Consider the following 57,671-nt stretch of genomic DNA (forward strand, 5'->3'; position numbering starts at 1 on the left):
ACGCGCTGAAGTTTGACCCCTGAGGTCTGAGGATCTAAAGCCTTCATCACTGCTGCACTTTGATCAGCAGAGGAAATCATCTTTCCTTCAGCATCTTTTTGCAGTGGCAAGCGAATCATAACGTCGCGAGAACTGCCAAAGTTTTGAATTTGTGTGTCGGAGTATCCGAGTTTTTCCACGTTGGCGCGAATCGAATCGAGCGGTGCTGTTTGTGGATAGGTGACTTCCATCACCGTGCCACCAGTAAATTCAATAGAAAGATGAAGGCCGTTATGCCACAGGAAGAAAACGGCGGCCAAGAAAGTAATTAAAGACACTGCATTGAGCGCCAAAGCATGGCGCATGAAAGGAATGTCTTTTTTGATTCGGAAAAATTCCATGGCTTATTTCTCCTGTGGGCGCCAAACTTGGCCAATAGCGAGTTTTTGAACTTTCTTACCTCTGCCGTACCAGAGGTTCACTAGGCCGCGCGAGAAGAAGACTGCTGAGAACATCGAAGTCAGAATGCCAAGACAGTGAACTACCGCAAACCCTTTGATGGGGCCAGAACCGAATGCAAGTAATGCCAGACCGGCAATCAAGGTGGTGACGTTCGAATCTAAAATGGTTGCCCATGCCTTATCAAAACCTACTGCAATTGCGGTTTGAGGGGATGCTCCATTGCGTAATTCTTCACGAATACGCTCATTGATCAAGACGTTGGAGTCAATCGCCATGCCAAGTGCCAGTGCCATCGCTGCGATGCCGGGTAAGGTGAGGGTGGCTTGTAGCATCGATAGAACAGAAATCAAGAGCAATAAGTTCACTGCTAAAGCGACTACAGAGAAAGTGCCAAAGAGCATGTAGTAGGCCATCATAAATACCGCAATGGCTGCAAAACCAATGATGAGGGATTTAAAACCCTTTTCAATATTCTCGGCGCCCAGGCTAGGACCAATAGTGCGCTCCTCAATAATTTCCATTGGTGCTGCTAGGGATCCTGCGCGCAACAAGAGCGCTAAGTCATTTGCGCTTTCAGTAGTAGGTTGGCCAGTGATTTGAAACTTAGAGCCAAATTCACTTTGAATGGTGGCAATGGTTAAGACTTCACCTTTGCCTTTTTCAAACAAGATCATCCCCATTGGCTTGCCAATATTTTCACGAGTGACTTCTTGCATTACGCGACCACCCGCAGCATCTAATGAAATGTTCACGGCAGGGCGTTGATTTTGATCAAAGCCAGCGCTTGCATCGGTAATGCGATCGCCGCTGAAAATTACAGACTTTTTAAATACGCCCTGGCGGGTCTCTCCAAAGCGGAAAACATCCATGCCGGGAGGCGGTGTTTCACCAATCGCAATGGTTGAAACGATGGGGTCAGCCAATCTTGACTCGAGAGTTGCGGTGCGGCCAATGATGTCCTTGGCGCGAGCAGTATCTTGCACGCCTGGTAATTGAACAACGATACGCTCTGCACCTTGTTGTTGGATAACAGGCTCTTTCACTGCCAATTCATTCACGCGCTTATTTAGAGTGATGATGTTTTGCTTGACGGCGTTATCCTGAATTTCTTTGAGGGCTACAGGTTTAAATTCCCCAACCAGTTTTGGTGAAAGACCGGTTGGTTTAATTTGCCAGGTCAACTCCGGTTGACTGCTCGTCAAGACTGAGCGTGCCTTTTCTGCTTCTTCCGTACTACCAAAGCTGATAGTTACAGTATCTTGTCCGCGTTCAATCCCTTGGTGACGAATAGATTTATCACGCAACTGAACACGAACGTCAGTTGCCAGCGAGGTCACTTTCTTTTGTACGGCACCTTTCATATCTACTTGCAATAGGAAGTAGACCCCGCCACGTAAGTCAAGGCCAAGTGGCATGGGTAGGGCATTGATGGCATTGAGCCATCCAGGGGTATTGGAAAGAAGGTTAAGTGCAACGGTGAAATTAGGATCATTTTGATCAGCATTCAATTTTTGTTGCAATAGGTCGCGCGCGCGCAATTGAATATCAGTGTTGTTGAATCGAATTTTGATTGAACCTACATTACCTGCAGACTCAAAGAAGATGCCGGTGTTGCTGATACTCTCATCAGCCAGAATCTTTTCGACTCGAGACTGTGTCGCCAAATCAACCTTGATGGTTGGTTTGGCGGACGAGACTTGAACCGCTGGGGCCTCTCCGTAGAAATTGGGCAATGAATATAGTCCCCCGATCAATAAAGCAAACAGGATGACTATGTATTTCCAGGCAGGGTAGCGATTCATATTGAGATACTTTTAAACAAGCGTATTAAGCAGACTTCAGTGAGCCCTTTGGCAATACTGTTGTGATGGCACCTTTTTGCATTTGCACTTCAGTACCAGCAGAAATTTCAACAGTAACAACTTGATCTTTGAGTGCGGTTACTTTGCCAATGATGCCGCCAACAGTAACCACTTCATCACCAACTGCCAAAGCCTCAAGCATGGCTTTAGTTTCTTTTTGACGCTTCATTTGTGGGCGAATCATGATGAAGTACAACACTGCAAACATCAAAATCAGGGGAAGGAAGCTCATTAAGCCGCCAGAATCTGCACCCGCGGCTGGAGCCTGGGCAAATGCGTTACTAATCCACATACAAAACCTCCATTAATTACCAATTGGAAACTGCTTCAGTTTTAGGCTTTTTAAGTAAAGCCGTAAACCCGCAATTCTAAACCGTATGGGGCTTGGAGGGCTGATTTGCCGCTGTAGGGCTATTAATCCTGTCCAGGCTCTACACCGCGTTGGCGATTCCGATGAAATTCCTCGCGATATGCGCTAAAACGATCCTTTGACAGGGCCTCTCGCACTTCTTCCATGAGTTGAAGGTAATAGGACAGGTTATGGATGGTATTGAGCTGCGATCCGAGAATCTCATTCGCCTTTTGAAGGTGGTTTAGATAGGATCTGGTGAAGTTTTGGCAGGTGTAGCAGGCGCAAGTGGGGTCAAGGGGGCGGTCGTCATCCTTGTAGCCAGAATTGCGTAATTTGAGGTCACCAAAGCGGGTAAATAGCCAGCCATTCCGTGCATTCCGAGTTGGCATGACGCAGTCGAACATATCAATGCCTAGGCTGACACCTAACATGAGGTCTTCCGGAGTTCCAACGCCCATTAAGTAATGGGGCATATGTTCAGGAAGTTTGGGGGCAGTAAAGTTCAGGATGCGCTCAAACTCTGGCTTGGGTTCTCCAACCGATAAGCCACCGATGGCGATGCCATCAAAGCCTTGTTGACTGACTGCGTCCAGTGAAAATTCACGCAGGCTCTCAAACATGCCACCTTGGACGATGCCAAAAAGGCCGTTGCCAGTCTCTAATTCTCGAAAGCGCTTTAAGGAGCGGTCACCCCAGCGCAAGGACATTTCCAGTGAAGCGCGCGCTGTCTTTTCGGTGGTGGGTTGCCCTTTGATTTCATAGGGAGTGCACTCATCAAACTGCATAGCGATATCGCTATTGAGAACCGCCTGAATTTCCATGGATACTTCTGGCGACATGAATAACTTATCGCCATTAATAGGGGAGGCGAAGGTTACGCCTTCCTCGGAGATTTTTCGAAGGGCGCCTAGGCTAAATACCTGAAAACCCCCAGAGTCAGTCAAGATTGGCTTATTCCAGCCCATGAAGCGATGCAGGCCGCCATGTTTTTTGATGACATCTAAGCCTGGCCGGAGCCATAAGTGAAAAGTATTGCCCAGGATGATTTGTGCTTTGGCCTCGTTCAAATCTCGTGGGGTCATGGCTTTTACTGTGCCGTAGGTCCCGACGGGCATGAAGATTGGGGTTTGCACGCTACCATGCGGCAGGTCAAGTTGACCAAGGCGTGCAGGGGTTTGGGAATCCCGAGCCAGGATATTGAAATGAACGGGTTTAGTCATGAGTTTGGATGGTGAAGGCGACTTAAGAACATCGCATCGCCGTAGCTGAAAAAACGATATTCATTTTGAATGGCATGTTGATAGGCGTTGCGAATATTGCCAACGCCAGCAAACGCACTGACCAACATGAGTAGGGTGGATTTGGGTAGATGAAAATTGGTGAGCAAGCAATCGACTATTTTAAATACATAGCCAGGGGTAATAAACAAATTGGTTTCACCGCTTTTCTGGTGGGTTGACGCGTAACTCTCGAGTGCCCGCAAACTGGTTGTACCTACAGCAATGACTCTACCGCCTTTGCGATGGGTCTCTTCAATGGCTTCTAGAGTTTCCTCTGGAATAGAAAACCATTCATAGTGCATTTGATGTTTACTAAGGTCTTCCTCACGAACTGGGGTGAAGGTCCCAGCGCCCACGTGAAGGGTAACGCTAGTCTGTTTGGCTCCAAGCTCGCGAATTTGATTGAGAATGGCCTCATCAAAGTGTAGGCCTGCTGTAGGCGCAGCGACAGCGCCAGGATTTTTAGCAAGCACTGTTTGATAGCGATTGGCATCTTGCGCATCTGGTTGATGCTCAATATAAGGGGGTAGTGGGAGTTCACCAAAGCGCTCAAGCAGGGAAAACACGCTCTCGGGAAATCTCACTTCATAGAATCTCCCGTCGTAGCCGATCATTTCAACCGGGAAGGTTTCGCCTGCTTTATTGTGGATATGAACGGTGGTTCCGGTCTTGGGCACCTTGGAGGCTCTAATTTGGACCCATGCCTGTTTATCGCCGCTTATGCGCTCGATGAGCATCTCAATATTGCCGCCAGTCTCTTTTTTCCCGTGAAGACGCGCTGGGATTACTTTTGTGTCATTAAAGACCAGTAAATCCCCTGGTTTGATAAGGCTAAGAATGTCTCGGAACTGGCGATCTATGAATTGGGCGTCACTATCCCCATCAGCCTTGACCTCTAGGAGGCGGCTATCGGCTCTATTTGCCAGGGGGTGCTGGGCAATTAGGCGGGAAGGAAGGTTGTAATTGAAGTCGGAGAGTTGCATAGCATTACCATCAGGTATTGGATTTTAACGATGATGACCAAGCGACCACCAACTGCACTCGAAAAGATGGGTTTAAACAGCCCAATGGCACTTGCTTTGCATCTGCCATCTCGTTATGAGGATGAAACGGAGCTTTTCACTATAGAAGAGGCTTTAGGGCTTGGTAGATTTCAATCAATCCAGACGCAGGGTGTCGTCATTCGAAATCAGGTAATGTTCCGGCCTAGAAGGCAGCTGCTAGTCACTATTGAAGATGACACCGCAACGTTACAGTTGCGCTTCCTTAATTTCTACCCTAGTCAGCAAAAGCAGATGGCCATTGGTAACCATGTGCGTGTGCGTGGTGAGGTGCGCGATGGCTATCTTGGGGCTGAGATGGTGCACCCCATAGTGCGGGCTGTTACTCCAGATGCGCCATTACCAGCAAGTTTGACTCCGGTATATCCTGCTAGCGCTGGAATCTCACAAGCCATTATTCGTAAGGCGGTCATTCAGGCTTTACGAGATGCAAGTCTTAAAGAGAGTTTGGCCGAGTTCTTGCCAACTCAGCTGATGGATCAAATTTTGCCCAGCAATGACTGGCCGCCCCTACAAGAAGCTATCTCGTATTTACATCAGCCACCTGCTGATGCCAATACTCAGTCACTTTTAGAACGCACCCATCCCGCTTGGCGTCGAGTGCAGTTTGAAGAATTATTGGCCCAGCAAATTTCTTTGAAGCGGGCACATGCTATTCGTAGGCAGAGACGTGCGCCCAGTTTTAAAAAGAGTTCATCCACCAATAAATCATCACCAAGTATTGAAGAGGGTTTACTCAACGTCCTACCATTTCAATTAACTGGTGCGCAAGCGCGCGTTTGGCTAGAGATATGTGGCGATTTGGAAAACACCTTTCCAATGAATCGCCTACTGCAAGGCGATGTGGGGAGTGGAAAGACGGTGATTGCCGCGCTAGCGGCTGCACGCGCCATGGATTATGGCTATCAGGCAGCCATCATGGCGCCTACAGAAATTTTGGCAGAGCAACACTATCTCAAAATGCAGGAGTGGTTCGAGCCATTAGGTGTGAGGATTGCATGGCTCTCCGGTAGCTTAAAAGCCAAAGAAAAAAGACTTGCGCAAGAAATGATTGAGAGTGGTGAGGCCCAATTAATTCTAGGAACACATGCCCTGATTCAGGATAAGGTCAGCTTTTCTAAACTTGGCTTAGCAGTGATTGATGAGCAGCATCGCTTTGGTGTGAGGCAGCGCTTAGAGATTCAACAGCGTGTCGGCTCTGAATTATTTTATTGCCATCAGTTAATGATGTCTGCTACTCCCATTCCTCGGACGCTGGCAATGACCTACTATGCTGACTTGGATGTGTCAGTCATCGACGAGCTACCGCCAGGGCGAAAGCCAATTACCACTAAGGTGGTTAAAGCCACTCGAAGAGATGAGGTCATTGCTGGTTTGCAAGCGTGGTTAGCTAAAGGCCTGCAGGCTTATTGGGTTTGCCCTTTGATTGAAGAGTCGGAGGCCCTACAGCTGCAAACCGCTGTTGAAAGTTTTGAGCAACTCACGCAAGCATTGCCAGAATTCAAGGTAGGGTTAGTTCATGGTCGTCTAAAGAGCGATGAAAAAGCGGCCGTGATGGCAGCATTCAAAGCGAATGAAATCCAGTTGCTTGTAGCAACAACAGTGATCGAGGTGGGTGTCGATGTTCCCAATGCAGCGCTCATGGTCATTGAGCATGCGGAGCGTTTTGGTTATGCTCAAATCCATCAATTACGTGGACGTGTTGGTCGTGGTTCAGCAGATTCAGTCTGCATCTTGATGTATGCAGAGCCCTTGTCTCTGGCGGCAAAAGAGCGCTTGCAAACCTTACGAGAAACCTCGGACGGTTTCGTGATCGCTGAGCGAGATTTGTCACTTCGTGGCCCTGGCGAACTTCTGGGCGCAAAACAATCTGGGGATGCGATGTTGCGATTTGTGGATCTCCAAAGAGATGCATGGCTCATTGAGTTGGCCCAAGTGGCGGCGGAGCGTTTATTAGCTGAGCATGCAGATTTGGTTGAGAGACATTTAGAACGCTGGCTAGGCTCTCGCACTGAATTTCTAAAGGCTTGATAATCACACCATGACTATTCATTCTTCATCTCATTAATGCGCGATCGTTTTATTGCTTATGCCCATCTCATCCGGCTTGATAAGCCTATTGGGACTTTGCTGTTGTTATGGCCAACGCTATGGGCGCTTTGGTTGGCCAGTGGCGGCTTTCCAGGATGGCATCTTTTGCTGATTTTTTCTGTCGGAACATTTTTAATGCGTAGTGCAGGCTGCGCTATGAATGACTATGCAGATCGTGACTTTGACCGCCATGTATTACGGACCAAGAATCGTCCAATTACCAGTGGCCAGATTTCTGGAAAAGAAGCCTTAGTCGTTGCTGCGAGTTTGGCATTGGTAGCTTTTTTGTTGATTCAGCCTTTAAATACATTAACTAAAGAACTCTCTGTATTTGCTTTGGCGGTTGCTATTATTTATCCCTTTACCAAGCGCTTCCTCGCTATTCCTCAAGCAGTATTGGGGGTGGCATTTGGTTTTGGTATTCCGATGGCCTATGCAGCAGTTGTGGACTTTATTCCAATAGAGGCTTGGATTTTATTCATTGGCAATATCTTCTGGGCGATTGCCTATGACACGGCTTATGCTATGGTTGATCGCGACGATGATCTTCGCTTGGGTTTGCGTACCTCGGCCATTACTTTTGGTCGATTTGATGTGTTAGCGATAGCTATCAGTTATGGCATTTTATTCATCAGTCAAATTATCGTTGCGCAGCTTGCTAATCTCAGCGACTACTTTTGGTTTGGTTGGTTTTTGGCGCTATTGTGCGCCCTGTACCATTTGAAATTGGTTTCCACGCGCAAGCGTGAGGAGTGCTTTAAAGCATTCCGTCACAACAACTGGTTAGGTGGCTTTCTATTCCTCGGAATACTGCTGGGGCTACTTCCGCATTAATTCAGAGTCAATTTTTGCCCAGCTCATCGCCCATTGCTTTGCCACGCTGACTAGCTGCATCAATTGCCTTTTCAAGGGCGCCATGCCAATCGAGTTGTTTGAGTATATCGAGCGCAGCAGCTGTAGTGCCACCCTTTGAAGTGACTCTTTCACGCAATACTCCTGCATGTTCATCTGAATTGTGGGCTAGTTGAGTGGCACCCTCTAGAGTGGCATACGCGAGTTTGCGGGCAGTTACTGAATCTAAACCCAGTTTTTCTCCGCTCGATTGCATTGCTTCTAAAAAGGCAAATACATAAGCGGGGCCGCTTCCGGATACAGCAGTAACGGCATCCATAAGTTTTTCTTCGTTTACCCAAACTGCTTGGCCTACCGCATTGCAAATGGTTTCAGCTAGGGCGCGGTCAGATGCATTAACTTGAGCATCCGCAAATAAGCCTGTGATGCCTTTGCCAATTAAGGCAGGAGTGTTTGGCATTGCGCGAACGCAGCGCGCATGATCGAGCCAACGACTCATATCTTTGAGGCGTATACCAGCAGCAATGCTGAGAATTAGTGGGCCAGGTGCAGTCGCATGCTTAAGTTTTGTACTTAAAGTTTTTGCCACCACATTGAAGTCTTGTGGCTTGATCGCCATTACAACAACATTGTTTTTAGAGAAGTCGAAAGCGATTTGATCTAAGGCGCCAATGACTTGAACGCCAAAATCTTGGTGTAATTGCAGGCCAGTGCTGGCGTTGGCCTCAACTACTGAGAGTTGATTTGCCTCAAACCCATTGGCCAATAAGCCGCTGATAAGCGCGCGCCCCATATTGCCGCCACCAATAAAGGTAATGTGGGCATTTTGTTTCATTTGTTGAGAGTTCATGTGTTTATCTTATCTCGCTTACCAAAAATTGCGCTACCTATTCTTACCATTGTGCTGCCTTCAGCAATTGCAGCTTCCATATCATCAGACATACCCATTGAGAGGGTGTCAAAAAAATCAAATCGCACATCATTGGAATGTTTCACTTTAATGCTGGTAAAGCATTCTCTAACAGCTGCAAATGCTTGTCGTTGCTGATGAACATTGGTAGTGGGTGCAGGAATCGCCATTAAACCCCTAAGCACTAGATTGGGTAGTTTGCTCACGGCATCACATAGCGTCTCCACCTCTGTCAGAGAGATACCGCTTTTACTGTGCTCATCGCTGACATTGATCTGAACGCAAACCTGTAGTTCACTCAGATTTGGGAACTCAGCGCGTTGAGTAGACAGTCGTTCAGCAATTTTAAGTCGATCAACGCTGTGAACCCAATCGAAGTGCTCGGCTACGTCTCTAGTCTTGTTGCTTTGGAGTGGGCCTATGAAGTGCCACTCCAACCAGGGTCGTAACTTGACTAGTTGCTGAATTTTTTCAACGCCCTCTTGAACATAATTTTCACCAAAGGCAGTTTGTCCAGCATGCATTGCCTCTTCAATGACTCTTGCTGGAAAAGTTTTGCTGACTGCGAGTAATTGGATGTCTTCCGGCTCTCGCTTTGCCGCTAAGGCAGCCAGCTCAAGTCTTTGTCTAACCAACATCAGGTTTGTGATGATTTGACTCATTATTGAGTGCTACGTGCTTGTGAAATGAGTTGATCAACTAGCTCAATCCAATGAAGTACTGGAGTGTCATCTTGCTGGAGGTGGGTGATGCAGCCAATATTTCCAGAGACAATCACTTGAGCGCCAGATTCTTCGCAAGCAGTTTGTAGGTGACCTAATTTGTTTTTTCTTAACTGCTCAGATAATTCTGGCTGTGTAACGGAATAGGTGCCGGCAGAGCCACAGCAGAGGTGGCTATCTGCGCATAAGCGTACCCCGATACCAATGCTGGATAAAAAGCCTTCGACTTTTCCTCGAATTTGCTGACCATGTTGCAAGGTGCAGGGTGGGTGATAGACAACTCCCGGTTTGGGATCTGAGCCGACTAACGCTATGAGTTCATTTTGAAGGGCTGGCATGATTTCTGAGATGTCTTTAGTGAGCCCAGAAATCTTTTTTGCTTTAGCGGCGTATTGCAGATCATTGATAAATAGATGGCCGTAGTCTTTAACCATTACGCCGCAACCAGAAGCTGTCATCACAATCGCTTCTACACCTTGCTCGACAAGTGGCCACCATGCATCTATGTTTTGCTTGGCATTATGAAGACCACCTGCCTGATCATTGAGGTGGTAGCGTAATGCGCCACAACAAGTTGCGTTGGAAGCGCTAATCAATTGAATCTTTAAAGCATCCAAAACACGCGCTGTGGCGGAATTGATATTGGGGAGCATGCCAGGTTGAACGCATCCCTCAAGTAGTAGCATTTTGCGTGAGCGTGCTGTTTTTGGGCGCGCATGGGGATCAATGCTCTTATCGAGAGCCCGACTTTTTGTTTCTGGAATCTTGCGCTTGATACCGCTGGGCATTAGCGGGCGAACAAGGCGCCCTAGTGCCATTGCGGAATTAAACAGCTTGGGACTAGTGAGGCCTTCTTTAAGTGCCCACCGAGTAAGGCGCTGCGCAAGTGGGCGTTCTGGCGTATTTTCTTCGGCCCATTTGCGACCAATATCAACGAGATTTCCGTATTGCACACCACTTGGACAAGTGCTTTCACAATTGCGGCAAGTGAGGCAGCGATCTAAATGAAGTCGGGTTTTCTCGGTTGGTGCCTGGCCCTCAGCAATTTGTTTAATAAGGTAGATGCGGCCACGTGGCCCATCTAGTTCATCACCAAGGATTTGATAGGTAGGGCAGGTGGCTGTGCAGAAGCCACAGTGAACACATTTACCAAGAATTTTGGCTGCTTCAATACCTTCGGGAGTATTGGCGAATTGCGGAGCGAGTTGAGTTTGCATATGACGGCTTAAGGAAGGCGGTGTGTGGCAAATACGCCCGCGGGGTCAAAGGAGGCTCTGAGGCGATCTTGCACAGCTTGTAGTGCTACTGAGTGTGTTTGCTCGCTTAATAGGGTGAAGCGTTGACTGCTTGGATCCACATGAGCGCCTTGTTTGAAACGCGTTGCATGTCCGCCATTGGCATTCGCAAGTGCTTTCATAGCGGCAAATGTTGCATCATCTCCGGGCGCCTTGAACCAGCGTTGTTGCCCATGCCACTCCAAAACAATATCGTCGCTCATGTTGGCGATGGCGATTGGGCCACATATTGCGGGTAGCGCCAATCGATAAAGAGTGTCATCACTCTTGAGATTAAGGAACACGGGAAGTTGTTGCTCGCGCAAGTTACTCCAGAATGCTTGCGCTGTGGCTGGATCGAGTTCAGTCAGATTGACGGCCGCGCCCATCAATGGGATTGCTGCTTTTACAGCAGCAGACGCGCCTGCCAAGCGAATGGTCAGCTCGCCATCCTGATCAGATTTAGCGGAACCAATCCAGCAGCTCGTAGAGAGGGGTAGCGGTTGCCCTGCCCATTGATTTACCAGTTGCAAAGCGCGCGTTTGTGAAATCTGGCAGCGCAGAGTAGTCGTTGCCGCAGGTCGTGGTAAGACCTTCACAGAAGCTTCGAGCAATAGCGACAAAGTCCCTAGCGAGCCTGGAATTAAGCGTGAGACGTCATAGCCCGCAACGTTTTTCATCACCTTTCCGCCAAAGGATAAATCTTGTCCTTTGCCATCCATAATGCGAGCCCCTAAGACAAAGTCTCGGAGGTTTCCAGCACTGATTCGTCCTGGTCCCGCAAGGCCAGCCGCGATGACTCCCCCAAAGGTTGCCGCTTCGCCAAAATGGGGAGGCTCAAAAGCGAGCATTTGATTTTTTTCGGCGAGGGCTATTTCAATTTCCTCAAGAGGAGTGCCAGCGCAAGCTGTAATGACTAGTTCCTCAGGTTGATACTCCAAGATCCCAGAGTAAGGTCGTGTATCTAGCTTGGCAAAGCTATTGGCGTTACCGTACCAGGATTTGGTGCCACCGCCTTGAATGGAGAGTGGCGTTTTATTTTTCGCCGCAGCCAGAATTTGTTCGCGAAATGAATGGATTTGCATAGTATTTTTTGTATCTGAGTGAGGCATTAGAAGCGCTCCAACTCTGGATGAGGTAGCTTGCCACCACTAATGCGCATGCGGCCATACTCTGCACAGCGATTTAAAGTGGGAATGGCTTTATCGGGGTTTAATAATTTCTCTGGATCAAAAGCGCTTTTAACTCCCCAGAAGGATTCCCGCTCGGCTTCACCAAACTGGACGCACATAGAATTAATTTTTTCTATGCCTACACCATGTTCGCCGGTAATGGTGCCGTCAAGTTCAACGCATGCTTCTAAAATTTCTGTACCAAATTCTTCAGCACGGTGCCATTCTTCTTGATCTGCTCCGTTAAATAGAATCAAGGGATGCATATTCCCATCGCCCGCATGAAATACATTCAAGCAGGCGAGACCATATTTCTTTTCCATGCCCTGGATACGTTTCAATAGGGTGCCAATATTTCTTCGAGGAATTGTTCCATCCATGCAGTAATAGTCAGGTGCTAAACGACCTGCCGCAGGAAAGGCATTTTTACGGCCACTCCAAAATTTGAGGCGCTCTGATTCATCCTGAGAGATTTGAATGCCGCTGGCGCCAGCCTTTTCTAGTACTTTGGTCATACGCTCAATTTCTTCGGCCACTTCTTCTGGGGTGCCATCAGATTCGCAAAGCAAAATAGTTTCGGCTTCTAGGTCGTAGCCTGCATGCACAAATTCTTCAACGGCACGAGTGGTAGCTTTGTCCATCATCTCGAGTCCCGCGGGAATGATGCCTGCAGCAATAATGGCAGCAACGGCATCAGCCCCCTTCTCAATGTCATCGAAGCTGGCCATGATCACGCGAGCCAATTTAGGCTTGGCGACTAATTTAACGGTTACTTCAGTAATCACGGCGAGCATACCTTCGCTGCCCATCACAATCGCAAGTAAATCTAAGCCTGGGGAGTCTGGAGCCAGGCTGCCAAACTCAACAATCTCACCATTCATGAGGACGCCACGGACGCGTAAAACATTGTGTAATGTCAGCCCATATTTGAGGCAGTGCACTCCACCAGAGTTCTCATTGACATTGCCGCCAATTGAGCAAGCAATTTGTGAAGAGGGGTCTGGGGCGTAATACAAGCCTAGATGAGCAACTGCCTCTGAAATCGCCAAATTGCGCACGCCCGGTTGAACTACTGCAGTGCGAGTAAAAGGGTCGATGCTGACGATCTTTTTGAGTTTGGCTAATGAGAGTACCAATCCCTGTGAAATCGGCATTGCACCTCCAGAAAGGCCGGTTCCAGATCCACGAGGCACAACTGGGATTTCTAAAGCAAAGCAAATTTTTAGAATTTGAGCGACCTGCCCCTCGGTTTCTGGGAGTGCAACGGCCAAAGGCATGCGCCGATAGGCTGCAAGACCATCACATTCATAGGGAATCGTGTCTTCAGGCTCCCAAAGCAGTGCATATTCTGGCAGGATGGGGCGTAGAGCCGATACCAGTTTAGATTGAAGGGCGGCAATTGCCGCGATATCGGGGGGTGGGTTCACCATATTCATAGGAATCATTTTAGCCATTTACCTATAATTCGTTGTATGGGAAATCGACTTTCAAAAATAGCCACTAGAACTGGCGATGCGGGTATGACGGGACTCGGCGATGGTAGTCGAGTCGAAAAGGATCATCTGCGCATCTGCGCCATGGGCGACGTTGACGAGTTGAACTCTGAAATCGGGGTTTTGATGACAGAAACCATCCCTGAGGCGATTGCGGATGAGTTAAAGGCTTTATTTTTGCAAGTGCAGCATGATTTATTCGATTTGGGTGGTGAGCTTTGTATTCCAAATTACACGCTACTGAAACCGGAGCATGTGGCCCAGCTGGATGTTTGGCTTGAAAAATACAACGCTACCTTGCCGCCATTGACTGAATTTATTCTGCCGGGCGGCACACGTGCAGCTGCGCAAGCACATGTATGCCGAACAGTTTGTAGACGTGCCGAGCGCTCTATCGTTCGCTTAGGTTGGGAAGAGCCTTTGTATGATGCCCCTCGTCAGTATGTCAATCGCTTGTCTGACCTCTTATTTGTATTGGCGCGAGTGCTAAATCGTGCAGCTGGTGGCCATGATGTTTTATGGAAGCATGAAAAAAAAGAGACTAAATAAATTAGTCTCTTTTAATTAAGTCAAAGCCAGTTTATTTTTTTACTTTTCTGCGGTTCTTCACTGCCAATGCAAGTCGTTGCAGTACGTTCACTGAATCTTCCCAATTGATGCAAGCATCAGTAATGCTTTTTCCGTATTCCAATTTATTGGGATCATCTTTACCGGGTGAGAATTTTTGGGCGCCATCATTGAGGTGGCTTTCAACCATCACTCCAAAGATTTGATGCGAGCCTGATTCAATCTGCTCCGCAATATTCTCTGCCACAACAATTTGACGCTCGTGCTTCTTACTAGAGTTAGCATGTGATAGATCAACCATCAAGCTGCCTGGAAGCTTTGCTGCCTCAAGCTCAGAGCAGGCGGCTTGCACGTATTGCGCTTCGTAGTTCGGCTCTTTACCGCCACGCAAAATTACATGACAGTCTTTATTGCCTTTGGTTTCAACAATCGAGACTTGACCATTCTTATGTACTGATAAGAAGTGGTGTGGTCTTCCTGCTGCTTGAATAGCATCGGTGGCAATTTTGATATTGCCGTCGGTACCATTCTTAAAGCCAATCGGCGCTGACAAACCTGAAGCAAGTTCTCGGTGAACCTGACTTTCAGTTGTGCGTGCACCAATAGCACCCCAAGAAATGAGGTCGGCAATATATTGCGGAGAAATCACATCCAGGAATTCGCTTCCAGCAGGCATACCTAAGCGATTAATTTCCATGAGGACTTGGCGTGCAATACGCAGACCCTCCTCAATGCGATAGCTTTCATCAAGATAGGGGTCGTTGATGAGACCTTTCCAGCCAACAGTAGTGCGTGGCTTTTCAAAGTACACGCGCATCACAATTTCCAATTCACCAGCAAAGCGATTGCGTTCGGCAAGCAAGCGTTGGCAGTATTCCACTGCAGCACGAGGATCATGAATCGAGCATGGCCCAATAATTACTAAGAGTCGATCATCTTTTCCGTGAATAATGTCGCGAATTTTTTTGCGGGTTTTGCTAATTAACGCTTCTGTAGGGGTCCCTGAAATTGGGAAAAAGCGAATCAAATGTTCTGGCGGTGGCAGAACGGTGATGTTGTGAATACGTTGATCATCGGTATCCGATGTTTTATCAACAGCGGCATACCAGTTAGCGGGGTTGGTGTTTTGTTGGCTCATACGGCTATTTTAAGCCGTATTAAGCCGTTCCTCCGACAGTGAGGCTGTCAATCCGTAAAGTAGGCTGTCCCACCCCTACAGGAACACTTTGCCCTTCCTTGCCGCAAACCCCAACCCCCCCGTCTAATTTCAAGTCATTTCCGATCATGGAGACCTGTTTTAGGGATTCTGGGCCGCTACCAATAATGGTGGCACCCTTGACCGGATATTGAATTTTGCCGTTTTCTACCCAGTACGCTTCCGAAGCTGAAAATACGAATTTTCCGCTAGTAATATCAACTTGGCCCCCACCAAAGTTGACCGCATAGAGACCACGCTTGATGCTAGAGATGATTTCTTGGGGATCATCCTTTCCGGCCAACATGTAGGTATTGGTCATGCGGGGCATTGGTAGGGAGGCAAAACTTTCGCGACGCCCATTGCCGGTAAGCGGCATATTCATGAGTCGGGCATTTAGACTGTCCTGAATATAGCCCTTCAAAATACCGTCCTCGATGAGGGTGGTGCACTGAGTTGGCGTGCCTTCATCATCGATATTGAGTGAACCGCGGCGCCCAGATAATGTGCCATCGTCGACAACCGTCACCCCTTTAGCAGCTACGCGCTGACCAATCCGACCCGCAAATGCAGATGAGCCTTTGCGATTAAAGTCGCCCTCAAGACCATGGCCAACTGCTTCATGTAGTAGAACTCCCGGCCATCCTGGACCCATGACTACAGTCATTGGTCCAGCGGGTGCTGGGCGTGAGTCTAGGTTCACGAGCGCTCCATCGACCGCTTCATCAACATATTGATTAATGAGTTCAGTGCTGAAGTAGTGATAGTCATGGCGTGCGCCACCACCAGAAGAGCCGGATTCACGACGACCATTTTGCTCCGCAATGACATGGACAGATACGCGCACCAATGGGCGTATATCTGCGGCCAGTAAGCCATCAGCTCGCACCACCAATACAACATCAAACTCTCCTGCTAGGCTTGCCATGACTTGAATAACTCGAGGGTCGCGCGCCTTTGCGCGACGTTCAATTCCTTCAAGCAATGCAATTTTTTCTTGTGGTGCTAAAGAGTTCAATGGGTTTAAGTCGGAATAGAGTTGATTTGATGCTGGGTGAAAGTTACTGCTAGCAATTGCTTGTGTGCCACCTTTGGGGCCAATAACGCGAGTGGACTGAGCAGCTTTATTAAGAGCCTCGAGATTAATTTCATCAGAATAGGCAAAGGCAGTTTTGTCGCCATAAATTGCACGCACCCCAACACCTTGATCGATATTGAAGCTTCCAGATTTCACAATCCCTTCTTCAAGGCTCCAGCTTTCACTGCGAGTATGCTGAAAGTACAAATCTGCGTCATCTAACTGATGGGTAAACATATTGCCAAAGGTGCGGTGTAGATCTTGCTCAGAAAGACCTGTTGGCTCAAGCAAGATACTCTTCGCCAGTTTGAGAAGATCCTGCTGCTTTTTAAACTTTGTCCAGTCGTTTGGAAATAGCGCTTCTAGTGCTCTCATTGTGATTGGATTGAACTTTCTTAATTAAAGCTTGCGATGTTTTAAGGCGGGTAACTTAGAGCGTACCTCTTTTAATTTATCTTTGCTCAAAATGCCGGTAATGAATCCTTCGCCGTTGGGGAGATTTGTCAATATCTCACCCCAGGGGTCGATGAGCATGCTATTTCCCCAGGTTCGCCGTTGATTGATATGGGTACCCCCCTGAGCAGATGACAATACATAGCATTGATTTTCAATCGCACGAGCTCTGAGCAGCACCTCCCAATGATCTTTTCCAGTGGTGTACGTAAATGCTGCAGGGATGATATGGCAGTCCACTTCACCCAACGCTCTGTATAGCTCTGGAAAGCGTAAGTCATAACAAATGCTCAAGCCCAGGCGCCATTCAACCTGATTGATATTGAGGAGCAGGTGGCTTGGGATGTTTCCAGCTTCAATTGTCGCTGATTCTTCGTAACGCTCCTTTTCGGTTTGAAAACCAAATAAATGAATTTTGTCGTAGCGAGCTACTTGTTCACCTTTTGGATTAAAGACAATAGTGGTGTTGAGCACTTTGTTGAATTCTTTTGCTTCAAGTGGAATGGTGCCTGCAACTAGATATAAATTATTCTCTTTCGCGATAGCTGCCAACTGATCTTGAATGGGACCAGCGCCAGGCACTTCCCGAACCTGAACTTTGTCCGTATCTTTCAATCCCATTAAGCAGAAGTATTCAGGCAGAACTGCAAGCTGAGCCCCATTATTTGATGCCGCCTTTATTAAACGACTGGCAACCTCAAGATTTTCTTTAAGGTCTGGCGTTGATACCATTTGTATCGAGGCAATTTTCAAATCCGAAGGTTTGCTTGAGTGATCCATGGTTGTTTAGTTGATTGATTGGGTGGATGTACCAGGGCTATTCGGAGCATTTGTTTTGGGCGCATTTGGTATGCTTGGCTTGCTTTGCTCTTTCAGTAAATTTTTTGTACGAATCGTATCTAGAGTTTTAGCATCAAGCGGCTGACCTTTTTGGTCGAGCGGAATGACTTCTGGATTCTTCCATGATCCCTGTACTAAGTAGTCAGTTTGCATAGTGCGATTGATTTGATTGGTGATTAAAAACTGGCCTAAGACTGCTCCTAGACCAATGATGGGATTAATTGCAAAGGCCGCTAGAGAGCCAGCGGTCGCATCAATAGTTGGGAAGATGGTGATGCGTAAATCTTGCGTTTCCTGTGGGATGTTGATTTGCCCAGTCATAGCAACGCGAGCTTGATCCAGAATCATGGTGAACTGCTTTGTTTGTGCAATCCCCTGCGCGATTTCAAAGTTACTGTTAATCGAGTTAAACGGAGTTCCTTTGGTCGCCAAGTTTCCTAGACTGCCTTGTAAATCAAGTGTTGCGAATCTAAATAAACTTTGTAGGCTAAGTACATCAAGTAACTTTGCTCCATCGGTATTCACTTCTAGCAGTCGCCCCTTGGTCAGATCAAGGTCAACACTACCTGAAAGCGAGTCGTAGGCTGGAGAAAATATCGAGCCAGTCCAATTTAGCTTCGCGGTTAACTTCCCCTGCCCGCCCTCAACCGATTTTGGATTGCTCCAGCGGGAAATAATCTCGCCAGCATCTTTGATATTCATATCTGCAGTGATAGAGCTTTGCTCATTTGCCAGGGGTGTTTTGCCAAGCCACTGGCCGGTAATGGTGGAGATACCTTGTGGATTATTGACCTGAACGGATTCAATCTTCAGCGTATCTTGTGAAGTTTTCGTTTTGATCTTCACTGTTCCCAGTTGTGCCTTTGTCCAACCTAAATCATCAATCATTAAATCCAGACTGGGAATTGACTGCGGACTGAGCGGTGCCCTAGTTGGAGTTGGTTTATTTCTAGCCTGCGCATTTTTTGAAGTCGTATCTTGAGATATAAGTTCATTAGATGCCATTTGGGGTGGAAGTTTGAGGCGTGTTAAGCGACCATTGATCAATCCACTAGATTGCTCAGCACTTGCTGGATGCCACTGAATTTGACCGGCAATTTGTGGGGAATTTAAACGGATCTGCCAAAGCCTATTTTTTTCAAACGCATTGAGATTGAAATCATTCCATTCCCGATCAAATGCGGTCAACTTTTTAAGTTGAACTGAAATCTGTACATCGCTATCAACTACATCAGATGCTTTATCTTCCCCAGCTTTCTTGGAGACCTTGCCCGCCCCTAGGAAATCAAGCCATTTATCAAGATTGAGTTCATTACTTGCTAAATGCAATGCAAGACCTTGCTGCGGAACATTCATTGGCGCGCCAATGCCTAATGAATTTCTGAAGACATTATCCGCACCTACATTTCCTTGTATGAAATACTGATCCCCAAATTTCCCCGACCAATCTGCACGAACTAAATTGGATTTTTTATCTGAATAAGTCCGTAGGCTAATTTGGCCTAGCATCGGAGAACCCGCTAATTTTTTAGCAGGTTCAGGGGCGGCGCTTGCCCAGTTTCGTAAATCAAACTTTAGGTTAGTTTGGCTTCCGGATTTATTAAAGTTAATGAGCCCATCGTATTTGGTCGAACCGCTCATGGCAGTAAGTAGGGCTGGATGTATTTGAGATTTTGTATTTGCTAAGAAGTAATCTTTAATGAAGCTAGCGTTAATGTCGCCACTGATGGTAAAGCTGGTGTTATTAGCTGCGGAAGGGGCGCTAGCAATCTTGAGCGCTCCCCCCAAAAAGTTCGCAGAGACATCCTCAAACTCAGGATTATTTTCGGTAATGCGGATTCTTCCCTTCAGATTTTCTAGGGGGGGAATGCCCTCCCATTGCACCTTATTTCCAGGAAGCATTAGCTTGGCATCAAAGTTGGCATCATCACTTCCTGATAGTGGGATTTTTATGCCAAGGTCAAGATTGACTGGGCCTGTCAGAGATAGATTCTTGGCGAGGTGAGGCTGTTGAATACCTACGGGTGATGCAAACAAGTAATCAAGCATGTCAGAGCCGTCGCCATTGGCCACCCCATTAATCAATAGAGTCATTTGTTTAGCGCTGACATTGGGAATTTGCGCGCGAACATTTGCAAGCGCTACTTTTTTGTAAGCAGCTTTATCAATGTCAACGGTCAATGTGGACTGTTTCATGTCGATGTTGCCGCTAACATTGGTAAATGCGGACCAAATTCCTTGGTTTGTTGGGAGTAAGGGCGATGGCTTATAAATCGCTTTAGAGATGGGTAGGTGCAGTGTTAGTTCACCAGCTTGTCCAGTCGGGAAAGGGATTTGATCTGGATCACCCTTGATATGTAGAGTTCCACTTTGAATTTCTCCGGATTCAAAAGCTTTACTCAGGTATTGTCTTGAGTCCTTGTCCATAGTGACTGGAAGATAGCGATGTGCGCTTGCCAACTTCGCTTTCACAAACTCCATGTCGAGTGTCATTTGATCAGCTTGTTTAGGGGCGCCAATGAGGTAGCTAAGATCAAAGTTGGTAGTGATTTCAGAATTACTTAATTGCATCTGCTTAGCATTAATAAGCCAACCGTTTTTTTGTTTTGACCAACTAATCTCACCTTTTGCGCGATCGAGTTGAATTTCAGAGGCGGATAAAAAATCGCTCATTTCCAACTCAAGATTTTTGGAATTTAAAGTGAAACTTCCTTCTTTTTGATTGCTACTCAAATTGCCTGACAGATGAGAAACTGAGGGCATGGATTTATTGATGCCGGTAAAGCTGATGTCGTTGAGTTTTGCGCTGACTGTAAAGTCTAGTTTGTTAGAGGCAAACCATTTTCCTGGAATTGGTAGGGCCGATAGGGCTGATTTATTTTCGGCCCAACTAATTTCCAAATTCTCAAGTTCGCCATCAGCTTCTGAGGATTTGAGCCACTGGTGAATCTTTTTTGGTAGAGGAAGATTCAATGCAAATAACGCAATATCTTCCATTTCAATTTTGGGTGAGGCAAAGCCAAATTCTTTAATTTCACCGCCATCATTTGGTGTGCGCCAGCGGAAAGTGATTGGGCTTAAATCATCAAGGGGGGCGGTGCTGGGGCTATCCATGTGACGCCATGCCAAGGTTTTGGTGGTCACTGAGTTTAAGCCGCCCTCAGTCTCCTGAGTAAGATTGGTTTCTAGCCTGCCAAACTCAATAGGCTCTTCATCTTTTTTGAGTTGTACTTTGAGGCGATCGGCGGCTAAATACATTTGGCCGCCATTCGCTTTTCCGCTATCGAGTTTTAAGCTGCCTTCTGAGGTAAGCGTTCCTCTTAACTCATATAGTGGTAAAGAGATATCTTTAGAGATTTGACTAAGATTAAATTCGGAGATTTTCCAGGAGAAGCTTCCGATCCAGTCTCGCCAGTTACCTGCTTGCCCGCCTAAGTGGTGGACAAAGTCCGCTTTAACCGCAATGGGATTTGGACTCCAAGGTGTCGTTGCGCTGAGTTGGCCTTGGTGTCTACGAACTCCGTTAGTGAAATGAAAATTTTGAATTGCTATTGAAGTCTTCAGTTTGCGATCATTTTGATCTTCCCAGAAGATTTTGGCATTATTGATTTGGATTTCAGTTTGATCCAATATCCAATCTTCAGTGGCGAAATCATTTTCTTTATTGTGTATGGGAATTCCGGCTACCGAGATGACACCCTTTGAGTCTCTTTGAATGCGAAGCTCGACGTTATCTACAGTGATTTCATGAAAGTAGGGCGCTAGGTGATAGAGGGAGAGCCAGCTTAATTCGCCACTGATGTGCTTTATCAACAATGGTGGTGTCGATGAAGTGGTTTCGTTATTGAAGCGCAATCCCTCGATGGCAAAATTAGGGCGGATGCCAGTCCAAGATACCTGCACATCATCCATGGTGACATTGGTACCCAGGCGCGCACTAATTAAGCGTTCAATAGTGGGTTTTGACTTCTCAATTTGAGGCCATAAGACAAAGCGCACTCCAAGATGCCCGAATACAAAAAATGCCGCCGTAATACCGGCCAGAATAAGTGCGCGTTTACGCCAGCGGCTCTTGGAGCCTGAGGGCGATTTTTGAGGCGTACCCAGCAGTCGGGTCTGGATAAAGTTTCGAAGCATGACCGCTATTATCCGTCAGCTATCGAGTGATCGCCAAGCTTCTCCCAATTCACTCGTGACTCGGATTAAGATGGTGAAATGACAGATTTTTCTCGCCAAATTGAATTTTTAAAGCAGCACTCAACTTATGCGCAGCGTTGGTTAAATGCGCGTCCTGAGTGGATTGATTGGTTGGAAGTTCAGGGTGCGCAGAAAATTGATGTTCACGGTATTCAAGAGCTCTTAACTCCATGTCAAGAGGCTTTGGCGTTTGAGGATCAAAACGAAGCGCAGTTTATGGCCGATTTAAGGCTAGCAAGGCAGCGCTTGATGCTTTGGGTTGCTTTTCGGGATCTCAATGGCATGGCGGATTTGGATGAAGTAACTCATGCTTTAAGCCATTTTGCCGAGCAAGTGGTTTCTCTATCCATTGCTTATATTCGCGAAGACTTAAAGCGACGCTTTGGGCTGCCATGGAGTTCGGTCACCAACTCGGAAATGCCCTTAATGGTCGTTGGAATGGGTAAGCTTGGAGGGTTAGAGCTTAATCTTTCTTCGGATATCGATTTAATTTTTCTTTATGAGCATGAAGGGGAGACCCAAGATGCGCCTAAAAGCTTGTCCTACCATGAGTGGTTTACACGGATGGGAAAGCGCTTAATCAAACTTCTGGCTGAACATGATGCCAATGGTTTTGTATTTCGGGTAGACATGCGTTTGCGACCAAACGGCGATTCAGGCCCCTTGGTCTGTAGTCTTGATATGCTAGAGGAATACCTCTTGGTGCAGGGCAGGGAGTGGGAGCGCTATGCCTGGATCAAGGGAAGAATGATCGCACCTCTTCCAGATTCGCCTGCATTCGCGCATTGCGAAAAAGAGTTGGATCAATTAATTCGCCCCTTTGTTTACAGGCGTCATCTGGACTACGGAGTCATTGCCTCTATTCGTGAGTTGCATGCCCAGATTCAGCATGAGGCGGAAAAGCGTTCCTCAAATCATCATGGCCGCTCAAAAGATATTAAGTTGGGCCGTGGTGGCATTCGGGAAATTGAATTTTTGGCGCAAATGTTTCAGTTGATGCGTGGTGGCACAGATCCGAGATTTCGCATTCGCCCAACTTTAAGAGTATTGGATTTAGTGAAGCAGCAAGGTATCTTGCCCGTTTCAGAGGTGGAGACATTGCAAGCGGCATATGTTTTCTTGCGTCGTCTGGAGCATCGAATTCAAGTATGGGAAGATCAGCAGACGCATTATTTGCCCGAGGATGATTTGGCGCGTACGCGCCTGGCATCCAGCATGATTGGTCCAGATCAGATTCAGGAGCAATCTGAATTTTTAGATGGGCTAGATAAGCATCAGCTCGCCGTAGCCCAATTATTTGAAAAGGCATTTGTTCTAGATGACAGTGCCCGTTTAGATAGCGCTTCTTTGCCTGTTGGTTGGGAGCCTGATGGCATATTCTTTCCAGAATCTTTGGCTCGATGGTTGGCATGGGTTGATAGTTCTAAGCAGAACCAGTTACCCGAGAAAAGTCGATTAATTTTTAATAATTTGATTCGCAAGGCTGCAGATAGTTTGCATGCTGATGGAATAGATTCTGCTGCTGCAGATCTTACTTTGCTGCGCTTTTTTGATTTGCTTGAGGCAATTGCGAGACGTAGTGCTTATTTATCGATTCTCTCTGAATATCCAAGAGCGTTATCTAATGTATTGGCGCTGTTGAGGGCTTCTCAATGGGGCGCGGAGTATTTAACTAGGCATCCACATTTACTCGATTATCTATTGAACTCGCGTACTGAAAAGTCGTTGATTGAGCAGCCCGAGCAATACTGGCGCGAAGTAAAGGCTACCTTAGACATGCGTCTTGATGACGTCATGGCAGAGGGTGATGGATCAGAGCAGGCAATGGATATTTTGCGTATTACCCACCATACGGAAACTTTTATTACCCTGCTCGCGGATTTAGGTATTGGTGTTGACCAAGCTTTATCTGTGGAGAAGGTGAGCGACCATCTATCTGCCCTAGCGGATTTAATTGTGCAGACAACCTTTGAGCGAGTATGGCCAAGTGTTGCCAAGAAGTTTGAATTGTCGGCAGAGTTAGAGCCGCCATTCGCGGTAATTTCCTACGGCAAGCTTGGCGGCAAGGAGCTTGGTTATGCCTCAGACTTAGATTTAGTGTTTTTATATCAAGCTGAGGAGTCTGATTATGCAGCGCAAGAAATTTATGCCCTTTTAGCTAAGAGAATGATTAATTGGCTAACAACCTATACGTCTGCCGGCAGCTTATTTGAGATCGATACCCGTTTACGCCCTAATGGCTCTGCTGGATTCTTGGTAACCAATGCCCATGCATTTAGGAAGTACCAATTACGCGAAGGTGATAATGCCGCTTGGGTTTGGGAGCATCAGGCTCTAACGAGGGCTAGATATTCTGCGGGCAGTCAAAGCGTCGGGTTATTTTTCGATGAGGTGCGCTCTGAGGTCTTGAGTCAAAAGCGAGATATTAATCAGTTGCGTAGCGAGATCTCGGAAATGCGTCGCAAGGTTCATGCGGGTCACCCCAATCCTAGTTCGGATTTCGATTTAAAGCATGATTCAGGTGGTATGGTCGATATTGAATTTATTGTCCAATTTTTAGTTTTGGCCTATTCCAACGCTTTTCCTCAGTTGTTAAGTAATTTGGGAAATATTGCGCTACTGCGTATCGCCGGAGAGGTTGAATTGATTCCGACGCAGTTAGCTCAGAAGGTTGCCGATGCTTATCGCTTCTTTAGAGCAAGGCAGCACCGTTTGCGTTTGGATGGGGCTGATAAGACCCGAGTCGATTTAGCTTTAGAGTTGCCATTAGTGGAGGCAAGAGAGGCGGTGCTCAGTTTGTGGCAAGAAATCTTTCAAGTTCCCTCTAGCACCTAAATTCAGTGCTCGGTAGCGATGCTAGCTTTGCTCTAAAAGCTCTCTTGCATGACGACGGGTTGTATCTGTAATGGTAGCGCCCCCGAGCATCCGTGCTACCTCCTCAACTCGCTCTGCCCTGCCAAGTTGGCTCACCTGGGATAGAGTTTTATCCTCAGACTGTGATTTGCTTACCTTCAAATGGTGGTTACCTTGGGCTGCTACCTGTGGCAAGTGAGTGACGCAGAGTATTTGATGGGATTCTCCGAGCTGACGTAGCAATCTTCCAACTGTTTCTGCAACTGCGCCACCAATGCCCGCATCCACTTCATCAAATATCAGTGTTGGCGTAAAGGAGGCTTTGCTAGTAATCACGCTGATAGCTAGGCTAATACGAGCTAACTCTCCACCAGAGGCTACTTTAGCCAGAGAGCGAGGCGTGCTGCCAGCATGTCCGGCCACCAGGAATTCAATTTGCTCTAGGCCATGAGCGCCACCATCAGCTAAGGGGATTGAGGCAATTTCCAAACGTCCGCCAACCATCGATAATTCTTGCATAGCTGCAGTGACCTGTTTGCTCAAATCCAATGCAGCTTTGGCGCGTTTTTGCGAGAGTTGTTTTGCAAGTTTGAGGTACGCAATTTCCTCTGCCTTCACTTTTTCACGCAGAGCCTCAATATTTTGAGATGCAGTCAGAGCGTCTAAGCGTTCTGCCGTTTCATTAAGTAAATTTGGAAGTGCATCCGCTTCAGTCCGATACTTTCGCGCTGCGCTATGTAGCGCTTGCATGCGCTCTTCTACTTCACTCAAGCGCGCAGGATCTAAATCAAGTTTTTGTAAATATCGATTCAGGCTGTGAGCTGCCTCATCAATCTGGATTTGGGCTGACTCAAGCGCTTGGCTGATATCGCTCAGCGCGGGATCATGCTCTGCCAAAGCGGTCATATTCGCGCTGACTTTGGAGAGGGTCGATTCAACCGAGTTATCTGCTTCACTTAATACATCAATGACTTCTTGGCAACCACTGAGAATTTTTGCCCCATTAGCAAGGCGTGCGTGCTCACTTTGAATCGCAACCCATTCTCCTTCTTGCGGTGAGAGTTCGCTTAGTTCTTCAAGCTGCCATTCCAAACGCTCACGCTCTCGTTCAATGTCTTGACCAGCATTTTCGGCTTGCTCTAGACGACGACGAGAGTCATGCAGGGTTTTGAATAGTCGCGCAACTTCGCCCACAAGCTCCATAAGATTGGCATGGCGATCTAAAAGTTCGCGTTGCGCACCACTTTTAAGGAGAAGTTGGTGAGCGTGTTGACCATGGATATCCACCAATTGGTCTCCAGCTTCTCGGAGCTGGCTAAGAGTTGCAACACTGCCGTTAATAAATGCACGGCTGCGACCATTGCTTTCGACAATTCTTTTGAGAAGGAGGTTTTTTCCTTCATCTTCAATCGGAAAGCCTTGCTTATCAAGCCAATGTTTCAGGCTTTCAGTCTGAGTTGACTCAATGCGAAAGAGGGCGCTGATCTCAGCGCGAGTACAGCCTTCACGAATTTGACTGCTATCCGCACGCTCCCCTAAAGCAAGGCCCAAGGCATCCAGGAGAATTGATTTTCCGGCGCCTGTTTCGCCAGTAAGAACGGTAAAACCTGAGGAAAAATCAAGCTCTAGTTGATTGACAATAACGAAATCACGAAGGGCGAGGGTTTGAAGCATGCCTTAGCGTACCAAAAAATTCGACATCAAAATGTCGAAGGATACTCATTCCAATGCAGCTTCTCGCGCAATGTTTTGTAGTCGCTATGACTTCGAGGATGCAAGAAGGTAATTGTTTTATTAGATTGGCGAACTTCAATCTTGTCACCACTTTGTAAATTTGTTTGGGACTGCATATCAAAATTCACAATCACTTCGCGACCATCTACTACTTCAATGACTGTCACGCTATCCTCGGGTAAGACGATGGGGCGATTTGAGAGGGAGTGCGGCGCAATTGGTGCCAATAGGATGCCAGCAACGCGAGGATGGAGAATGGGGCCGCCTGCTGATAAGGCATAGGCTGTTGAGCCAGTCGGAGTGGACACAATCAAGCCGTCAGAACGCTGGTTGTACATAAAGGAGCCATTGACATGTACTGCTAACTCCACCATGCCCGAGATGCCTGAGCGATTCACAACAACATCATTGAGGGCTAGGGCGTGATTAATTTCCTTACCGGCGCGTAGCACAACAGCGTCGAGTAATGTCCTGGTATCTGCTTCATATTCACCAGCGATGATTTTGGGTAAAGTCATTTGAACTGATTGAATAGGGATGTCAGTCATATAGCCAAGACGCCCCATATTGATTCCAACCAGCGGCACATTGCTACCAGCCAACTGACGCCCAATACCGAGCATCGTGCCATCTCCGCCCAGAACCACCACCAAATCAATTGCGCCTTCAAAGGCATCGGTTGTCTTGGTGGGATAGTCTAAGAGGCCCAAATGGCTTGCTGTTGCCGCCTCTATAAAGACTTCACAGCCTAAACTGGAGACGATTTTTGCCAGATCTCTGAGGTGATCTTCGATTCCATCCGCCTGAAATTTGCCAACGAGGGCAACTCGGCTAAATGCTTTCTTGGCGGAATTTGGGGATGGGCTTAACATATAACGATTAAACCATACGCATAAAATCTCTTCCACCATGGATGATCGTTCCCGCGCCTTACTAAAAACCCTCATCGAGCGCTATATCGAGGAGGGCCAGCCTATTGGCTCACGCACTTTATCGAGATTTTCCGGTTTAGACCTGTCCGCAGCGACGATTCGCAATGTAATGGCAGACCTCGAGGATATGGGTTTGGTCACCAGCCCTCATACCTCTGCTGGCCGAATACCGACCCCCAGGGGTTATCGTTTGTTCGTTGATACGATGGTGACGGTGCGTCCCCTTGAAGAAATAGCTGCTCGGGAGGTAGAAAAAGGCCTGTTGCCAGACTCCCCTCAGCGGGTGCTCAATTCTGCCGCGCAAATATTGTCCAATTTGACTCACTTTGCTGGCGTGGTCATGACGCCTAAGCGCGCCCAGGTGTTTAAACACATTGAATTTTTACGTTTGGGTGAGGGTAAGATTTTGCTCATCATGGTCACTCCTGAGGGGGATGTGCAAAACCGCATTCTTCCAACAACCCAGGACTATACGCCAAGCCAATTAATTGAGGCGGGCAACTACATCAATACTCAATTTGCTGGAAAAAGCTTTGCCGAGGTGAGGACGCACTTAGCTTCTGATTTGGATAATCTCCGAAGTGATATTTCCGGATTAATGGCATTGGCGTTGCAGAGCGGTGTGAGTGACTATGGCATGGGTCAAGGGGATATGCTGTTATCAGGCGAGCGTCGTTTATTGAATGTGGGCGATCTCAGTACCAACTTGGATAAGTTGCGCAAGATGTTCGATATGTTGGAGCAGAAATCAGTACTCATGCAGTTATTGGATGTTTCTAGTCATGCTGACGGTATTCAGATTTTTATTGGCGGTGAGAGTGATTTGCTTCCATACGAGGATTTGGCTGTAATTAGCGCTCCATATAGTGTTGATGGCCAGATTGTCGGAACTCTGGGAGTCATCGGGCCAACTCGTATGGCTTACGATCGCGTTATTCCAATTGTTGATATCACCTCTAAATTACTATCGGGCGCTTTGAGCTCCTGAGTTTTTACCTAGTTCATATTTTTTAAGACGGATACCCATTGAATCAAAATCCTCACCTACGCCCCACTAAGACGGCTATCTTGCTGTTGAATTTGGGCACGCCTTCAGCGCCAACTCCCAAAGCAGTTCGGGCCTATCTCAAGGAGTTTTTGTCTGATCCTCGTGTAGTGGAAATTCCTCGAGTGATTTGGTGGTTTATTTTGAATGGGATTATTTTGCCTATTCGTAGTAGTGCTTCCGCAAAGAAATATGCATCCATTTGGTTGCCAAAATTAGGATCACCTTTAATGCATTACTCACGCCTCCAGGCGAAAGAATTGGGTGAAAAATTTACCAATCAACATCAGACGGTGTTGGTCGATTTGGCGATGCGCTATGGCCAGCCATCTACAAAGCAGGCTCTTGAAGCTCTGCAGTCACAAGGGATGGAGCGTCTGTTGTTACTGCCTCTGTATCCTCAGTATTCAGCAACAACTACAGCCTCAAGCTTTGATGAGGTATTCCGAGTGTTGGCTACGTGGCGCAATCAACCGGAGTTGCGTTTGGTGAAGCACTATCACGATAACTCTGCTTATATTGCCGCATTGCGTGATCAAGTTCTTGGCGCCTGGGATAAGGAGGGCCGTCCAGATTTTTCCGCCGGTGATCGACTGGTAATGTCTTTTCATGGCCTGCCTAAGCGCAATTTAATGAAGGGTGACCCCTATCATTGTGAGTGCTTAAAAACAGGTCGCTTACTTGGTGAGTCTTTAGGTCTAGAGCCTGGGCAATACCTTGTTACTTTCCAATCGCGCTTTGGTAAGGCTGAATGGCTCAAGCCGTACACTGCGCCGACAATTGAAAAACTCGGCAAAGAGGGCTGCAAGCGAATTGATATTTTTTGCCCAGGGTTTCCAGCCGATTGTTTGGAGACTTTAGAAGAAATTGCAATGGAAGCGCGCGAAATTTTCTTGGAGCACGGCGGGAAAGATTATCGCTACATACCCTGCTTAAATAGCAATCCTAAATGGATTGAGGCCATGTATGAGATTGCGCAAGAGCATTTATCAGGCTGGGCCCTTGGCTCGGAGTCCGAGGCCGATCTAGCGGAGCGCGATCGACGTGCCGAGTTAGCTAAAGCTAGAATTGCATAAACTCGAGCTAACTTGAAATCGCATGGATTGACCCCATATTGTTCAGAAGTAGTCATTCTTATAGAAAAGAGAATTTGTAGCCATGACCCAAGAAAATCACAATCCGACTCCTGAGCAGGAAAATTCCGCAGAGTCTCCGGTAGATGCTGGAGTAGATCAAGCTACCGCTGAAGTAAAAACTCCAGAGCAGGAAATTGCAGAGCTCAATCAAAAACTCACCGAAATGCAGGATAACTTTCTGCGCGCCAAGGCTGAGGGTGAAAATATTCGCCGCCGTGCCGCAGAGGATGTTTCTAAGGCGCATAAGTTTGCAATTGAGAGTTTTGCCGAGCACCTCGTGCCAGTAACGGATAGCTTGTATGCCGCCTTAAATGCAGAGGCTGTAGACGCTAAAGCCTTTAAAGAAGGGCTTGAGATTACCCTCAAGCAACTCCTTTCCGCTTTTGAGAAGGGCCGTATGACTGAAATTAACCCTGCCGTTGGTGACAAGTTTGATCCTCACCATCATCAGGCAATTGCTTCTGTCCCTTCAGATCAAGAGGCAAATACCGTGGTCTCAGTGCTGCAAAGGGGGTATTCAATTGCTGATCGCATTCTGAGACCTGCATTGGTGACGGTGAGCGCTCCAAAGTAGGCTTAAATGAGGTGCTAAAACCCCATTTTCAGAGGTTTTCTAGGGGTTTTTAGTCCAAAAGTGGCATAAAAAAGGCAGATTTCTGCCTTTTTTGCTTTGTAGCTCTTGAAATACTACTTTTGAACCCCATTTATCCAATATCGATTTATTTACTGTTTTACGAAATTACACAAAACTTAATTTTTGGAGCCATTATGGGAAAGATTATCGGAATTGATTTGGGAACCACGAACTCGTGCGTTTCAGTTGTTGAAAACAATGCGCCTAAGGTCGTAGAGAACGCAGAAGGTGCTCGTACTACTCCATCCATTATTGCTTACGTTGAGGACGGTGAAGTATTGGTTGGCGCGCCTGCAAAACGTCAGTCAGTAACCAATCCTAAAAATACAATCTACGCAGTGAAGCGTTTGATGGGCCGCAAATTTACTGACCCAGAAGTGCAAAAAGATATCAGCTTGATGCCTTACAAAATTGTGCAAGCGGATAATGGCGATGCATGGGTTGAGGCACGCGATAAAAAAATGGCGCCTCAACAGGTATCCGCAGAAATCTTGCGCAAAATGAAAAAGACTGCCGAGGATTACCTCGGTGAAGAAGTGACTGAGGCCGTGATTACTGTGCCTGCTTACTTTAACGATAGTCAGCGTCAAGCCACTAAAGATGCCGGTCGTATTGCTGGCTTGGATGTAAAGCGCATTATTAATGAGCCAACTGCTGCCGCATTGGCGTTTGGTTTGGACAAGCAAGATAAGGTTGATCGCAAGATCGCCGTATATGACTTGGGTGGAGGTACATTCGACGTATCGATTATTGAGATCGCAAACGTTGATGGTGAAAAACAGTTCGAAGTACTTTCCACGAATGGCGATACATTCTTGGGGGGTGAGGACTTTGACCAACGTATCATTGATTGGATCATTGCCGAGTTCAAGAAAGAGCAGGGCGTTGATTTGAGCAAGGACGTATTGGCATTGCAACGTTTGAAAGATGCTGCAGAAAAAGCCAAAATCGAATTGTCATCTGCGCAACAAACTGAAATCAACTTGCCATATGTCACTGCTGATGCAGGTGGCCCCAAGCACTTGAACTTGAAATTGACTCGTGCCAAGTTGGAGTCTTTGGTAGAGGAGTTGATCAACCGCACAGCAGGTCCTTGCTTAACTGCAATTAAGGATGCCGGCGTCAGCGTAAGTGATATCGACGATGTGATTTTGGTCGGTGGTCAGACTCGCATGCCGGCTGTTCAAGATAAGGTTAAAGAGATTTTCGGCAAAGATCCACGCAAAGACGTGAATCCAGATGAGGCAGTTGCTGTTGGTGCTGCGATTCAGGGCTCCGTATTGTCTGGTGATCGCAAGGACGTATTACTCTTGGATGTGACCCCATTGTCATTAGGTATCGAGACCTTGGGTGGTGTGATGACCAAGATGATTCCTAAGAACACAACGATTCCTACCAAGCATTCGCAGGTTTACTCCACAGCGGAAGATAACCAGCCTGCGGTAACAATTAAATGCTACCAAGGTGAGCGTGAGATGGCTGCTGCCAACAAATTGCTCGGTGAGTTTAATTTGGAAGGTATTGCTCCAGCACAACGCGGTATGCCACAAATTGAGGTGACCTTTGATATTGATGCCAACGGTATTTTGCATGTCACTGCAAAAGACAAAACTACTGGCAAAGAGAATAAGATCACCATTAAGGCTAACTCTGGTTTGACTGAAGAAGAAATCCAGCGCATGGTGAAGGATGCTGAAGCAAATGCCGATGAAGATAAAAAAGCATTGGAATTGGTGACAGCTCGCAATACTGCTGATGCATTGGCTCACTCAACTAAGAAAGCCTTGGAAGAGCATGGCGCCACTTTGGACGCTTCTGAGAAAGAAGCAATTGAGGCTGCTTTGAAAGAGTTAGATGAAGCAATCAAGGGTAGCGATAAAGCTGCAATTGAAGCGAAAACTGAAGCGCTGGGTAAAGCAAGTCAGAAGTTGGGCGAAAAAGCCATGGCTGCTGAGCAGGCTAAAGCTGGTGGTGGTGCCGCTCCTGGCGCAGCTCCCGGTGGCTCACAAGGCGCCGCTCCAGATGCAGATGTGGTTGATGCTGACTTTAAAGAGGTTGATGATAAGAAGTAATTCCATCAATTGAGATTAATTAACGCAGTTTAGAAGTAATTCAATAACAAGTCGGCCTCGTGCCGACTTGTGCCATTCAGGTTGTTGAGAGGAATTTTGTGCCTAAAAGTAAACGCGATTATTACGAAGTACTGGGTGTAGCAAAAGGCGCTAGCGATGAAGAGCTTAAGAAAGCTTATCGTAAGCTGGCGATGAAGCATCACCCAGATCGCAATCCAGACAGCAAAACAGCAGAGGCCCAATTTAAGGAAGTGAAAGAGGCTTACGAAACGCTCACTGATCCTAATAAGCGTGCTGCTTATGATCAGTATGGCCATGCTGGAGTGGACCCCTCGATGGGTGGATTTGGTGGCGGCGGCTTCGGCGGTGGCGGGTTTGCCGATGCGTTTGGGGATATCTTTGGCGATATCTTCGGACAAGGTGGCGGACGTCACTCTGGCCCTCAGGTTTATAAGGGTGCTGATTTACGCTATAACATGGAGATCACTCTTGAGCAGGCTGCGGAGGGTTACACCACTCAAATTCGCGTACCAAGCTGGAGTAATTGCAAGCCTTGTCATGGAACTGGTGCTGAGCCTGGAAGCAAGCCGGAAAAATGTACTACGTGTGATGGTCATGGCCAGGTTCGCGTACAGCAGGGCTTTTTCTCAATGCAGCAAACTTGCCCTAAGTGCCGCGGCACAGGTGAGTACATTCCTAAGCCATGCAAAACATGCCATGGGAGCGGTAAGCACAAAGAGCAAAAAACCCTTGAGATCAAAATTCCTGCGGGTATCGATGATGGTATGCGGGTTCGCTCAGTAGGTAACGGCGAGCCGGGTATTAATGGCGGGCCATCGGGCGATCTGTATGTTGAAGTTAGGGTGAAGCCTCACAAGGTATTTGAGCGAGACGGAAGTGATTTACACGTACAAATGCCCATTTCATTCGCAACCGCGACGATCGGCGGCGATATCGAGGTGCCAACACTTTCAGGTCGTGTAGAGTTTCCGATACCTGAAGGTACTCAGACAGGAAAAACTTTCCGTTTGCGTAATAAGGGTATTAAGGGTCTGCGCTCAACAATAGTTGGCGATCTTTTTGTTCACGTTGTAGTTGAAACGCCGGTGAAGCTGACTGATGAGCAGAAAAAGATGCTCCAGAAGTTTGATGAGAGTTTAAGGTCTGGTGGCGACAAACATAACCCACATCAAAAGGGTTGGTTTGATGGCGTAAAGAGTTTCTTTAGTTAAGTCGGAAAGCGCTACTTATCCAGCAAAGCCGTGTTCGGGTCCCGGAAATTTTCTAGATTTCACTTCTCGAACATAGGCTTTGACTGCGGCCTCAATGGAGGTGTGACCATCCATAAAGTTTTTGACAAACTTCGGTGGTTTACCAGGGCTAATGCCCAACATGTCTTGCAGCACTAAAACTTGACCGGAGCAGTCCGGACCAGCCCCGATTCCAATAGTTGGGATCGAGAGGGCCTCGGTAATATGTTTTCCAAGTGATGATGGAATGGCCTCAAGCACAATCATTTGCGCGCCTGCTTGCTCACATGCAATGGCTTGCTCGATCATGAGGCTGGCAGCATCTTTGGATTTTCCTTGGACCTTATAGCCGCCCAAGATATGAACCGATTGCGGTAGTAATCCTAGATGAGCGCAAACAGGAACGCTGCGCTCAACCAAGTGCCGAATAATATCGATTTGCCAATCGCCGCCCTCGAGTTTGACCATGTCTGCTCCAGCGCGCATGAGCATTGCTGCCGACTCTAACGCTTTTGCCGAATCGCCATAGCTGGCAAATGGAAGATCGGCAATAACAAAGGCGTGTGTGTTGGCGCGAGCGACGCATTCAGTGTGATACGCCATTTGTTCGATGGTGACTGGAGTGGTACTGCTGTGACCTTGAATCACGTTACCTAGCGAATCGCCAATCAGAATCGTTTCTACTCCGCAGCGATTCAATAAAGCCGACATCGTTGAGTCGTATGCGGTGAGCATGGAAATTTTTTCCCCTTCGGCGCGCATCGAGAGGAGTTTAGAAATTGTGATTGGCTTTTCGCCTTGTAAGTAACCCATGCCGTGAGTTTAATGAATTAATGGGCTGATTGGCTAGAAACTGCTTTTTCACCACAGCTGCAGTTGCGGCAAGCCAGTTTCTCGATACGCTGATCAGCCACTTGGGGGAGGTAGGCTTTTAATTCGCCTAGTTTTGGTAAGAAAAAATCCGGTGCAATTTCTAGTAAAGGCAATAGAACGAAAGAGCGTTCAATAATTCTAGGGTGAGGGAGGGTGAGTTTGGTATCTTCTTGTGAGATGCCCTCAAAAGACAAAATATCTAGATCTATCGTCCGTGGGGCGTTGGCATAAGGGCGCTCACGCCCAAATTCTTGCTCAACCGCTTGGCAGACGTGTAGGAGGCCATAAGGACTTAACTCGGTTTCGATCTCGATGACCGCGTTGATATAGTCCCCTCCAGTTGCTTGCAATGGCGCGCTTTGATAAAAACAGCTTTTAGCGAGAATTTGCAACTCACGGCGTTGGGCAAGACAAATGATTGCATCAGTGATGATCTGACGCGTGTCGCCGATATTGCCACCAAAACCGATAAAAGCTCGAGCCATGCCCATTCCAAACAAGTAATAAAACGATTCGTCACTACCGAATCTACTTTACTGAATTTTTCCCAAGCTTGCTTAGCTTGATGCACCTTCGGGGGGCGCTGCCGCTTTGGGTTTTCTCCGACGTCGACGTTTGGCAGGTGAAATGCTGGATCCTTGATTGCCGCCCTCGGTCTTGGCGCTAGCCATTAAGGCTTCCTGGCCTGCCGGATCAGATGCGATAAAGCTTGTCCACCACTCTCCGATTGCGGGATTTTGTTCGCCAGTAGCACAACGCAACAACATAAAGTCATAGCCCGCCCTAAAACGTGGAGATTCAATTAGGCGATAGGGATATCTACCAACTCGCTTTTCAAAGCGGGGTTGCATCGACCAAATTTCGCGCATATCACTTTCAAAACGTCGCTGGATTACCATGCCATTGCTTTGGCTGGCAATTGTTTCATCCATCGCATCATGAAGCGCAGGAATATTAGATATTCCTTTGGCAAGATTCTTTTTCCAATTACGTAATAAGTCAGGCCACAGTAAGGTGGCAAACAAGAATCCTGCGGAAACACTCTTACCAGATTGAATGCGTTGATCCGTATTCGCTAAAGCAATACGTACAAAATCATGGGCTTCTTTTGAAGTTTCTTTACTGTCTAGAATTTGATCGAGTAGTGGCAAGACTCCGTGGTGCAATCCAGCATCCTTTAGGCCTTGAATGGCCGCCCAGGAATATCCAGACATCAGGAGTTTTAGAATTTCATCGAATAACCTAGCAGCGGGAACGTCATGAATTAGTTTGCCCAATTTAGCAATCGGAGCACTAGTTGCGACATCTAATTTAAATCCTGTCTTAGCTGCAAAGCGAATGGCACGCAACATCCGAATTGGGTCTTCGCGGTATCGCTTAGCTGGATCACCAATCATTCTCAATACTTGCTTTTGCATGTCTGCCATACCGCCGTGATAGTCAAGGACTGTCTCGGTTGCGGGATCGTAGTACATCGCGTTGATACTGAAATCACGGCGTGCAGCATCTTCATGCTGGCTACCCCATACGTTATCGCGGAGGATGCGACCATTTTCAGCAACATGCTCCCCAGCATTTTCTAATAAGGCCCTAAAGGTAGAGACTTCAATAATCTCCGGCTGGCCCTTGCCAAAAAAAGTCACATGTACGATCTGAAAGCGTCTCCCAATGAGTCTGGCTTTACGAAATAACTTTTGTACCTGTTCCGGGGTTGCATTGGTTGCGACATCGAAATCTTTTGGGCTGATGCCAAGTGCTAAATCGCGTACCGCTCCACCAACAATAAAAGCTTCATAACCCGCTTTCTGAAGTGTTTGGGTGACTTTCACGGCATTTTTTGAAAGCAGGTGTGGATCAATGCGATGTGATTTTTTGGGAATCCGTTTTGGCGCGCCAGAGGTGTGGGCTGCTGTGTGTCGGACCATCGGGTCACGACGCAAAATGCGTTTAATAAATTTAGTAATCATGCAAACAGTTCAAGTATGGGCCAGTTGCGCTTTTTGGCTTCTTCGCGCAGGCGAGCATCTGGATTGGTGGCGACAGGGTTGCTCACTTTTTCAAGAAGCGGTAAATCATTCATGGAGTCCGAGTAGAAATAGCTATAAGGCAAATGACTCAATTCTAATTTTTGACTAGCTAGCCAATCGTCTACTCGTTGAATCTTCCCTTCCCGAAAGCTTGGGATACCTTTTACTTCCCCTGTGAAATTTGCTAAAGGATGGTCGCCTTCTGTAGCTGGTTCAGTTGCGACCAAATGTTCAATCCCAAAACTCTCAACGATCGGTCGCGTTACAAAGCTGTTAGTGGCTGTAACAACGCAACATAAATCACCTGCATCTTGATGTCGCTTGACTAGATCAATCGCCTGTTGGCGAAGTTGTCCTGTAATCACTTCCTTCATAAAAGCATCGTGCCATTCTTTGAGTTGGGCTCGGGAATGTTCTGAGAGAGGCTTTAAGGCAAAGCGTAAGAATTCCTGAATATTGAGCTTGCCATCTTTGTAATCTTGATAGAAGCGTTCATTTTGCTGTGCATAGTATTTGCTATCTACCACGCCAATGCGAGCTAAGAATTGCCCCCATTCATAGTCGCTATCGCAGGGGAGAAGAGTGTGATCTAGGTCGAAAAGGGCTAATTGGGTCACGAATTGAATATGAATTAATTTATTTTGGCTGTAGCAGCTCTCTAACCAGAGGTAGTGTGACAGCACGTTTTGTTTCTAGTGAATAAGCATCCAAAGCATCAATCAAGGCCATGAGATTGGGCATATCGCGATAAAAGCGATTTAATAGCCAAGGCAACACATCTGGCGATAAAACCAAGCCGCGCGCTTGCGCTGCTTGTTGTAAGGCTTCTATTTTCTCATCATCTCCCAAAAGATGAGTTTGAAAGATCAAACCCCACCCTAAACGGGTGCGCAGGTCTTCTCTGAGGCTTAAAGCGCCAGGGGCGGCATTGCCTGCCATAAAAATATGAACTGCTTTACTGCCCTGAATAGCGTTCAGAATGCGAAATAAAGCAGCCACCAGGCGCTCATCGAGTCGATCCACATCATCAACGGTAATAACTGAGGGCGTATCGCTCGCACAGAGGGTGGTTATTTTTTCTTCCAGGCGTACCCAAGAGATTGGCTCATTAGGGGTGAGCGGGAAGTGCTCCAAGCCCAATTCTTGAGCGGCATCGCCAATGGCGCTAAGCAAATGCGTGCGACCAGAGCCTTCTGGTCCCCACCAATAGATCCAGCGTTGGTTCAAGACATTTTCGTTGGCCTCTCTTGGGATATTCAACTCCCAAGATTTGACTAAGGCTAGCAACGCAGAGTGCAGCGCTAGATTTTCTCCAGCTAAAAAATTATTTAAGCTGGGTTTGGGTGTGTGACCGATGTCGAGCGCAAACTGTTTTGGTAGTGAAGGCTTATTCATTGCTACGGAAATTTACTTTTGATACCAAGAGCTTTGGGTATAGCGTGACCAGCCATACTGCAGAAGTACTAAGCTGACTGCGCTAGTTGGTAAAGCAAGCAGCACCCCAAAAAAGCCAAATAATTTCCCAAAGAGTAGCAATGCAAATAGAACTGCAACTGGATGTAAGCCAATACGTTCGCCCACCAAGCGAGGGGTTAAGAAAAAGCCCTCTATGAATTGCCCAAGGCCGTATATCACCAACACCCCAATGAGAGCGCTACCTGGCCCGAATTGTAAGAGGGCCGCAAGGATTGCTAGCGTAAATCCTAAGGTAATGCCGATATATGGGATGACGATCATGAGTGCGGTAAATACGCCCAGGGCTACAGCACCCTTAATGCCAATCAAGCTAAGTCCGACACTGTAAAAAATGGACATGATTGAGATGACGATGAGCATGCCTCTGAGGTATTGCGAGAGCAGGCCGTCCGCATGCATGACTAAATGATGGACCGTATTTTGTGCGCGAAGCGGAACAATCGATTTAACGAGTTTGAAAAAGTGATCCCAGTCAATCAAAAGGTAGAACATGACGAACAAGATCAAAACTGCATTGACAAATCCTGCGATAACCGAGCTCCCCGATACTAGAACTGTCTCTAGGGTAGATGACATTAAGGCATCAGAATTGTCATTAAGATGCTCGGTAATTTTTTGAGTAGCATTTGCCTTGAGTGTGTTCCAGTCAACATTGATGTGAAATTCATTGAGTTTGGGGCCGAGCCAAGATTGGGTGTTTTGGATCCAATCGGGCAATTGGGCCTTAATCAGAGGGATTTCAGTTTTCAGGAGGGCAATGAAGAGGATCAGAATCGAAAATACGATGCCTAGACCCATAATCATGGCAACGCCAGCAGCGGCTGCGCGGGGTAAATGTCGTCCTTCAAGCCATAGGCAAAGGGGGCGTAGGGCATAGGCCAGTATGAATGCGGTCAGAAAAGGGGTAAAAATCTCAGCCATCTTGTTCGAATCCTCTAGAATTCAATGATTCTACCGATCAAGTAACGTTTTCACTAATCTTCTATCTCTGCCATGACCTCATCTACCAATTCCTCCTCAAAAGGCCTTTCCTACCGTGACGCAGGTGTCGATATTGATGCCGGAGACGATTTAGTAGATCGGATTAAGCCTTTAGCTAAGAAAACCATGCGCGAGGGCGTATTGGCGGGAATTGGCGGTTTTGGCGCGCTCTTTGAGGTTCCCAAGCGTTATAAAGAACCCGTTTTAGTATCGGGTACCGATGGCGTTGGAACCAAACTCAGGCTAGCCTTTGAGTGGAACCGTCACGATACGATTGGTCAGGATTTGGTTGCCATGAGCGTGAATGATATTTTGGTCCAAGGTGCTGAACCCCTCTTTTTCTTGGATTACTTTGCTTGTGGAAAATTATCCGTAGACACCGCTGCTACTGTGGTGGCTGGAATTGCCAAGGGGTGTGAATTGTCTGGCTGCGCCCTCATTGGTGGTGAAACTGCCGAGATGCCTGGGATGTATCCTCCTGGTGAATATGATTTGGCTGGTTTTGCCGTAGGCGCTGTTGAAAAATCCAAGATCATCACTGGCGCAACAATTGCTCCTGGTGATGTTGTTTTGGCGATTGGTTCGAGTGGCGCACATTCCAATGGCTACTCTCTCGTACGCAAAATTATTGAACGTGCTGGTGCTAAGCCAACGGATGATTTAGGCGGTCGCTCTCTAGGCGATGTGGTGATGGCCCCTACAGAAATTTATGTAAAACCGCTTCTCAAATTGATCTCTGAGATCAATGTGAAAGGTATGGCCCATATTACTGGTGGTGGTTTGGTGGACAACGTTCCCCGCGTACTTCCAGAAAATACTCAGGCTGTTTTGCATCGCGATAGTTGGCAAATGCCGGAGCTCTTCCGTTGGTTGCAGATGAAAGGCGGTGTTGCTGATGCGGAGATGGTGCGCGTCTTTAACTGCGGCATTGGCATGGTGGTGATTGTGGCTGCCGATCAAGCGGAGACTGCAATCAAATCTCTGAAGGCTGAGGGCTTAAATGCCTGGACTGTGGGTGAGGTTGTGGAGCGTCCCGCTGGCGCACCTCAAACTATTGTCATTTAAGGCCGAAATCGCCCCCAGGCTTTTTCCAAACTGTTTTTGCAATATTCCATGGCCCCCTTTAGTTCTTCTGGGTTAAAGGGGTCAAAGGTTTTTCTTCCTGAAATCGCCCGCAACCAAGTGAGTTGTCGTTTACCAAGTTGCCTAGTGGCAGCTAATGCCTTGTAGCGCATTTCTTCGAAATTGGTTTGCCCATCTAAGTATTCCCAAGCCTGTCGATAGCCAACAGATCGGATTGCTGGCAAGTCTGCGTGAAGCTGAGGATTTTTTCTCAAAGCCTGAACCTCTTCAATGAAACCACTGACAAGCATTTCATCAAATCGTTTTTCAAGGTTTTGATGTAGGCGTGAGCGATCACTGGGTTCTAGCGAAACAAGATTGATCCATTCGGGAATAGATGACCCCTCTCTACCATCTTCGCTTGGTGAGTCTGCTAGCAATGCAGACATTGGCTTGCCAGTAATTTCATAAACCTCAAGGGCGCGTTGAACGCGTTGCGAGTCATTGGGTTGAAGTCGTGCGGCTGCCTCTGGATCGACCTTGGTTAATTGCGCATGCATTGCAGGCCAACCAATAGCTTTGCCTTGCTCTTCTAGACGAGAGCGAATTTCTGGATTGGCAGGCGGGAGTGAGGATAGGCCATGAGCCCATGCTCTCCAGTACAGCATCGTGCCACCCACTACTATTGGAATATTTCCACGCGCCAAGATTTCTTGGCATAAGCGTTTGGCATCATTTGCAAAACGTGCTGCTGAGTATGATTCAGTCGGCTCCAAAATATCAATCAAATGATGGTGAACGAGGGCTTGTTCTGCTTTGGTGGGTTTGGCGCTACCAATATCTAATCCGCGATATACCAAGGCAGAGTCCATGCTGATGAGTTCAAGGGTTGCGCCAAGAGACTTTGCGTATTCCGCCAAAGACATGGTGAGGTGCGTTTTGCCTGAGCCTGTAGGACCAACAATGCAGAGAATGGGTTCGTGGTCTAAGGCATGCTGAGGCTGAATGTAGGGTTCAGTTTGCATAGCTCATTATAAGAATGAAATCTCCTGGTAACTAGTGCTGAGCCTGTTAATATCCTCTCAACTCATAAATGGAGCGCAAGTTGATCGATACCTTATTGCAGTTGGGAGATTTGTTGTTGCACATTGATCGCCATCTCGATGTGGTGATTCAGCAATATGGAAATTGGGCTTATGGCCTGCTATTCGCTATCGTTTTTGCGGAAACTGGCCTAGTGGTAGCCCCCTTCCTGCCAGGTGACTCTTTGCTATTTATCGCAGGGGCTTACTGCGCTACAGAGCATTTTAATTTATGGACTTTGTGTATCGGTTTACTCATCGCTGCAATCGCTGGCAATACCGTGAATTATTTCATCGGTCGATGGATCGGTCATCGTATTTTTGCGAGTGAATCACGCTGGATTGATCAGGCTGCTTTACGCAAGACCCATTCTTTTTATGAAAAGCATGGCGGCAAAACAATTATCGTCGCTCGTTTTCTGCCGATCATTCGCACCTTTGCACCATTCGTTGCCGGTATATCGGAAATGAATTTTTCTCGCTTTCAGCTATTCAATGTCACTGGTGCAGTGTTGTGGGTATTTGGATTGGTGGTTGCAGGTTATTTCTTTGGCAATATTCCGATCATTCGCCAAAACCTGAATGTCATTGTATTAATTGGAATTGGCGCTGCAGCCATTCCGATTGTTCTTGCAGCGTTATATAAGATTTTTAAGCGTAAGACAAAGTAAGCGATTGCAACTCCTTCGGAAAGGAGTTGCTCGTAGTCATCACTTAGTGCAACTTGGTTTGACTCTCGAGTGTGGCGATATGTTCGCGAATATCTGCAGCATCATCTGCCCCGGGCATTTCAGTGAGATAGCGATGCATATCCGCGAGTGCGGGACGCACATACTCTAGTTGGGCGAAGATAAGTCCACGGTCACGAATTTCTTCCATCGAGTCGGGCAACAAAATGACGAGACGTTCTTGTATCCCGAGTAAACGTTCCCAGCGCTCATGCTCGGAATAAATCATTTTGAGATTTCTTAAAAAGCGAGAGAGGATTTCTCTGGCGCTTGAGGCGCGCAAGAAAAGATTGAGAGGTAAGCTTAGTTCACCGCGATAGCCCTTGGCATCCAGGTAGGGATCAAGCATCTCTTGTAATTGGTTCTTTGAGAGGGATTCGCCTGTCAGTGGATCCATGATGATTTCTCCTTGTTGCAGGGAGATGCGCATCATAAAGTGATTGGGGAAAGAAACCCCACGAATATTTAAGCCAATCTGTTGGCCTAATTCCATCATCAGAATTGCTAAGGAGATTGGAATGCCACGACGATTTTCAATGATCTGATGGAGATAAGAATTCTCGGGCGCGTAAAAGTCATTTGGATTTGGCCCAAAGCCGAGCTCAGTGTAAAAGAAATGCTTTAGCAACTGCAGGCGCTGAATTGGTGGTGTATCTGGTGTAATGCGTTGCTTGAGTTTGTTGCCCCACTGATCAATTTGATCAAGTACACCCTGCACATCCAAATCGGGATAGGCATGTTGCGCTATCGCGACCGCAGCCTCGGTGAGGGGGAGATGCTCATCTTCCGCAACTAGGGAAGTAAAGTAGTCAAGTTGTTGTGTTGGCATAAGAGCTATTTTGCATGACGCAGGAATTTTTGCCAGCGAATTCCTACCAAAGCTAATGCCGCAAAGTAAACAACTGCCGCCCCGGTCAACCAGGCGCCGACCAATCCAATTCTGAGCCAGGGGCTTGATTGAAGGGCAATCCAATCATGGGAGCTTGCAGCGAAATACAAGAGTAGCGAAAAGGGAGCCAAAGCAAGCAAAAGCTGACCTAAATACTTGGGCCATGCAGAGTTGGGTAGGGCGCCGCGCCTATGGAGCCCTACCCATAAGAGTGTTGCATTTAAACAAGCGCCAGTGCCAACGGATAGGGCTAAGCCGGCATGGCCCAGCCAAGGAACAAAGGCTAGGTTGGCTAATTGCGTCGCCACCAACACAAGCAAACCAATTTTTACTGGGGTGCGAATATCTTGGCGTGAGTAAAAGCCGGGTGCCAATATTTTTACCAAGATAAGGCCAATCAGGCCAACTCCATAAGCTGCTAATGCTCGCTGTGTCATCAGAACATCAAGGGCATTAAATTTTCCGTAGTGATATAAAACTGCCGCGAGTGGCTCGCCAAAAATGAAGAGGGCAATAGCGCAGGGGGCTGCGAGTAAGAATGTGAGTTGTAGACCCCAAACTAGTAGTTCGCCAGCATGAACCAAATCATTTTTTGCATTCGCTTTACTGAGGCTTGGAAGTAGAACGGTTCCTAATGCGACCCCTAAAAGCGCTGTTGGAAATTCCATCAATCTATCTGCATAAGATAGCCACGAGACGCTACCTGCTTGTAAGCGGGAAGCAATATTGGTATTGATGATCAGGGAAATTTGAGCAACCGATACGGCAAATACTGCGGGCCCCATTAATTTAAGTACGCGCCTAGCATCTGGATTTTGAATGGCCGCCCAGATCGCTCCGGACATCAGTCCTATTCTTGGCAACAAGCCCAAACGTGATAGCGCCGGAATTTGAATGGCCAACTGCAAGACCCCTCCCAGGAGAACGCCAATACTTAAAGCGTAAATCGGTTGCTCGAGATGGGGTGCCAAAAAGATGGCGCTACCGATAAGGGCTAGATTTAGTAAAACGGGGGTAAATGCCGGAATCGCAAAGCGACCAAAGGTATTGAGGATTCCTGCTGAAAGGGAAACCATTGATATCAGGCCAATATAAGGGAACATGATGCGGGTCATTAAAACGCTAGCCTCGTAGGCAGGGCCACCTTTAAATCCCGTGGCAATGGCCAAAATGAGCAGTGGCGCCCCGATAACGCCGAGTAGTACCGTGAGGAGTAGCGCCCAAAATAAGAGGGTTGCAACCGCATTTACGAGGATTTGGGCCTGTTTTACGTCCCCTTTACTGGAAATTTCCCCCAAAATTGGCACAAATGCCTGGGAAAATGCCCCTTCCGCAAAGAGGCGGCGAAGCAAATTTGGCAGTCTAAAAGCCACGTTGAAGGCGTCAGTCCACTCTGAAGCCCCAAAACTACGGGCAATGAGCGTTTCCCGAAGCAGTCCCGTAATTCGGGACAGCATCGTCAGGGAGCTGACCTTGGCAGCAGCAGAAAGCAGATTCATGGGTCAATTTTCCCCTATTTATCAAGCGACTGGGCTTTTTTAGTCCTTTAATGTAAAATCTTGGGTTTTGGTGAGTCAGCTTACAAATTTGGCGAACCCACACAGAATTTCAGTTAACCGTATTTTGTAATTTTTATATAGCAAGGTTTAAAGATGGCCAATACCGCACAAGCGCGTAAACGCGCACGGCAGGCAGTAAAACAAAACGAACACAACTCAAGCTTGCGTTCAAAGCTACGTACTTCCATTAAGGCAGTTCGTAAAGCAATCGAAACTGGTGATAAAGCTGCAGCGGCTAAAGTTTTTGCAGCAACTCAATCAACAATCGATAAGATTGCTGACAAGAAGATTGCTCACAAAAATACTGCAGCACGTCAGAAGTCACGTTTGTCTGCAGCTATCAAGGCGATGGCAGCGTAAGACGTTTTTAGTTTTAGGCAGGTCTGAGATGCTCAGGCCTAAGCCCGCTCCTGATCAGAGCGGGTTTTTGTTTTTAGGACTGGGTTTGTGGCTGAGGTTCAAACTCGCATGCTTCTTCAATTGGCAGGCTATTGTCTTTAGCAAAGTTCATGACAAAGTCGAGCGCCCTTGGATCAAGCTCTCCCAGTCTGGTATCAATAACAACGCATTTCACTGTTGCAATCACCACTGGCCTGACATAGGGTGAGTAAGTGAAGCGGGGGTCGCCGGCATCGCCTGGTGGGCGAAAAGTGGCCATTACTCCGCAAAGACGTTCGGCCCAGTCGCTGGGACGAAAAGGTTTGCCCGAAGTGGTAATGCCTTGAATGAAAAGCTTTTTGTGGTTCAAGTTGGCGTAGAAATCGTTGTAAGGAGTAAGTGTTGCTTAGCCCTCTAGCTTAACAGTCTGAGAAGGCCTTAAGATGACTTTAGGAACTATTTTCGTGCAGTTCGAAGCCCAAACAAAAAATGCAAGCTAAAACTCTAGTAGAAAGCTCAACAATGACATCTTTGGCAAAGCCCCAAGTGCCTGGCCAGGTTCGGCATTACTTGCAGTTTGCCGACCTGACTCGCGAAGAGTATGGATATCTCCTGAAGCGCTCCGCTTGGCTTAAAACTAAATTTAAGAGCTACGAGACATGGCACCCTTTGCATGATCGCACCTTGGCGATGATTTTTGAGAAGCATTCCACGCGTACTCGTCTTTCCTTCGAGGCGGGCATCCACCAGCTTGGTGGTCATGCGGTCTACCTGAATACCCGAGATACCCAATTAGGTCGTGGCGAGCCTGTAGAAGACGCTGCGCAGGTGATTTCTAGGATGACTGACATCATCATGATTCGCACCTTTGGCCAGGAGATTATTGAGCGCTTTGCTGCTAATTCTCGTGTGCCAGTGATTAATGGCTTAACGAATGAGTATCACCCTTGCCAGGTCTTAGCTGATATCTTTACTTTTGTAGAGGCGCGGGGTCCAATTCAAGGTAAAACAGTTGCTTGGGTCGGTGACGCTAACAATATGGCTTATACCTGGATTCAGGCGGCCGAATGCTTAGATTTCCAAATTCGTTTCTCTGCGCCGGCTGGCTATCAATTGGACGCCTCTAGATTAACGGCTACCGCACTCAAACACCTGACTGTTTGCGCCGACCCTAAAGATGCGTGCAAAGGTGCGGATTTAGTAACTACCGATGTATGGACCAGCATGGGCTACGAAGATGAAAATACTTCTCGGATGGCGGCCTTTAAAGATTGGATGGTCGATGAAGAGTTGATGTCTTTAGCAAAGCCAGATGCCTTGTTTATGCACTGCTTGCCAGCGCATCGCGGCGAAGAAGTATCTGCTGAAGTAATTGATGGCCCTCAAAGCATTGTTTGGGAAGAAGCGGAAAATCGCCTGCATGTGCAAAAAGCCTTAATGGAGTATTTGCTTTGTGGGCGCCTGGATTAAATTTTTATGTAATTTGTTTTAGTTCATTGTTAATTGAAAAGAAATCATGTCTGATATTAAAAAAGTAGTACTTGCTTATTCTGGCGGCCTGGATACCAGTGTGATCTTGAAGTGGCTTCAAGATACCTATCAATGTGAAATCGTTACATTCACTGCCGACTTAGGTCAAGGTGAGGAGCTCGAGCCAGCGCGTGCCAAAGCATTGCAGTTCGGCATCAAGCCGGAAAATATTTTTATTGACGATCTGCGTGAAGAGTTTGTGCGTGATTTTGTATTCCCTATGTTTCGTGCCAACACGATTTATGAAGGAGAGTATTTACTTGGTACGTCGATTGCGCGTCCATTAATTGCCAAGCGCCAAATTGATATTGCTCGTTTGACAGGCGCGGATTCTGTATCGCATGGTGCAACTGGTAAAGGTAACGATCAGGTGCGTTTTGAGTTGGGCTATTACGCTTTGGAACCCGGAATTAAGGTGATTGCGCCATGGCGTGAATGGGATTTGCTCTCGCGTGAAAAATTAATGGCTTATGCAGAAAAGCATGGCATTCCAGTCGAGATGAAGCATAAGCAGGGTGGTTCACCATATTCAATGGATGCCAATCTCTTACATATCAGCTACGAAGGTCGTCATCTCGAGAACCCTAATGCTGAAGCTGAAGAGTCTATGTGGCGTTGGACTGTTTCTCCTGAAAAGGCTCCAGATACTCCAGAAATTATTGAAATTGAGTTCCGCTCGGGCGATCCAGTGGCCATTAATGGACAGACTTATAAGCCACATGAGTTATTGGCTGAGCTCAATCGCCTTGGCGGTAAGCATGGTATTGGTCGCTTGGATTTAGTCGAGAATCGTTTTGTGGGCATGAAGAGCCGCGGTTGCTATGAAACCCCTGGTGGCACTATCTTGTTGAAGGCTCACCGTGGCATTGAGAGCATTACTCTGGACCGTGAAGTGGCACACTTGAAAGATGATTTGATGCCACGTTATGCAAGTTTGATCTATAACGGTTTATGGTGGGCGCCAGAGCGCATCGCTTTACAAACTCTGATTGATCATACGCAGCAAATGGTTAATGGTGTAGTGCGCTTGAAACTCTATAAGGGTTCCGTATCGGTCATCTCCCGTGATTCTGCAAATACACTATTTGATCAAACGATTGCAACTTTTGATGATGATGGCGGCGCTTATAACCAGGCAGACGCTGGTGGCTTTATAAAGCTCAATGCATTGCGCATGCGTATCGCTGAAACGGCGAAGCGTAAGCGCGCGAAATAAGTTATCCCAATAGTTATTTAGATAGAGGAAATTAAGATGCAATTTGATCAAGTTTCAGTAGGTAAGAAGGCCAATGTATTTTTCGATGGCAAGTGCGTATCTCATACCGTGACTATGCCTAATGGCGTTCGAAAGTCAGTTGGGGTGGTGCTACCTAGCACCTTGCGCTTTGACCTCAGCACTAAAGAAGTAATGGAGGTGGTTGATGGAAGCGCCTTCGTTAGTATTAATGGCGCTCCTGAGGTGGAATTTAAAGCTGGACAAAGCTGGGAAGTGGAGAAGGGTGGTTACTTCATTATTCGTGCCGAGGCACCGGTGCACTATGTCTGCCACTTTGAATAAAGGTTGGCAGTACCTTTAGGTTATTTAGCTTTTGGGGAGCTAGCTGCCAATAGCAGTTCCCCCAGCATTGCAAAATATTTATCCGATTTTGGCGTTAGTTTTAAATATTTTTTTCTTCCATCTTGATCTTCTGCATACTGAATGAGTTTTTTGTTGTGCAGGTTAGATAGTCGACGGCTCAGTGTGGCGGGAGAGCCAATTTCATTATTGAAAATAATATCTCCGACCAATGGAGACTTCTTTTCCCTAATGCTTAAGGCGATGAAATGAAGCAACTTCCTTTCTAGGTCGTCTAATTTTGGAAAGCCGGGAGCTTTCTCTACTGTATCCAATAGTCTAGCGAACCGAAAGTACGCATCTTGTAAGGATGAGGATTTCATAGTCTTTAAATGGACATTATTTTTTTCAAGTATTGATCTTAGCATTTTCCCCTAGACCTGGTAGGCGAGACTGTAAAAATAAGTCTGTATTATTAATAAAAATTATTAATAGTTTTATAACTATCCAGATGAATCCAATCCAAAATGCCGCTACTGTATTTGTTATAGCCATTTTTTGGGTGCTGTTGGATTATTTAAATAAGCGCTATTTCTCATTTTTGCAGGTGAGTGACTTTGTGTACTCCATCTATTGGCTCTCTGGAATTAGGTTGATCGCGGTCATTTTATTTGGCTGGTTAGGGGTTTTGGGTATTGGAATTGGTTACGTTGTAGGGGGTATCAGTATTAGGGGTTTTACACCTCAGGACGCTTTGGCGCTAGGAATCCTCTCAGCTTTGGCTCCATTAATTGCATATCGCGTTTGGCAGCACTGGACCGGAATAACTAACGACTTTAAGGATGTGGGGATTAAGCAGCTGTTTGCCCTCGTTCTCCTGCATTCGGTCTTAACGGCGATATTTAGGAACGCCTACTTCTTCTCCGCTGGTAAGCCCAATGGCCTAAATCAAATTTTGACGCTATTTAGTGCCAATATAGTTGGGACTTTCTTGTTGCTGTACCTATTCCGGTATCTCAGACATTTCTATAAATTGATTAAGGGTTGACGCCTAAGTCTGGCAATATTTACATCAAAAGTATTTATAATTGTGATGTAAATATTGCAAAGGTGTTCGCTTGATTAATTCAATCATTCTCTTGAATAATGGTTTGTATGTGCCTCACATCGAAGGCGAGCTCAAGGCGATCAACCCCAGTTTGCATTTGACGGTGCTCAACGATTTGGCTGACTTGATAGCAATACCCCATTCCGTATTGCAGGCATCAAGACTTATCTCTTTTCTGAGCGAGGTCATTATTCCCATATCAGTGATTGATAACTTGGGATATGGGGCTTATAACTTTCATCCTGGCCCGCCAATGAGGCCAGGATGGTCGCCGATGGAGATGGCAATTTATGAGGGCGATGATGTCTTTGGCACTACATTGCATGAAGTTCATCAACTAGTGGATGCTGGCGCTATCAATGGCATCAATTTATTTGCCTTACCTATCGATGTGAATGCTATTGCCCTTGATCAGTTGATTACTCAGAGTCTAGTGACGCTATTTAGGCAAAAGAAAGCAGAGTTGCTCGCAGATAAACCCTTAATGACTTTGCCTATTCCCTGGGGATATAAGCGATCTACCAGGGCTTCTAACTTGGCCTATCTCACTATTGCAAGTGATATTACGGAGGAGGAGCTGCTACTTCGAATTCGGGCATTTGGATATGATGAAAAGCACAAAATAAAATTTTCCGAAAATAAGCAAATATTTGAAATTGAGAATCCTAGCTCAAGCAATGGGACGGTTGATTTAGAAGACTATCGTCTGCTTCATGGAAAAAAGTTTTATAGAAGGCTTGGATAGGAAATTCGCTTCCCTAGAGGTGGATTATTGGTATCTAGCTTTTTCATTTCGGTGGTGTTAAAACAGTTCGATGAAGCTACTCCAGACTGTATTTTTTCTCAGCGCACTTACGCCATCCCTGGTGGCCGCACAAGTTTTGGATGTCCCATTTCAGGATGATGTGCCTACAAGAACATTGCTTATTCCAGCTTCAAAAGCGAGGGCGGTCGTTCTCTTGTTCCCGGGCGGCGGCGGTTTTTTGAGGCTCAAGGATGACGGATCTACTAATAATTTCCATACATTTGTTAGGTCAAAGGATTTATGGGCGCCATATGGAATTGATGCAGTCCTTGTGGATACTCCCTATGATTTGGGTGCGGGATCGAGAAATCTTCGATCAATCAGAAATCATCAGCAAAGGCTCTCAAGCGTGGTTCGCTATTATCAAGAAAAACTCAAGCTGCCCATATGGATTTTTGGGCACAGCATGGGAACAGTCAGCGTTACTGAATTTGTAAATGGTGGCAAGGATCAAGCGGGCATGGTTGCTGGTGTGATCGTAGCCGGTACCTATCGAACAGCCTCAATCGACTCCGATGTGCAGGCACCCGTTCTGGCAATTCATCATCTGCAGGATGGGTGTGCTAATACACCCCTTTCCACCTCGGAGGGCATTATTAAAAGTAGACCTGGCACATCTGTCGCTCAATTTATCTCAATGGATGGTGGGATCAGTGAGGGTGATGTATGCGGCTCCAAGGCGTACCACGGTTTTAATGAAAAAGAGCCGGAGTTTGTAAAAACTGCGGCCCAATTTATATTGAAAAATTAATTTTCTCTATCTTTTCGGCAGTCCTTGAATGACTGTGCCTGGTGTAATCACTCTTTCCGAAAACCATTGCTGATTCATTTCTAGCGCATAGCGTACAGCCGCTTTAGGGCAGTGATTATTAGTTGTGTTCGCTTGCATCTCTTCAATGTTTACAATTTTTCCATCATCGGCAATAAATGCAATTGCTAGAGGGATCTTAGTGTTGTTCATCCAAAAGCAGTGGCCAGCCTTTTGCTCAAAGACAAATAGCATGCCCGAGTTGGCTGGCATGCTGGTGCGATTCATTAGGCCCACTTCGCGCGCTTTTGGTGTATCTGCCAACTCTGCTTGAATTCGGTAAATGCCCGTCTTGAGTTCGATGATGGGTAGACCAATATTCTGTTGTGCGAGCGCAATAGTTGAGAAGGCGCTGGCGAGGGCGAAAAGCCCAAGAATGAATTGTTTTAGCTTGAGTTGAACCATGATCTTTTGGATATTGAGGAATGTGGTAATTTTAAGTTACTAGAAAATGCCTCAGCGAAAGCTGGACGAAAAAAAACCCAGGAACAAGTCCTGGGTTTTTAATAATGATCTAGCAGATTAAGCTGCTTGGATATTAGTAGCTTGTTTGCCTTTAGGGCCTTGGGTAATATCAAACGTTACCTTTTGGTTTTCCTTGAGGGTTTTGAACCCAGGCATTGTGATCGCGCTGAAATGCGCGAACAACTCTTCTTCACCATCATCAGGTTTGATAAAGCCAAAACCTTTTGCATCATTGAACCACTTAACAATTCCGGTCGCCATGCGAACTCCATTACATAAACTTAAAACAACCGTGATGAGGGTGAATACTTTTTAATCAGTCTCGCTCTACAACACGCCTAAATAGGACTTTAAATAAAGCCTACACCCTGATTGTTTGCCCTTTATGGTGGGGTGTCAAGGGGTAGGGGGCAGATAGTTGTCAGTAAAGCCCCCTTTTTTTATCGAAAAATGCCCCAATATGGGGTAAATAGGGCTTTATTGATGGTTTTTTGCAACAAGACCCTCAAAATCCAAGTTTATATATCTGTGTTTAGAATGTTTCTCATGAGTCGTACAACGAAAAATCCAACGGTTGGTAACCCAAATAACCCCCATATTGAGGACACCATTCTTCTCGAGAAGCAGGCCGAGAAATTAAAGGCTCCCTCGATGTATAAAGTTTTACTATTGAACGATGATTACACGCCCATGGAATTTGTGGTGATGGTCATTCAGGAGTATTTTAATAAGGATCATGAGACCGCTACACGGATCATGTTGCAGGTTCATTTAGTTGGTAAAGGCATCTGCGGAGTATTTACTAGAGATGTTGCGGCAACAAAGGTGCATCAAGTTATCGAGCTCTCCCGCGAGGCGGGTCACCCACTACAGTGCACTATGGAGGAAGCATGATTGCTCAAGAATTAGAAGTGAGTTTGCACATGGCGTTTGTCGATGCCAGAGCTTCAAGACATGAGTTCATTACAGTTGAACATTTGCTTGCCGCTTTGTTAGATAACGCAACTGCAGTAGAGGTCTTAAAGGCTTGCGCCGTGAATATCGGCGAGCTGCGTACGCAATTAAAAAACTTTATTAATGACAATACGCCAGTTGTTCCTGGTAACGATGAGGTTGATACTCAACCTACGCTAGGATTTCAGCGGGTGATTCAGCGCGCAATTATGCATGTGCAGTCCACTTCTAATGGCAAAAAGGAAGTGACTGGTGCTAATGTGCTGGTAGCAATCTTTGGTGAAAAAGATTCTCATGCGGTTTATTTCTTGCAACAGCAGGGCGTAACTCGCTTAGATGTAGTGAACTTTATTAGCCATGGGGTGCGTAAGGATCAAGCGGAACAAGTAAAGCCAGTCGAATCTACTCAGGAGGCTGAAGATGCTGGGTCGAGTGGTAAAGAGAGTCCGCTGGAGCAATACACTCAAAATCTGAATGTGATGGCCAAGCAAGGAAAGATCGACCCTCTGATTGGGCGTGAGAGTGAGGTGGAGCGCGTTATTCAAGTTCTATGCCGTCGTCGCAAAAACAATCCTTTGTTAGTTGGTGAGGCTGGTGTTGGAAAAACCGCAATCGCTGAAGGTCTTGCCTGGCGCATTGTGAAGGGTGACGTTCCAGAGATTTTGGCGAATGCCACAGTTTATTCATTAGACATGGGCGCTTTGCTTGCGGGCACAAAATACCGCGGTGATTTTGAGCAGCGCCTTAAGAGCGTTCTGAAGTCCCTTAAAGATAGCCCGCACGGCGTGTTGTTCATTGACGAGATTCATACCTTAATTGGTGCAGGCGCTGCCTCTGGTGGCACGCTTGATGCAAGTAACCTTCTGAAGCCGGCCTTATCAAATGGTCAGCTGAAATGCATTGGTGCGACCACCTTTACTGAGTACCGTGGCATCTTCGAAAAAGACGCTGCGCTCTCACGTCGCTTCCAAAAGGTGGATGTAGTTGAGCCAACCGTTGATCAAACTGTGCAAATTTTACGCGGCCTCAAATCTCGCTTCGAAGAGCATCACGGGGTTAAATATGCCTCAGCTGCTTTAGTAGCGGCCGCTGAATTATCTTCACGCTATATCAATGATCGTCATCTGCCTGATAAAGCAATTGATGTGATTGATGAGGCCGGTGCAGCACAACGCATATTGCCGAAGTCTAAGCAGAAGAAAACCATTGGCCGCCCAGAGATTGAGGAAATCGTAGCGAAGATCGCTCGTATACCGCCACAGTCTGTCACCGTGGATGACCGTAGCAAACTACAAACGCTTGATCGCGATATCAAGAGTGTGGTGTTTGGTCAAGATCCCGCCATTGAGGCTTTGGCTAGCGCTATCAAAATGACTCGTGCTGGTCTTGGCAAGATTGATAGACCGATTGGCTCCTTTTTATTTTCCGGACCTACGGGTGTTGGTAAGACAGAAGTTGCTAAGCAGTTAGCTTATATCTTGGGTATCGAGCTCTTGCGTTTCGATATGTCGGAGTACATGGAGCGTCATGCAGTTAGTCGTTTGATTGGTGCCCCTCCCGGGTACGTTGGTTTTGATCAAGGCGGTTTGCTCACTGAGGCTGTAAACAAGAAGCCACACTGCGTCCTCTTGCTCGACGAAATTGAAAAGGCGCATCCCGATATTTTTAATATCCTCTTGCAGGTGATGGACCACGGCACCTTGACCGATAACAATGGCCGTAAGACCGATTTTCGTAATGTCATCATTATCATGACCACCAATGCTGGTGCCGAGGCGATGCAAAAGTCGACCATCGGCTTTACCAATGCGCGTGAGTCTGGTGATGAGATGGCTGATATTAAGAAGTTCTTCACGCCAGAGTTCCGTAATCGTTTAGATGCTATCGTTTCGTTTAAGGCACTCGATGAGACCATCATCATGCGTGTCGTCGATAAGTTCTTAATGCAATTGGAAGAGCAGCTGCATGAGAAGAAAGTTGATGCCACATTTAGTCCGGCATTGCGTGCGCATTTGGCTAAGCATGGCTTTGATCCACTCATGGGTGCAAGACCAATGCAGCGGATTATTCAGGATACTGTTCGTAAAGCCTTGGCTGATGAGTTGTTATTCGGCCGGTTGGCGCAAGGTGGTCATGTTGCGGTTGATATTGATGCTGATGGTAAGGTGCAGTTAGAGTTTGATGCACCTGTCTTGAGAGGTAAAACTCCCAAAGCAGATGTGGCACCTGTTGAGGAGATTTAACTTCTAACCTGAATGTTGGGTCACTAAAAAGCCACCTTCGGGTGGTTTTTTAGTTCTGCAGCGATATGTGGGGATTAAAATTGCCACATAAAATTTTTTGCCAATGAAGACTAGATCTGTATGACATCTAAAAAATTAACGCACTTTATTCTTGCTGCAATGATCTTGGGGATTATTGCGGGATATCTTGTCTATCAGTTTGGTGCAGAGTCAGGTTTAGCTAATCAGTATGTGAGTTATGTATCTGTATTGACAGATATTTTCTTGCGACTAATTAAGATGATTATTGCGCCACTAGTATTCACAACATTGGTGGTTGGAATTGCTCGAATGGGTGATGCGTCTACTATTGGACGTGTTGGATTGAAAACCTTCAGTTGGTTTATTGCCATGTCTAGCGTATCTCTGATTTTAGGTCTTTTAATGGTGAATCTGCTTGATCCCGGTGTTGGCGTAAATTTGCCAATACCTGAGCTAGATGCTAGTACGGGACTTAGCAAGGGTGGATTTAATCTTGCCCAGTTTATTCAACATATTTTTCCAACTAGCATTGTTGAGGCGATGGCAAAAAATGAGATTTTGCAGATTGTCGTTTTCGCTTTATTTTTTGGTGTTGCAGCCGGTGGTATGGGGCCACGGGCAGAGGAATTAATCCGGAATTTAGACATGCTGTCACACATCATGTTGAGAATCACTGCTGCAGTTATGAAGTTTGCTCCAGTGGCGGTATTTGCCGCAGTCTCGACCGTGATTGCCGAAAATGGTGTTGGAATATTAATGACCTACGGTAAGTTCATGTTGAGCTTTTATTGCTCTATTTTGTTATTGTGGTTAGTCATTATTTTGATCAGTGCATTGGTCTTAAAAGGCCGTACTTTTCAATTGGTATCTATGCTTCGCCAGCCCGTTCTATTGGCATTTTCTACTGCAAGCTCAGAAGCTGCCTACCCTATGACTCTTGAGCAGGTTGAGCGATTTGGTTGTAAAAATAAGATTGCTTCTTTTGTCTTACCTGTGGGTTATTCATTTAACTTAGATGGTTCAATGATGTATTGCTCATTTGCGGCCATCTTTATTGCTCAGGTTTACTCCATACAAATGGAGTTTACTCAGCAATTAATGATGTTGCTTGTCTTGATGATTACGTCCAAAGGAATTGCTGGAGTTCCTCGCGCATCTTTGGTGGTGATTGCTGCAACCTTAGCGCAATTTAATCTACCTGAGGCGGGGGTTTTGTTAATTCTAGGGGTTGATCATTTCTTGGACATGGCGCGCTCTGCAACCAATGTGTTGGGTAATGGGTTGGCTACTGCGGTAATCTCTAAATGGGAGGGCGAATTAGATCCCCACCAAACCAACCCATAAAATACGTATTTAACCTCTTCCAGTACTTCCAAATCCACCCGCACCGCGACTGCTTTCGGTGAATTCCTCAACCACTTTAAGTTCTACTTGCTGCACTGGCATGACCACCAATTGAGCCAAGCGCTCCATGGGCTCAAGTTTGAATGGGGTTGATCCACGGTTCCAGGTGCTCACCATTAACTGCCCTTGGTAGTCAGAGTCAATCAATCCCACGAGATTTCCCAGCACGATGCCATGCTTGTGGCCAAGACCCGAGCGCGGCAGGATAAAGGCTGCATAGCGAGGATCTTCTACATAAATTGCCAGGCCAGTTGGTATAAGTACTGTTTGTCCTGGGGCAATCTCAATGGTCTCATCAATGCAGGCACGCAAATCTAAACCAGCGCTACCAGGTGTTCCATAAGTAGGTAATTGATTGCGCATACGTTCATCGAGAATTTTGACTTGAAGTTGTTGCATGAAATTTCCTAAAGCGGGATAAAAGAATTGAAAGACAGAATGAGATTAGATTTTTTTGGCAACCAACTGAATGAGCTGGCGTGCAAGTTGTAGCTTTTCAGCCTGACCAGTTTTTTTGCTGCTGCTGGGATCAATGATGAGTAGCTGATTGAGGTCGCTTCCAAAAGTATCTGGACCAATGTTGCCAACAATCATTGGAATACCTTTGCGCTTTAGCTTTTCTTGGGCATGTTTAGCCAAGTCATGAGATTCAGCCGCAAAACCAACGCAGTAAGGATGTGGCTTACCGCCCTTAGTTTTAGCGGACTTCGCAACCTCAGCGAGGATATCGGGATTGGCGATAAATTCGAGCTTGGGTGCTTCTTTACCTTGGCGCTTGATCTTTTCCTTTGCGGGCTTTGCAATACTCCAGTCAGCTACTGCGGCTACCGCAAAAAAGATGTCGCAATCTGTCGACTGCATTGTGGCGGCGTACATTTCACCTGCGCTGATCACATTGGTGCGGGTAATTTTTCCTGTCGACTCTAAGGGAGTAGGGAGATCACATGGGCCAGCTATGAGATGAACTTGCGCGCCAGCCTCGGCGGCTGCTCGGGCAATGGCAAAGCCCATTTTTCCAGAGCTACGGTTTGTGATGCCGCGCACTGGATCAATAGCCTCAAAGGTTGGCCCAGCTGTAATCAGCACGCGCTTTCCAGCAAGCAACTTTTTCTGAAAGAAGGCAATGAGTTGCTCAGTAATTTCTACGGGCTCAAGCATGCGACCAAGACCGACTTCTCCGCATGCCTGAAATCCATTAGCCGGGCCGAGCAGGGTAACCTTATCCTCAATGAGTCGTTGAGCGCTTCTTTGTGTTGCTGGATGCTCCCACATTTGTTTATTCATGGCGGGAGCCAGCAAGAGTGGGCAGTCCCTCGCAAGGCAGAGCGTTGTTAATAAGTCATCAGCCAGACCCAAAGACAGTTTGGCCATGAGATCGGCGCTAGCCGGCGTCACCAAAATAGCGTCCGCAGCCCTCGAGAGCTCAATATGCGCCATATTATTGGCTATGCTGCTATCCCACTGGCTGGTGTAAACCGGATTGCCTGTGAGGGCTTGCATCGTCACTGGGGTGACAAATTGCTGAGCAGCATCAGTCATGACCACCTGAACGCTTGCGCCCTCTTGTATCAACAGGCGGGCTAACTCAGGGGATTTGTAGGCCGCTATTCCACCAGAGATACCCAGTACGATTTTCTTATTCAATAGTGATTGCATGGCGCCAGCTTAAAGGGATTGAGATGATTTGCCAAATGACTTGCGAAGCTCACCCCAAATAATCAGTCCAGCGCCAATACAAATAGCGCTATCAGCAATATTGAAGGCCGGCCAATGCCAGTCGGCGTAATGAAGGTCAATAAAGTCAACTACCGCACCATACATCAAGCGATCGAGGACATTACCTACTGCGCCACCTAGAATCAGGCTGAGTGCCCAGCAGAGCATCTTGTCTCCTAGACTTCTGCGAAGTAGCCACAAAATATAGGCTGAAGCGACTAAGCCAAGAATTGTGAAAAACCACCGCTGCCATCCGGAGCTTTGCGCCAAAAAGGAGAATGCTGCCCCTGGATTAAATATCAGTAACCAGTTCAGAAAAGGGAGAACCTCTTCTGGTGCCCCGATTTGCAGATTACTTAAGGCCGCCCATTTGCTCAGTTGATCTAGCAATAGCGTCATCACCGCAATCGCTAAATAGCGGAGAAAGGGAAGATTTGTGGCCATATCTACAAAGGCTTACGCAAACAAGCGCGCTTCGCCATCTCCGAAAAGATTACTAAAGCATCGACTA

General features: G+C 46.8%; 54 protein-coding genes (2 of these 54 only partly in view). 21 read left to right on the forward strand and 33 right to left on the reverse strand.

Annotated elements, in window-relative coordinates; translation table 11 throughout:
• The 5 genes from secF to queA all read right to left on the reverse strand — a co-directional run.
• Positions 1-380, reverse strand: the 5' portion of a protein-coding gene (gene secF / locus AOB49_RS09335) for a protein translocase subunit SecF (RefSeq protein ID WP_062310310.1). 595 nt of this gene lie to the left of the window's left edge; 380 of the gene's 975 nt are visible here — the first part of the coding sequence; its start codon is at positions 378-380; its stop codon lies beyond the left edge, outside the window.
• A 3-nt stretch (positions 381-383) separates the two neighbouring features.
• Complete coding sequence (gene secD, locus AOB49_RS09340; RefSeq protein ID WP_062310313.1) at positions 384-2,243, reverse strand: protein translocase subunit SecD; 1,860 nt, start codon at positions 2,241-2,243, stop codon at positions 384-386.
• 25 nt (positions 2,244-2,268) lie between these two features.
• Positions 2,269-2,595, reverse strand: a complete 327-nt coding sequence (gene yajC, locus AOB49_RS09345) for a preprotein translocase subunit YajC (RefSeq protein WP_062310316.1) — start codon at positions 2,593-2,595, stop codon at positions 2,269-2,271.
• A gap of 122 nt (positions 2,596-2,717) precedes the next feature.
• Positions 2,718-3,875: a tRNA guanosine(34) transglycosylase Tgt gene (gene tgt, locus AOB49_RS09350; RefSeq protein WP_062310318.1), complete on the reverse strand. Its 1,158-nt coding sequence runs from the start codon at positions 3,873-3,875 to the stop codon at positions 2,718-2,720.
• The gene (gene queA / locus AOB49_RS09355) at positions 3,872-4,918 is read right to left on the reverse strand and encodes a tRNA preQ1(34) S-adenosylmethionine ribosyltransferase-isomerase QueA (protein ID WP_062310320.1); all 1,047 of its coding nucleotides are present in this window, start codon (positions 4,916-4,918) and stop codon (positions 3,872-3,874) included. The genes tgt and queA overlap by 4 nt, the downstream gene beginning before the upstream one ends.
• Before the next feature lie 30 nt (positions 4,919-4,948).
• On the opposite strand from queA, the gene recG reads away from it, so the two are divergent.
• Both recG and ubiA read left to right on the forward strand, forming a co-directional pair.
• Positions 4,949-7,027: an ATP-dependent DNA helicase RecG gene (gene recG / locus AOB49_RS09360; RefSeq protein ID WP_062310322.1), complete on the forward strand. Its 2,079-nt coding sequence runs from the start codon at positions 4,949-4,951 to the stop codon at positions 7,025-7,027.
• A 36-nt stretch (positions 7,028-7,063) separates the two neighbouring features.
• On the forward strand, positions 7,064-7,921 hold the full coding sequence (gene ubiA, locus AOB49_RS09365; protein WP_062310325.1) for a 4-hydroxybenzoate octaprenyltransferase: 858 nt from the start codon (positions 7,064-7,066) through the stop codon (positions 7,919-7,921).
• 7 nt (positions 7,922-7,928) lie between these two features.
• Here the strand turns inward: ubiA and proC are convergent, their stop codons facing one another.
• The 5 genes from proC to AOB49_RS09390 are packed head-to-tail and all read right to left on the reverse strand — an operon-like array spanning position 7,929 to position 13,462.
• Positions 7,929-8,789: a pyrroline-5-carboxylate reductase gene (gene proC / locus AOB49_RS09370; RefSeq protein ID WP_062310337.1), complete on the reverse strand. Its 861-nt coding sequence runs from the start codon at positions 8,787-8,789 to the stop codon at positions 7,929-7,931.
• Positions 8,786-9,511, reverse strand: a complete 726-nt coding sequence (locus AOB49_RS09375) for a YggS family pyridoxal phosphate-dependent enzyme (RefSeq protein WP_062310340.1) — start codon at positions 9,509-9,511, stop codon at positions 8,786-8,788. Before AOB49_RS09375 ends, proC begins: the two co-directional genes overlap by 4 nt.
• Entirely contained in the window at positions 9,511-10,788 is a 1,278-nt protein-coding gene (glcF, locus tag AOB49_RS09380) for a glycolate oxidase subunit GlcF (RefSeq protein WP_062310343.1), read from the reverse strand. Before glcF ends, AOB49_RS09375 begins: the two co-directional genes overlap by 1 nt.
• An 8-nt stretch (positions 10,789-10,796) precedes the next feature.
• Complete coding sequence (glcE, locus tag AOB49_RS09385; protein ID WP_156471401.1) at positions 10,797-11,930, reverse strand: glycolate oxidase subunit GlcE; 1,134 nt, start codon at positions 11,928-11,930, stop codon at positions 10,797-10,799.
• 26 nt (positions 11,931-11,956) lie between these two features.
• Complete coding sequence (locus AOB49_RS09390; protein ID WP_172793426.1) at positions 11,957-13,462, reverse strand: FAD-linked oxidase C-terminal domain-containing protein; 1,506 nt, start codon at positions 13,460-13,462, stop codon at positions 11,957-11,959.
• Between the two features lie 27 nt (positions 13,463-13,489).
• On the opposite strand from AOB49_RS09390, the gene AOB49_RS09395 reads away from it, so the two are divergent.
• On the forward strand, positions 13,490-14,059 hold the full coding sequence (locus AOB49_RS09395; protein WP_062310349.1) for a cob(I)yrinic acid a,c-diamide adenosyltransferase: 570 nt from the start codon (positions 13,490-13,492) through the stop codon (positions 14,057-14,059).
• A 31-nt stretch (positions 14,060-14,090) separates the two neighbouring features.
• Here AOB49_RS09395 and AOB49_RS09400 read toward each other — a convergent pair whose 3' ends face one another.
• Genes AOB49_RS09400 through AOB49_RS09415 form a run of 4 tightly spaced genes read right to left on the reverse strand, consistent with a single transcriptional unit; the run spans position 14,091 to position 21,780 of the window.
• Positions 14,091-15,215: a 3-deoxy-7-phosphoheptulonate synthase gene (locus tag AOB49_RS09400; protein WP_062310352.1), complete on the reverse strand. Its 1,125-nt coding sequence runs from the start codon at positions 15,213-15,215 to the stop codon at positions 14,091-14,093.
• A gap of 19 nt (positions 15,216-15,234) precedes the next feature.
• A complete protein-coding gene (gene tldD, locus AOB49_RS09405) occupies positions 15,235-16,725 on the reverse strand; it encodes a metalloprotease TldD (RefSeq protein WP_082784135.1) in 1,491 nt (496 codons plus the stop codon).
• Positions 16,726-16,749: 24 nt separating this feature from the next.
• A complete protein-coding gene (locus AOB49_RS09410; RefSeq protein WP_062310355.1) occupies positions 16,750-17,583 on the reverse strand; it encodes a carbon-nitrogen hydrolase family protein in 834 nt (277 codons plus the stop codon).
• A 6-nt stretch (positions 17,584-17,589) separates the two neighbouring features.
• A complete protein-coding gene (locus AOB49_RS09415) occupies positions 17,590-21,780 on the reverse strand; it encodes a YhdP family protein (protein ID WP_062310358.1) in 4,191 nt (1,396 codons plus the stop codon).
• 78 nt (positions 21,781-21,858) lie between these two features.
• On the opposite strand from AOB49_RS09415, the gene glnE reads away from it, so the two are divergent.
• A complete protein-coding gene (gene glnE, locus AOB49_RS09420) occupies positions 21,859-24,675 on the forward strand; it encodes a bifunctional [glutamate--ammonia ligase]-adenylyl-L-tyrosine phosphorylase/[glutamate--ammonia-ligase] adenylyltransferase (RefSeq protein WP_062310361.1) in 2,817 nt (938 codons plus the stop codon).
• Between the two features lie 21 nt (positions 24,676-24,696).
• Here glnE and recN read toward each other — a convergent pair whose 3' ends face one another.
• Complete coding sequence (recN, locus tag AOB49_RS09425) at positions 24,697-26,367, reverse strand: DNA repair protein RecN (protein ID WP_062310364.1); 1,671 nt, start codon at positions 26,365-26,367, stop codon at positions 24,697-24,699.
• 26 nt (positions 26,368-26,393) lie between these two features.
• Entirely contained in the window at positions 26,394-27,299 is a 906-nt protein-coding gene (locus AOB49_RS09430) for an NAD kinase (protein WP_062310589.1), read from the reverse strand.
• A 37-nt stretch (positions 27,300-27,336) separates the two neighbouring features.
• On the opposite strand from AOB49_RS09430, the gene hrcA reads away from it, so the two are divergent.
• The 5 genes from hrcA (at position 27,337) to dnaJ (ending at position 33,478) form a co-directional block, all read left to right on the forward strand.
• Entirely contained in the window at positions 27,337-28,347 is a 1,011-nt protein-coding gene (gene hrcA, locus AOB49_RS09435; protein WP_062310367.1) for a heat-inducible transcriptional repressor HrcA, read from the forward strand.
• Positions 28,348-28,385: 38 nt separating this feature from the next.
• On the forward strand, positions 28,386-29,480 hold the full coding sequence (hemH, locus tag AOB49_RS09440; RefSeq protein WP_062310372.1) for a ferrochelatase: 1,095 nt from the start codon (positions 28,386-28,388) through the stop codon (positions 29,478-29,480).
• Between the two features lie 82 nt (positions 29,481-29,562).
• Positions 29,563-30,114: a nucleotide exchange factor GrpE gene (gene grpE / locus AOB49_RS09445; RefSeq protein WP_062310375.1), complete on the forward strand. Its 552-nt coding sequence runs from the start codon at positions 29,563-29,565 to the stop codon at positions 30,112-30,114.
• Positions 30,115-30,308: 194 nt separating this feature from the next.
• Complete coding sequence (gene dnaK, locus AOB49_RS09450) at positions 30,309-32,246, forward strand: molecular chaperone DnaK (protein ID WP_062310379.1); 1,938 nt, start codon at positions 30,309-30,311, stop codon at positions 32,244-32,246.
• A gap of 98 nt (positions 32,247-32,344) precedes the next feature.
• Positions 32,345-33,478: a molecular chaperone DnaJ gene (dnaJ, locus tag AOB49_RS09455; protein ID WP_062310593.1), complete on the forward strand. Its 1,134-nt coding sequence runs from the start codon at positions 32,345-32,347 to the stop codon at positions 33,476-33,478.
• Positions 33,479-33,493: 15 nt separating this feature from the next.
• Here dnaJ and panB read toward each other — a convergent pair whose 3' ends face one another.
• The 6 genes from panB to AOB49_RS09485 form a co-directional block, all read right to left on the reverse strand.
• The gene (gene panB, locus AOB49_RS09460) at positions 33,494-34,309 is read right to left on the reverse strand and encodes a 3-methyl-2-oxobutanoate hydroxymethyltransferase (protein WP_062310381.1); all 816 of its coding nucleotides are present in this window, start codon (positions 34,307-34,309) and stop codon (positions 33,494-33,496) included.
• A 17-nt stretch (positions 34,310-34,326) separates the two neighbouring features.
• The gene (folK, locus tag AOB49_RS09465; protein ID WP_062310384.1) at positions 34,327-34,854 is read right to left on the reverse strand and encodes a 2-amino-4-hydroxy-6-hydroxymethyldihydropteridine diphosphokinase; all 528 of its coding nucleotides are present in this window, start codon (positions 34,852-34,854) and stop codon (positions 34,327-34,329) included.
• A 72-nt stretch (positions 34,855-34,926) separates the two neighbouring features.
• A complete protein-coding gene (gene pcnB, locus AOB49_RS09470; protein WP_062310385.1) occupies positions 34,927-36,336 on the reverse strand; it encodes a polynucleotide adenylyltransferase PcnB in 1,410 nt (469 codons plus the stop codon).
• Positions 36,333-37,013 (reverse strand): histidinol-phosphatase, encoded by a 681-nt coding sequence (locus tag AOB49_RS09475; RefSeq protein ID WP_062310388.1) that lies wholly within the window; start codon positions 37,011-37,013, stop codon positions 36,333-36,335. The genes pcnB and AOB49_RS09475 overlap by 4 nt, the downstream gene beginning before the upstream one ends.
• Before the next feature lie 19 nt (positions 37,014-37,032).
• Complete coding sequence (gene hda, locus AOB49_RS09480; protein ID WP_062310390.1) at positions 37,033-37,791, reverse strand: DnaA regulatory inactivator Hda; 759 nt, start codon at positions 37,789-37,791, stop codon at positions 37,033-37,035.
• Positions 37,792-37,803: 12 nt separating this feature from the next.
• Positions 37,804-38,793 (reverse strand): AI-2E family transporter, encoded by a 990-nt coding sequence (locus AOB49_RS09485; protein WP_062310393.1) that lies wholly within the window; start codon positions 38,791-38,793, stop codon positions 37,804-37,806.
• Positions 38,794-38,865: 72 nt separating this feature from the next.
• Between AOB49_RS09485 and purM the strand changes: the two genes are divergently transcribed.
• Positions 38,866-39,918 (forward strand): phosphoribosylformylglycinamidine cyclo-ligase, encoded by a 1,053-nt coding sequence (gene purM / locus AOB49_RS09490; RefSeq protein ID WP_062310396.1) that lies wholly within the window; start codon positions 38,866-38,868, stop codon positions 39,916-39,918.
• Here purM and miaA read toward each other — a convergent pair.
• Complete coding sequence (gene miaA, locus AOB49_RS09495; RefSeq protein ID WP_062310397.1) at positions 39,915-40,940, reverse strand: tRNA (adenosine(37)-N6)-dimethylallyltransferase MiaA; 1,026 nt, start codon at positions 40,938-40,940, stop codon at positions 39,915-39,917. The genes purM and miaA overlap by 4 nt on opposite strands.
• Before the next feature lie 68 nt (positions 40,941-41,008).
• Between miaA and AOB49_RS09500 the strand changes: the two genes are divergently transcribed.
• A complete protein-coding gene (locus AOB49_RS09500) occupies positions 41,009-41,668 on the forward strand; it encodes a VTT domain-containing protein (protein WP_082784136.1) in 660 nt (219 codons plus the stop codon).
• A 43-nt stretch (positions 41,669-41,711) separates the two neighbouring features.
• Here AOB49_RS09500 and AOB49_RS09505 read toward each other — a convergent pair whose 3' ends face one another.
• Positions 41,712-42,554, reverse strand: a complete 843-nt coding sequence (locus tag AOB49_RS09505) for a SirB1 family protein (protein WP_062310400.1) — start codon at positions 42,552-42,554, stop codon at positions 41,712-41,714.
• Between the two features lie 5 nt (positions 42,555-42,559).
• Complete coding sequence (gene murJ / locus AOB49_RS09510) at positions 42,560-44,113, reverse strand: murein biosynthesis integral membrane protein MurJ (RefSeq protein ID WP_062310403.1); 1,554 nt, start codon at positions 44,111-44,113, stop codon at positions 42,560-42,562.
• 153 nt (positions 44,114-44,266) lie between these two features.
• Here murJ and rpsT point away from each other — a divergent pair, with 153 nt between their 5' ends.
• Positions 44,267-44,533: a 30S ribosomal protein S20 gene (rpsT, locus tag AOB49_RS09515; protein WP_062310407.1), complete on the forward strand. Its 267-nt coding sequence runs from the start codon at positions 44,267-44,269 to the stop codon at positions 44,531-44,533.
• Positions 44,534-44,606: 73 nt separating this feature from the next.
• On the opposite strand, the gene AOB49_RS09520 is transcribed toward rpsT, so the two are convergent.
• Positions 44,607-44,921, reverse strand: a complete 315-nt coding sequence (locus AOB49_RS09520) for a DUF3579 domain-containing protein (protein ID WP_062310410.1) — start codon at positions 44,919-44,921, stop codon at positions 44,607-44,609.
• Between the two features lie 152 nt (positions 44,922-45,073).
• Between AOB49_RS09520 and argF the strand changes: the two genes are divergently transcribed.
• The 3 genes from argF to ppnP are packed head-to-tail and all read left to right on the forward strand — an operon-like array spanning position 45,074 to position 47,639.
• A complete protein-coding gene (gene argF / locus AOB49_RS09525) occupies positions 45,074-46,021 on the forward strand; it encodes an ornithine carbamoyltransferase (RefSeq protein ID WP_172793427.1) in 948 nt (315 codons plus the stop codon).
• Between the two features lie 46 nt (positions 46,022-46,067).
• On the forward strand, positions 46,068-47,297 hold the full coding sequence (locus AOB49_RS09530) for an argininosuccinate synthase (protein WP_062310416.1): 1,230 nt from the start codon (positions 46,068-46,070) through the stop codon (positions 47,295-47,297).
• Between the two features lie 36 nt (positions 47,298-47,333).
• Complete coding sequence (ppnP, locus tag AOB49_RS09535) at positions 47,334-47,639, forward strand: pyrimidine/purine nucleoside phosphorylase (protein WP_062310419.1); 306 nt, start codon at positions 47,334-47,336, stop codon at positions 47,637-47,639.
• 20 nt (positions 47,640-47,659) lie between these two features.
• Here the strand turns inward: ppnP and AOB49_RS09540 are convergent, their stop codons facing one another.
• Complete coding sequence (locus AOB49_RS09540) at positions 47,660-48,019, reverse strand: hypothetical protein (protein WP_156471402.1); 360 nt, start codon at positions 48,017-48,019, stop codon at positions 47,660-47,662.
• Between the two features lie 128 nt (positions 48,020-48,147).
• Between AOB49_RS09540 and AOB49_RS09545 the strand changes: the two genes are divergently transcribed.
• The 3 genes from AOB49_RS09545 (at position 48,148) to AOB49_RS09555 (ending at position 50,300) form a co-directional block, all read left to right on the forward strand.
• A complete protein-coding gene (locus AOB49_RS09545; RefSeq protein ID WP_156471403.1) occupies positions 48,148-48,684 on the forward strand; it encodes a hypothetical protein in 537 nt (178 codons plus the stop codon).
• Between the two features lie 70 nt (positions 48,685-48,754).
• The gene (locus tag AOB49_RS09550; RefSeq protein ID WP_062310429.1) at positions 48,755-49,489 is read left to right on the forward strand and encodes a formyltransferase family protein; all 735 of its coding nucleotides are present in this window, start codon (positions 48,755-48,757) and stop codon (positions 49,487-49,489) included.
• A gap of 70 nt (positions 49,490-49,559) precedes the next feature.
• The gene (locus AOB49_RS09555) at positions 49,560-50,300 is read left to right on the forward strand and encodes an alpha/beta fold hydrolase (RefSeq protein WP_062310432.1); all 741 of its coding nucleotides are present in this window, start codon (positions 49,560-49,562) and stop codon (positions 50,298-50,300) included.
• 6 nt (positions 50,301-50,306) lie between these two features.
• On the opposite strand, the gene AOB49_RS09560 is transcribed toward AOB49_RS09555, so the two are convergent.
• Entirely contained in the window at positions 50,307-50,762 is a 456-nt protein-coding gene (locus tag AOB49_RS09560; RefSeq protein ID WP_062310435.1) for a DUF192 domain-containing protein, read from the reverse strand.
• A 117-nt stretch (positions 50,763-50,879) separates the two neighbouring features.
• On the reverse strand, positions 50,880-51,083 hold the full coding sequence (locus tag AOB49_RS09565; RefSeq protein ID WP_011903586.1) for a cold-shock protein: 204 nt from the start codon (positions 51,081-51,083) through the stop codon (positions 50,880-50,882).
• A 276-nt stretch (positions 51,084-51,359) separates the two neighbouring features.
• Here AOB49_RS09565 and clpS point away from each other — a divergent pair, with 276 nt between their 5' ends.
• The 3 genes from clpS (at position 51,360) to AOB49_RS09580 (ending at position 55,384) form a co-directional block, all read left to right on the forward strand.
• Positions 51,360-51,716, forward strand: a complete 357-nt coding sequence (gene clpS, locus AOB49_RS09570) for an ATP-dependent Clp protease adapter ClpS (protein WP_062310600.1) — start codon at positions 51,360-51,362, stop codon at positions 51,714-51,716.
• Complete coding sequence (clpA, locus tag AOB49_RS09575) at positions 51,713-54,019, forward strand: ATP-dependent Clp protease ATP-binding subunit ClpA (RefSeq protein WP_062310438.1); 2,307 nt, start codon at positions 51,713-51,715, stop codon at positions 54,017-54,019. Before clpS ends, clpA begins: the two co-directional genes overlap by 4 nt.
• Positions 54,020-54,139: 120 nt before the next feature.
• Positions 54,140-55,384 carry a dicarboxylate/amino acid:cation symporter gene (locus AOB49_RS09580; protein ID WP_062310441.1) on the forward strand — a complete coding sequence of 415 codons (1,245 nt, stop codon included), beginning with the start codon at positions 54,140-54,142 and terminating at the stop codon, positions 55,382-55,384.
• 9 nt (positions 55,385-55,393) lie between these two features.
• On the opposite strand, the gene dut is transcribed toward AOB49_RS09580, so the two are convergent.
• The 4 genes in view from dut to ileS are tightly spaced (at most 45 nt apart) and all read right to left on the reverse strand, a layout consistent with a single transcriptional unit that may run on beyond the window.
• A complete protein-coding gene (gene dut / locus AOB49_RS09585) occupies positions 55,394-55,843 on the reverse strand; it encodes a dUTP diphosphatase (RefSeq protein WP_062310444.1) in 450 nt (149 codons plus the stop codon).
• A 45-nt stretch (positions 55,844-55,888) separates the two neighbouring features.
• Positions 55,889-57,100, reverse strand: coding sequence for a bifunctional phosphopantothenoylcysteine decarboxylase/phosphopantothenate--cysteine ligase CoaBC (gene coaBC / locus AOB49_RS09590; RefSeq protein ID WP_062310447.1), 1,212 nt, complete (start codon positions 57,098-57,100; stop codon positions 55,889-55,891).
• A gap of 9 nt (positions 57,101-57,109) precedes the next feature.
• The gene (gene lspA / locus AOB49_RS09595; RefSeq protein ID WP_062310450.1) at positions 57,110-57,604 is read right to left on the reverse strand and encodes a signal peptidase II; all 495 of its coding nucleotides are present in this window, start codon (positions 57,602-57,604) and stop codon (positions 57,110-57,112) included.
• Between the two features lie 12 nt (positions 57,605-57,616).
• Positions 57,617-57,671, reverse strand: partial view of an isoleucine--tRNA ligase gene (ileS, locus tag AOB49_RS09600; RefSeq protein WP_407070235.1) — the final stretch only. It continues 2,825 nt past the right edge of the window; the window shows 55 of its 2,880 coding nt (coding positions 2,826-2,880); its start codon lies beyond the right edge, outside the window; the stop codon is at positions 57,617-57,619.

The sequence above is a fragment of the Polynucleobacter sinensis genome, from assembly GCF_001595985.1.
Lineage (GTDB): Bacteria > Pseudomonadota > Gammaproteobacteria > Burkholderiales > Burkholderiaceae > Polynucleobacter > Polynucleobacter sinensis.

Coding starts and splice junctions, on each gene's coding strand:
- secD (WP_062310313.1), bottom strand. CDS start 2,243: ATGAATCGCTACCCTGCCTGGAAATACATAGTCATCCTGTTTGCTTTA.
- yajC (WP_062310316.1), bottom strand. CDS start 2,595: ATGTGGATTAGTAACGCATTTGCCCAGGCTCCAGCCGCGGGTGCAGAT.
- tgt (WP_062310318.1), bottom strand. CDS start 3,875: ATGACTAAACCCGTTCATTTCAATATCCTGGCTCGGGATTCCCAAACC.
- queA (WP_062310320.1), bottom strand. CDS start 4,918: ATGCAACTCTCCGACTTCAATTACAACCTTCCTTCCCGCCTAATTGCC.
- recG (WP_062310322.1), top strand. CDS start 4,949: ATGATGACCAAGCGACCACCAACTGCACTCGAAAAGATGGGTTTAAAC.
- ubiA (WP_062310325.1), top strand. CDS start 7,064: ATGCGCGATCGTTTTATTGCTTATGCCCATCTCATCCGGCTTGATAAG.
- proC (WP_062310337.1), bottom strand. CDS start 8,789: ATGAACTCTCAACAAATGAAACAAAATGCCCACATTACCTTTATTGGT.
- AOB49_RS09375 (WP_062310340.1), bottom strand. CDS start 9,511: ATGAGTCAAATCATCACAAACCTGATGTTGGTTAGACAAAGACTTGAG.
- glcF (WP_062310343.1), bottom strand. CDS start 10,788: ATGCAAACTCAACTCGCTCCGCAATTCGCCAATACTCCCGAAGGTATT.
- glcE (WP_156471401.1), bottom strand. CDS start 11,930: ATGCAAATCCATTCATTTCGCGAACAAATTCTGGCTGCGGCGAAAAAT.
- AOB49_RS09390 (WP_172793426.1), bottom strand. CDS start 13,462: ATGATTCCTATGAATATGGTGAACCCACCCCCCGATATCGCGGCAATT.
- AOB49_RS09395 (WP_062310349.1), top strand. CDS start 13,490: ATGGGAAATCGACTTTCAAAAATAGCCACTAGAACTGGCGATGCGGGT.
- AOB49_RS09400 (WP_062310352.1), bottom strand. CDS start 15,215: ATGAGCCAACAAAACACCAACCCCGCTAACTGGTATGCCGCTGTTGAT.
- tldD (WP_082784135.1), bottom strand. CDS start 16,725: ATGAGAGCACTAGAAGCGCTATTTCCAAACGACTGGACAAAGTTTAAA.
- AOB49_RS09410 (WP_062310355.1), bottom strand. CDS start 17,583: ATGGATCACTCAAGCAAACCTTCGGATTTGAAAATTGCCTCGATACAA.
- AOB49_RS09415 (WP_062310358.1), bottom strand. CDS start 21,780: ATGCTTCGAAACTTTATCCAGACCCGACTGCTGGGTACGCCTCAAAAA.
- glnE (WP_062310361.1), top strand. CDS start 21,859: ATGACAGATTTTTCTCGCCAAATTGAATTTTTAAAGCAGCACTCAACT.
- recN (WP_062310364.1), bottom strand. CDS start 26,367: ATGCTTCAAACCCTCGCCCTTCGTGATTTCGTTATTGTCAATCAACTA.
- AOB49_RS09430 (WP_062310589.1), bottom strand. CDS start 27,299: ATGTTAAGCCCATCCCCAAATTCCGCCAAGAAAGCATTTAGCCGAGTT.
- hrcA (WP_062310367.1), top strand. CDS start 27,337: ATGGATGATCGTTCCCGCGCCTTACTAAAAACCCTCATCGAGCGCTAT.
- grpE (WP_062310375.1), top strand. CDS start 29,563: ATGACCCAAGAAAATCACAATCCGACTCCTGAGCAGGAAAATTCCGCA.
- dnaK (WP_062310379.1), top strand. CDS start 30,309: ATGGGAAAGATTATCGGAATTGATTTGGGAACCACGAACTCGTGCGTT.
- panB (WP_062310381.1), bottom strand. CDS start 34,309: ATGGGTTACTTACAAGGCGAAAAGCCAATCACAATTTCTAAACTCCTC.
- folK (WP_062310384.1), bottom strand. CDS start 34,854: ATGGCTCGAGCTTTTATCGGTTTTGGTGGCAATATCGGCGACACGCGT.
- pcnB (WP_062310385.1), bottom strand. CDS start 36,336: ATGATTACTAAATTTATTAAACGCATTTTGCGTCGTGACCCGATGGTC.
- hda (WP_062310390.1), bottom strand. CDS start 37,791: ATGAATAAGCCTTCACTACCAAAACAGTTTGCGCTCGACATCGGTCAC.
- AOB49_RS09485 (WP_062310393.1), bottom strand. CDS start 38,793: ATGGCTGAGATTTTTACCCCTTTTCTGACCGCATTCATACTGGCCTAT.
- purM (WP_062310396.1), top strand. CDS start 38,866: ATGACCTCATCTACCAATTCCTCCTCAAAAGGCCTTTCCTACCGTGAC.
- miaA (WP_062310397.1), bottom strand. CDS start 40,940: ATGCAAACTGAACCCTACATTCAGCCTCAGCATGCCTTAGACCACGAA.
- AOB49_RS09500 (WP_082784136.1), top strand. CDS start 41,009: ATGGAGCGCAAGTTGATCGATACCTTATTGCAGTTGGGAGATTTGTTG.
- AOB49_RS09505 (WP_062310400.1), bottom strand. CDS start 42,554: ATGCCAACACAACAACTTGACTACTTTACTTCCCTAGTTGCGGAAGAT.
- murJ (WP_062310403.1), bottom strand. CDS start 44,113: ATGAATCTGCTTTCTGCTGCTGCCAAGGTCAGCTCCCTGACGATGCTG.
- rpsT (WP_062310407.1), top strand. CDS start 44,267: ATGGCCAATACCGCACAAGCGCGTAAACGCGCACGGCAGGCAGTAAAA.
- argF (WP_172793427.1), top strand. CDS start 45,074: ATGACATCTTTGGCAAAGCCCCAAGTGCCTGGCCAGGTTCGGCATTAC.
- AOB49_RS09530 (WP_062310416.1), top strand. CDS start 46,068: ATGTCTGATATTAAAAAAGTAGTACTTGCTTATTCTGGCGGCCTGGAT.
- ppnP (WP_062310419.1), top strand. CDS start 47,334: ATGCAATTTGATCAAGTTTCAGTAGGTAAGAAGGCCAATGTATTTTTC.
- AOB49_RS09540 (WP_156471402.1), bottom strand. CDS start 48,019: ATGAAATCCTCATCCTTACAAGATGCGTACTTTCGGTTCGCTAGACTA.
- AOB49_RS09545 (WP_156471403.1), top strand. CDS start 48,148: ATGAATCCAATCCAAAATGCCGCTACTGTATTTGTTATAGCCATTTTT.
- AOB49_RS09555 (WP_062310432.1), top strand. CDS start 49,560: ATGAAGCTACTCCAGACTGTATTTTTTCTCAGCGCACTTACGCCATCC.
- AOB49_RS09560 (WP_062310435.1), bottom strand. CDS start 50,762: ATGGTTCAACTCAAGCTAAAACAATTCATTCTTGGGCTTTTCGCCCTC.
- AOB49_RS09565 (WP_011903586.1), bottom strand. CDS start 51,083: ATGGCGACCGGAATTGTTAAGTGGTTCAATGATGCAAAAGGTTTTGGC.
- clpS (WP_062310600.1), top strand. CDS start 51,360: ATGTTTCTCATGAGTCGTACAACGAAAAATCCAACGGTTGGTAACCCA.
- clpA (WP_062310438.1), top strand. CDS start 51,713: ATGATTGCTCAAGAATTAGAAGTGAGTTTGCACATGGCGTTTGTCGAT.
- AOB49_RS09580 (WP_062310441.1), top strand. CDS start 54,140: ATGACATCTAAAAAATTAACGCACTTTATTCTTGCTGCAATGATCTTG.
- dut (WP_062310444.1), bottom strand. CDS start 55,843: ATGCAACAACTTCAAGTCAAAATTCTCGATGAACGTATGCGCAATCAA.
- coaBC (WP_062310447.1), bottom strand. CDS start 57,100: ATGCAATCACTATTGAATAAGAAAATCGTACTGGGTATCTCTGGTGGA.
- lspA (WP_062310450.1), bottom strand. CDS start 57,604: ATGGCCACAAATCTTCCCTTTCTCCGCTATTTAGCGATTGCGGTGATG.